This is a genomic window from Streptomyces sp. NPDC006529 (assembly GCF_040611795.1).
Classification (GTDB): Bacteria; Actinomycetota; Actinomycetes; order Streptomycetales; family Streptomycetaceae; genus Streptomyces.
In genome coordinates this window covers 1-57,671 of record NZ_JBEXPB010000042.1, presented here as the reverse complement: position 1 = coordinate 57,671, position 57,671 = coordinate 1, and the positions used below count along the sequence as shown (strand labels likewise).

At 73.0% G+C, this 57,671-nt stretch carries 43 protein-coding genes, 1 other RNA gene and 1 pseudogene (1 of these 45 running past the window's edge); 27 read left to right on the top strand and 18 right to left on the bottom strand.

Translation table 11 applies throughout. The features are described 5' to 3' along the window. The 3 genes in view from ABZY31_RS24845 to ABZY31_RS24835 are tightly spaced (at most 4 nt apart) and all read right to left on the bottom strand, a layout consistent with a single transcriptional unit that may run on beyond the window. Positions 1–64: the 5' end (the start) of a DUF4350 domain-containing protein gene (locus ABZY31_RS24845; RefSeq protein ID WP_356413910.1), read on the bottom strand. Its footprint begins 1,184 nt before the window's first position; the window shows 64 of its 1,248 coding nt (coding positions 1–64); its start codon is at positions 62–64; the stop codon falls past the left edge of the window. Beyond that, positions 61–753: a DUF4129 domain-containing protein gene (locus ABZY31_RS24840; RefSeq protein ID WP_356413907.1), complete on the bottom strand. Its 693-nt coding sequence runs from the start codon at positions 751–753 to the stop codon at positions 61–63. The genes ABZY31_RS24845 and ABZY31_RS24840 overlap by 4 nt, the downstream gene beginning before the upstream one ends. Positions 754–757: 4 nt before the next feature. Beyond that, positions 758–1,708, bottom strand: a complete 951-nt coding sequence (locus ABZY31_RS24835; RefSeq protein ID WP_356413904.1) for a hypothetical protein — start codon at positions 1,706–1,708, stop codon at positions 758–760. A gap of 611 nt (positions 1,709–2,319) precedes the next feature. Between ABZY31_RS24835 and mtrA the strand changes: the two genes are divergently transcribed. The 6 genes from mtrA to ABZY31_RS24805 all read left to right on the top strand — a co-directional run bounded on the left by mtrA (position 2,320) and on the right by ABZY31_RS24805 (position 10,081). Beyond that, positions 2,320–3,009, top strand: coding sequence for a two-component system response regulator MtrA (gene mtrA / locus ABZY31_RS24830; protein ID WP_283455169.1), 690 nt, complete (start codon positions 2,320–2,322; stop codon positions 3,007–3,009). A gap of 1 nt (position 3,010) precedes the next feature. Then, the gene (gene mtrB, locus ABZY31_RS24825; RefSeq protein WP_356413902.1) at positions 3,011–5,032 is read left to right on the top strand and encodes an MtrAB system histidine kinase MtrB; all 2,022 of its coding nucleotides are present in this window, start codon (positions 3,011–3,013) and stop codon (positions 5,030–5,032) included. Between the two features lie 58 nt (positions 5,033–5,090). Further along, a complete protein-coding gene (locus tag ABZY31_RS24820) occupies positions 5,091–6,905 on the top strand; it encodes an LpqB family beta-propeller domain-containing protein (protein WP_356413899.1) in 1,815 nt (604 codons plus the stop codon). A gap of 482 nt (positions 6,906–7,387) precedes the next feature. Beyond that, positions 7,388–8,116, top strand: coding sequence for a phosphoribosyltransferase family protein (locus tag ABZY31_RS24815; RefSeq protein ID WP_356413897.1), 729 nt, complete (start codon positions 7,388–7,390; stop codon positions 8,114–8,116). Positions 8,117–8,401: 285 nt separating this feature from the next. Next, a complete protein-coding gene (gene raiA / locus ABZY31_RS24810; RefSeq protein WP_356413931.1) occupies positions 8,402–9,130 on the top strand; it encodes a ribosome-associated translation inhibitor RaiA in 729 nt (242 codons plus the stop codon). A gap of 225 nt (positions 9,131–9,355) precedes the next feature. Then, positions 9,356–10,081, top strand: coding sequence for a response regulator transcription factor (locus ABZY31_RS24805; protein ID WP_356413894.1), 726 nt, complete (start codon positions 9,356–9,358; stop codon positions 10,079–10,081). 53 nt (positions 10,082–10,134) lie between these two features. On the opposite strand, the gene ABZY31_RS24800 is transcribed toward ABZY31_RS24805, so the two are convergent. Both ABZY31_RS24800 and ABZY31_RS24795 read right to left on the bottom strand, forming a co-directional pair. Then, positions 10,135–11,301 (bottom strand): crosslink repair DNA glycosylase YcaQ family protein, encoded by a 1,167-nt coding sequence (locus ABZY31_RS24800; protein WP_356413891.1) that lies wholly within the window; start codon positions 11,299–11,301, stop codon positions 10,135–10,137. Between the two features lie 62 nt (positions 11,302–11,363). Next, positions 11,364–11,951 carry a GNAT family N-acetyltransferase gene (locus ABZY31_RS24795; protein ID WP_356413888.1) on the bottom strand — a complete coding sequence of 196 codons (588 nt, stop codon included), beginning with the start codon at positions 11,949–11,951 and terminating at the stop codon, positions 11,364–11,366. A 228-nt stretch (positions 11,952–12,179) separates the two neighbouring features. On the opposite strand from ABZY31_RS24795, the gene secA reads away from it, so the two are divergent. Beyond that, positions 12,180–14,960 (top strand): preprotein translocase subunit SecA, encoded by a 2,781-nt coding sequence (gene secA / locus ABZY31_RS24790; RefSeq protein WP_356413885.1) that lies wholly within the window; start codon positions 12,180–12,182, stop codon positions 14,958–14,960. Positions 14,961–15,088: 128 nt separating this feature from the next. On the opposite strand, the gene ABZY31_RS24785 is transcribed toward secA, so the two are convergent. Next, positions 15,089–15,490, bottom strand: a complete 402-nt coding sequence (locus ABZY31_RS24785) for an Rv3235 family protein (protein WP_356413883.1) — start codon at positions 15,488–15,490, stop codon at positions 15,089–15,091. A 332-nt stretch (positions 15,491–15,822) separates the two neighbouring features. On the opposite strand from ABZY31_RS24785, the gene ABZY31_RS24780 reads away from it, so the two are divergent. The 3 genes from ABZY31_RS24780 (at position 15,823) to ABZY31_RS24770 (ending at position 22,480) form a co-directional block, all read left to right on the top strand. Beyond that, positions 15,823–16,323, top strand: coding sequence for a hypothetical protein (locus ABZY31_RS24780; RefSeq protein WP_356413880.1), 501 nt, complete (start codon positions 15,823–15,825; stop codon positions 16,321–16,323). A 77-nt stretch (positions 16,324–16,400) separates the two neighbouring features. Next, entirely contained in the window at positions 16,401–17,081 is a 681-nt protein-coding gene (locus ABZY31_RS24775; protein WP_356413928.1) for an HAD family hydrolase, read from the top strand. Positions 17,082–17,461: 380 nt separating this feature from the next. Beyond that, on the top strand, positions 17,462–22,480 hold the full coding sequence (locus ABZY31_RS24770; RefSeq protein WP_356413877.1) for an NAD-glutamate dehydrogenase: 5,019 nt from the start codon (positions 17,462–17,464) through the stop codon (positions 22,478–22,480). A gap of 107 nt (positions 22,481–22,587) precedes the next feature. Here ABZY31_RS24770 and ABZY31_RS24765 read toward each other — a convergent pair whose 3' ends face one another. Continuing rightward, a complete protein-coding gene (locus ABZY31_RS24765; protein WP_356413874.1) occupies positions 22,588–23,403 on the bottom strand; it encodes an ABC transporter ATP-binding protein in 816 nt (271 codons plus the stop codon). Beyond that, complete coding sequence (locus ABZY31_RS24760; RefSeq protein ID WP_356413871.1) at positions 23,396–24,298, bottom strand: ABC transporter permease; 903 nt, start codon at positions 24,296–24,298, stop codon at positions 23,396–23,398. The genes ABZY31_RS24765 and ABZY31_RS24760 overlap by 8 nt, the downstream gene beginning before the upstream one ends. Before the next feature lie 159 nt (positions 24,299–24,457). Between ABZY31_RS24760 and ABZY31_RS24755 the strand changes: the two genes are divergently transcribed. After that, the gene (locus tag ABZY31_RS24755; protein ID WP_356413868.1) at positions 24,458–25,141 is read left to right on the top strand and encodes a TetR/AcrR family transcriptional regulator; all 684 of its coding nucleotides are present in this window, start codon (positions 24,458–24,460) and stop codon (positions 25,139–25,141) included. A 156-nt stretch (positions 25,142–25,297) separates the two neighbouring features. Here ABZY31_RS24755 and ABZY31_RS24750 read toward each other — a convergent pair whose 3' ends face one another. The 5 genes from ABZY31_RS24750 to ABZY31_RS24730 form a co-directional block, all read right to left on the bottom strand. Beyond that, on the bottom strand, positions 25,298–27,535 hold the full coding sequence (locus ABZY31_RS24750; RefSeq protein WP_356413865.1) for a bifunctional glycosyltransferase family 2 protein/CDP-glycerol:glycerophosphate glycerophosphotransferase: 2,238 nt from the start codon (positions 27,533–27,535) through the stop codon (positions 25,298–25,300). 155 nt (positions 27,536–27,690) lie between these two features. After that, a complete protein-coding gene (locus ABZY31_RS24745; protein WP_356413863.1) occupies positions 27,691–28,584 on the bottom strand; it encodes a carbohydrate ABC transporter permease in 894 nt (297 codons plus the stop codon). Next, positions 28,581–29,846 carry a sugar ABC transporter permease gene (locus ABZY31_RS24740; protein WP_356413925.1) on the bottom strand — a complete coding sequence of 422 codons (1,266 nt, stop codon included), beginning with the start codon at positions 29,844–29,846 and terminating at the stop codon, positions 28,581–28,583. Before ABZY31_RS24740 ends, ABZY31_RS24745 begins: the two co-directional genes overlap by 4 nt. Before the next feature lie 74 nt (positions 29,847–29,920). Further along, complete coding sequence (locus tag ABZY31_RS24735; RefSeq protein WP_356413860.1) at positions 29,921–31,303, bottom strand: ABC transporter substrate-binding protein; 1,383 nt, start codon at positions 31,301–31,303, stop codon at positions 29,921–29,923. 118 nt (positions 31,304–31,421) lie between these two features. Beyond that, on the bottom strand, positions 31,422–34,445 hold the full coding sequence (locus tag ABZY31_RS24730) for an FHA domain-containing protein (protein WP_356413857.1): 3,024 nt from the start codon (positions 34,443–34,445) through the stop codon (positions 31,422–31,424). 459 nt (positions 34,446–34,904) lie between these two features. On the opposite strand from ABZY31_RS24730, the gene ABZY31_RS24725 reads away from it, so the two are divergent. After that, positions 34,905–36,665, top strand: coding sequence for a serine/threonine-protein kinase (locus tag ABZY31_RS24725; RefSeq protein ID WP_356413854.1), 1,761 nt, complete (start codon positions 34,905–34,907; stop codon positions 36,663–36,665). Between the two features lie 169 nt (positions 36,666–36,834). Next, positions 36,835–38,097, top strand: a complete 1,263-nt coding sequence (locus tag ABZY31_RS24720; RefSeq protein WP_356413851.1) for a serine/threonine-protein kinase — start codon at positions 36,835–36,837, stop codon at positions 38,095–38,097. A gap of 482 nt (positions 38,098–38,579) precedes the next feature. On the opposite strand, the gene ABZY31_RS24715 is transcribed toward ABZY31_RS24720, so the two are convergent. Then, positions 38,580–39,638, bottom strand: a complete 1,059-nt coding sequence (locus ABZY31_RS24715; protein WP_356413848.1) for a 2-oxoglutarate and iron-dependent oxygenase domain-containing protein — start codon at positions 39,636–39,638, stop codon at positions 38,580–38,582. A 348-nt stretch (positions 39,639–39,986) separates the two neighbouring features. Between ABZY31_RS24715 and prfB the strand changes: the two genes are divergently transcribed. Next, on the top strand, positions 39,987–41,096 hold the full coding sequence (gene prfB, locus ABZY31_RS24710) for a peptide chain release factor 2 (protein ID WP_356413845.1): 1,110 nt from the start codon (positions 39,987–39,989) through the stop codon (positions 41,094–41,096). 113 nt (positions 41,097–41,209) lie between these two features. Here the strand turns inward: prfB and ABZY31_RS24705 are convergent, their stop codons facing one another. Next, positions 41,210–41,404: a hypothetical protein gene (locus ABZY31_RS24705; RefSeq protein ID WP_356413842.1), complete on the bottom strand. Its 195-nt coding sequence runs from the start codon at positions 41,402–41,404 to the stop codon at positions 41,210–41,212. Between the two features lie 225 nt (positions 41,405–41,629). Here ABZY31_RS24705 and ftsE point away from each other — a divergent pair, with 225 nt between their 5' ends. The 5 genes from ftsE (at position 41,630) to ssrA (ending at position 45,511) form a co-directional block, all read left to right on the top strand. Continuing rightward, positions 41,630–42,319, top strand: coding sequence for a cell division ATP-binding protein FtsE (gene ftsE / locus ABZY31_RS24700; RefSeq protein WP_330330715.1), 690 nt, complete (start codon positions 41,630–41,632; stop codon positions 42,317–42,319). 9 nt (positions 42,320–42,328) lie between these two features. Continuing rightward, the gene (gene ftsX / locus ABZY31_RS24695; RefSeq protein ID WP_356413839.1) at positions 42,329–43,252 is read left to right on the top strand and encodes a permease-like cell division protein FtsX; all 924 of its coding nucleotides are present in this window, start codon (positions 42,329–42,331) and stop codon (positions 43,250–43,252) included. A gap of 68 nt (positions 43,253–43,320) precedes the next feature. Further along, positions 43,321–44,517 (top strand): S41 family peptidase, encoded by a 1,197-nt coding sequence (locus ABZY31_RS24690; RefSeq protein WP_356413836.1) that lies wholly within the window; start codon positions 43,321–43,323, stop codon positions 44,515–44,517. A gap of 18 nt (positions 44,518–44,535) precedes the next feature. Further along, positions 44,536–45,021: an SsrA-binding protein SmpB gene (smpB, locus tag ABZY31_RS24685; protein ID WP_356413833.1), complete on the top strand. Its 486-nt coding sequence runs from the start codon at positions 44,536–44,538 to the stop codon at positions 45,019–45,021. Between the two features lie 101 nt (positions 45,022–45,122). Beyond that, positions 45,123–45,511, top strand: a transfer-messenger RNA (tmRNA) gene (ssrA, locus tag ABZY31_RS24680). An 89-nt stretch (positions 45,512–45,600) separates the two neighbouring features. Here the strand turns inward: ssrA and ABZY31_RS24675 are convergent. The 3 genes from ABZY31_RS24675 to ABZY31_RS24665 all read right to left on the bottom strand — a co-directional run bounded on the left by ABZY31_RS24675 (position 45,601) and on the right by ABZY31_RS24665 (position 47,602). Beyond that, positions 45,601–45,951, bottom strand: coding sequence for a type II toxin-antitoxin system PemK/MazF family toxin (locus ABZY31_RS24675; RefSeq protein ID WP_356413830.1), 351 nt, complete (start codon positions 45,949–45,951; stop codon positions 45,601–45,603). Continuing rightward, positions 45,948–46,208, bottom strand: a complete 261-nt coding sequence (locus ABZY31_RS24670; protein WP_356413828.1) for a hypothetical protein — start codon at positions 46,206–46,208, stop codon at positions 45,948–45,950. The genes ABZY31_RS24675 and ABZY31_RS24670 overlap by 4 nt, the downstream gene beginning before the upstream one ends. 92 nt (positions 46,209–46,300) lie before the next feature. Continuing rightward, positions 46,301–47,602: an MFS transporter gene (locus tag ABZY31_RS24665; protein WP_356413825.1), complete on the bottom strand. Its 1,302-nt coding sequence runs from the start codon at positions 47,600–47,602 to the stop codon at positions 46,301–46,303. A gap of 102 nt (positions 47,603–47,704) precedes the next feature. On the opposite strand from ABZY31_RS24665, the gene ABZY31_RS24660 reads away from it, so the two are divergent. From ABZY31_RS24660 to ABZY31_RS24625, 8 genes and pseudogenes are all read left to right on the top strand, one after another. After that, positions 47,705–48,673, top strand: a complete 969-nt coding sequence (locus ABZY31_RS24660) for a LysR family transcriptional regulator (protein ID WP_356413822.1) — start codon at positions 47,705–47,707, stop codon at positions 48,671–48,673. 112 nt (positions 48,674–48,785) lie between these two features. Further along, entirely contained in the window at positions 48,786–50,147 is a 1,362-nt protein-coding gene (locus ABZY31_RS24655) for a nitrate/nitrite transporter (RefSeq protein ID WP_356413819.1), read from the top strand. 100 nt (positions 50,148–50,247) lie between these two features. Continuing rightward, the gene (locus tag ABZY31_RS24650) at positions 50,248–51,408 is read left to right on the top strand and encodes a uroporphyrinogen-III synthase (RefSeq protein WP_356413816.1); all 1,161 of its coding nucleotides are present in this window, start codon (positions 50,248–50,250) and stop codon (positions 51,406–51,408) included. 118 nt (positions 51,409–51,526) lie between these two features. After that, positions 51,527–52,078 (top strand): GNAT family protein, encoded by a 552-nt coding sequence (locus tag ABZY31_RS24645; protein ID WP_356413922.1) that lies wholly within the window; start codon positions 51,527–51,529, stop codon positions 52,076–52,078. 63 nt (positions 52,079–52,141) lie between these two features. Then, the gene (locus ABZY31_RS24640) at positions 52,142–52,711 is read left to right on the top strand and encodes a CGNR zinc finger domain-containing protein (protein ID WP_356413813.1); all 570 of its coding nucleotides are present in this window, start codon (positions 52,142–52,144) and stop codon (positions 52,709–52,711) included. A 138-nt stretch (positions 52,712–52,849) separates the two neighbouring features. Further along, on the top strand, positions 52,850–55,156 hold the full coding sequence (locus ABZY31_RS24635) for a UvrD-helicase domain-containing protein (RefSeq protein ID WP_356413810.1): 2,307 nt from the start codon (positions 52,850–52,852) through the stop codon (positions 55,154–55,156). A 422-nt stretch (positions 55,157–55,578) separates the two neighbouring features. Continuing rightward, positions 55,579–57,015, top strand: coding sequence for an NAD-dependent malic enzyme (locus ABZY31_RS24630; RefSeq protein ID WP_356413807.1), 1,437 nt, complete (start codon positions 55,579–55,581; stop codon positions 57,013–57,015). Positions 57,016–57,329: 314 nt separating this feature from the next. Next, positions 57,330–57,581: pseudogene (locus ABZY31_RS24625) on the top strand (HU family DNA-binding protein); the annotation flags it as partial. Between the last annotated feature and the right edge of the window lie 90 nt (positions 57,582–57,671).

Sequence of the window (57,671 nt, the reverse complement as noted above, 5' to 3'; positions counted from 1 at the left end):
CGCCGGCCGGGGGCGCGGGGTGCGGGGGTGCGGGGGGCGGCGCCGGAGTGCGGGCGGTGCTCATGCGGCCGGTCCTCCCGTGGTGGTGAGGACGGGACGGGTGCGCTGCAGGGTGGCGTCGAGGTCGCGCAGGCGGGCGTAGGTACCGGTGTCGGCGGTCCGGCCGCCGTAGGTGACGTCGTCGAACGCCCGGGCCGCGGCGTGCAGTTCGCCGCTGTGGGCGGGGAGGGAGCGCGCGGCTTCGGCGGCGGCCTCGTCGGCGGTGCGGCCGGGGCGCGGGTCGAGCAGGGTGCGTTCCTCCAGGGAGCGCACGACGGCGCGCATGCGCTCTTGGACGGCCTCGGTCCAGCGCCCGGCGGCGGCGTGCGCCTCGGCGCTCGCGCGGTGGTCGGCGGCGCTGCGGACGCCTTCGTCGAAGAGGACCTGGCCGCTGGTGGCGGCGCGGCGGGGGGAGCCGAGCCGCCACCACAGGGCGCCGATGAGCAGGGCGACCACGAGGACGATGACCAGGATGCCGACGGCGCCGCCGGGTGTGGCGTCGGCGGCGGAGCCGGTGAGGTCGCCGAGCCATTCCCAGAAGCGGTCGATGGCCCGCTGGACGGGGCTCGGGTCGTTCTGGTGGTACAGCGGCTTGGACAGCTCGCGTTCTGCGGCCTCGCGGGCCGCGTCGCGCGGTGTCGTCAGCGGTGGTGTCTCGGACCGGGGCAGCAGGCCCGCGGCGGTGCGTGTGATCGGTCCCCCCGAGGTGATCACCGCATCAGCCTCCGGCGCCGGGGTGCGGTGCGGCGGCGCCGGGGGTGCCGTAGTCCTGGACGCCGGCCGCGCGGGCGAGTTCCAGGTCGAGGGCCTCGCGCCGGATGCGCTGGTCGATGTAGAGCAGGACGGTGACGCCGGACTGCATCGGCATGGTGACGGCCATGGCGATCACGCCGCCGAGGGCCATGATGATCAGGTAGGGCCAGCTGTCGGGGGTGTTCCCGGCGACGATGTCGTCGAAGCCGCCGCCGAAGATGACGGCCATGGCCGAGAACGGCACGGCGATGATCATCGAGACGATGCCGACGATGAGCGCGGTCAGCATCGAGATGCCGAAGATCCGCCACCAGGCGCCGCTGACCAGCTTCGCGGAGCGGGCGAGGGCCTTCGGGATGGTGGCCTTCTCCAGCATCAGCGCCGCCGAGGCCAGGCTGAAGCGGACCCACAGCCAGGCGAGGAGCGCGAGGCCCGCGACCCCGCCGAGGAGGGCCAGGCCCGTGCTGGACGCGAGGATGCCCGGGAGCATCAGGACCAGGAGCAGGGCCGCGGAGGCGAGGGTGAGCAGCAGGGTCAGTCCGGCGAGGCGGAGGAACTGCGGGCGGGCGTCGCGCCAGGCGCCGGCGACCGTGGAGGGCTGACCCAGCACGGCGCGGCTGAAGATCATGGTGAGCAAGGCGGTGGCGAGGACGCCGCCGATGACCTGGATGAAGATGCTGACGGCCGAGACGGCGAGGCTGCCGCCCATGACGTCGAGCATTTCGCCGGGGCCGGTGATGCTGCCCGGGTCGGTCATGAGGCGGTTCATCGAGTACCGCTGGAAGATCACGGTGGCCAGCTGCACGATCACGGCGACGACCGCGGTGACGGACAGGACCGAGCGCCAGTGGGTGCGCATGGTGGTGACCGCGCCGTCGAGGATCTCGCCGAGGCCCAGGGGGCGCAGCGGGATCACGCCGGGCTTGGCCGCGGGGGGCTTGCCCCAGCCGCCGGGCTGCCCGGGGTGGCCGCCGTAGGGGGCGCCGTACCGGCCGGGCTGCGGGCTGCCGTACGAGCCCCAGCCCGCGCCGGGCTGGGGCTGCGGGGCGGAGCCGTCCGCGGGGGCGGCGGGCTCGCCGGGTGCCGGGGCGGCGCCGGGGCTGGACCACTGGCCGGCCGGAGGCTGCTCGGCGGACCACTTGGAGTCGGCCGGAGCGGGGTTCTGGGGGGAAGGCGGTGAAGATGGCGGCTGCGCCCCCGTACCGTTCGTACCGGGAGCGCTCTCGCGCTCACCTTCGGACGGAGAGGGTCCGGGCGTAGCCCAGCCCGGAGAGTCGTTCATCGTCGCTCCTTCACGTGTACTGCGCTGACGGGGGCGCCGGGGGCGCCGGGTCGCTGCCATCGTGCCACGTGGGAACGCCGGACGGACCGGCTCCTCCCCCGGTACATCGGACCGGCCCGCACCTTCAATTGTCGCCCGGATCCGAGGCAGACTGGACGACTGGATCACGACGCAGGTCAGAGGGGCGATTTCCAGCCCTTTTGGCTGTGGGACAGCTCACCGCCAGGTAACGATTAGCTAATGGGATGATGTCAACCATGAAGGGACGCGTCCTTGTCGTCGACGACGACACCGCGCTGGCCGAGATGCTCGGCATTGTGCTGCGTGGAGAAGGTTTTGAGCCGTCGTTCGTAGCGGACGGCGACAAGGCATTGGCTGCTTTCAGGGAGGCGAAGCCGGACCTGGTACTGCTCGACCTCATGCTGCCCGGACGGGACGGCATAGAGGTCTGTCGGCTGATCCGCGCCGAATCCGGCGTGCCCATCGTGATGCTCACCGCCAAGAGCGACACGGTGGACGTGGTCGTGGGGCTGGAGTCCGGCGCCGACGACTACATGGTCAAGCCGTTCAAGCCCAAGGAGCTGGTGGCCCGCATCCGGGCCCGCCTGCGCCGCTCGGAGGAGCCCGCGCCCGAGCAGCTCACCATCGGTGACCTGGTCATCGACGTGGCCGGGCACTCCGTGAAGCGGGACGGCGCCTCCATCGCGCTGACCCCGCTCGAATTCGACCTGCTGGTCGCGCTGGCCCGCAAGCCCTGGCAGGTGTTCACCCGCGAGGTGCTGCTGGAGCAGGTCTGGGGCTACCGGCACGCGGCGGACACCCGCCTGGTCAACGTGCATGTTCAGCGACTGCGCTCCAAGGTCGAGAAGGACCCGGAGCGCCCGGAGATCGTGGTGACCGTCCGTGGCGTCGGCTACAAGGCCGGACCGAGCTGAGATGAAGCCCGGCAGGCCCTCCTCCGGTTCCCGTCGGGGGGCCCTGCGGGGCGGTCGGCAGCTCCGTCAGGTGGCTGACGGAGCGGCCGGCGGTCCCGTCCTGCGGCTGTTCGTACGGCTCGTACGCAGGCCGCTGCTTCCGGCTGTCCGCCTCTGGCGGCGCAACCTCCAGCTCAGGGTGGTCGCCGGCACCCTGCTCATGTCGCTCGCGGTGGTCCTCAGCCTCGGGTTCGTCGTCATCGCCTCGGTCAGCAAGGGGCTCCTCGACGCCAAGGAGGAGGCCGCGCAGAGCCAGGCCGCGGGCGGCTTCGCGGTCGCACAGGAGAAGGCCAACGCGCCCTCCACCTCCGACGGGCCGGATCCCACCGCCGTCGACACCAAGGCCGGCCGGGACGCCAGTACCTGGATGAGTTCGCTGGTCAAACAGCTGGCCAGTGGCGGCCAGACCGCCTTCGAGGTGGTCGCGCTCGGCGCCGGAACCGGTGAGATGGGGCCCGGCGTACGGGGTGCCCGCGCCTCCGGCGACGTCGACCCGGCCAGCGTCCCCATGGCGCTGCGCAAGTCCGTCGACCACGCGACCGGCACCTTCCTGACCTTCTCCAGCATCCACTACAGCACCCCGGGCACCGAGTCCGAGGCCGCGCTGGTCATAGGCAAGCGGCTCACCGACATCAACGGGGAGCCCTACGACCTGTACTACCTGTTCCCGCTGACCCAGGAGCAGGAGTCGCTGAACCTGGTCAAGACCACCATCGCCACGGCCGGGCTGTTCGTGGTGGTGCTGCTCGGCGCCATCGCCTGGTTCGTCGTGCGCCAGGTGGTCACGCCCGTCCGGATGGCCGCCGGGGTCGCCGAGCGGCTCTCCGCCGGGCGGCTCCAGGAGCGGATGAAGGTCACCGGCGAGGACGACATCGCCCGGTTGGGCGAAGCCTTCAACAAAATGGCGCAGAACCTCTCGCACAAGATCCAGCAGCTGGAAGAGCTGTCCCGGATGCAGCGCCGGTTCGTCTCCGATGTCTCGCACGAGCTGCGCACCCCGCTGACCACCGTCCGGATGGCCGCCGACGTCATCCACGACGCCCGGGTCGACTTCGACCCGGTCACCGCGCGCGCCGCCGAACTGCTCGCGGGCCAGCTCGACCGCTTCGAGTCGCTCCTCGCCGACCTGCTGGAGATCAGCCGGTTCGACGCGGGGGCCGCCGCGCTGGAGGCGGAGCCGATCGACCTGCGCGACGTCGTCCACCGGGTCATCGACGCCGCCGAACCGCTGGCCGAGCGCAAGGGCAGCCGGGTGCGGGTGCTCGGTGACGCCCAGCCCGTCATCGCCGAGGCCGACGCCCGGCGGGTCGAGCGGGTGCTGCGCAACCTCGTCGTCAACGCCGTCGAGCACGGGGACGGCCGCGACGTGGTGGTCCGGCTCGCCTCGGCGGGCGGGGCTGTCGCCGTGGCCGTACGGGACTACGGGGTGGGCCTCAAGCCCGGCGAGGCCACCCGGGTCTTCAACCGCTTCTGGCGCGCCGACCCGGCGCGCGCCCGGACCACCGGCGGAACCGGGCTCGGCCTCTCCATCGCCGTCGAGGACGCCCGGCTGCACGGCGGCTGGCTCCAGGCCTGGGGAGAACCGGGCGGCGGTTCGCAGTTCCGCCTCACGCTGCCCCGCACCGCCGACGAACCGCTGCGCGGCTCCCCGATCCCGCTGGAGCCCGAGGACTCGCGGGCGAACCGGGCGCGCGCGGCGGCCGAGGGACGGATCGGCGGCGGCGCCGACGCCGCGCAGCCGGGCCCGGCCAACCGGTCGCAGATCCCGCCGCGCTCGGCGGTCGCCTCGGCGACGCCCGTACCGGCGGACCCCACCGCGCTGCCGGGGTCCGGGGCGCGGGTGGTGTCGCGGACCGCGGAGGCGGGCGGTGGCGGCGGTGCGGGTGGTGGCGGTACGGGTGGTACGGGTGATCCCAGCGGTGCGGGTGGTGCCGGTGGCGGAGCGGTGAATCACGCACAGGAGGACGCAACCGGTGGACGCTGAGCCCGATCCCACGCGCGGTCGAACGGCTGGTGGCGCGCCTGGTCGCACGCCTGGCCCCGTGCCCGGTCGCACCCGGCGGCTGACGGCCGGGCTCGGCGCCGTCCTGTGCGCCGCGCTGCTGGCGTCCGGCTGCGCCTCCATGCCCGACCACGGGGAGATCAGCGAGGTGCAGGCCTCCCAGGGCGTCGACTCGCAGGTGCGGGTGTTCGGCGTACCGCCCTCCGACAAGGCCACCCCGCCCGAGATCGTCGACGGCTTCCTCGAAGCGATGACCAGCGACGACCCGCAGCTGGAGACCGCCCGCAAGTACCTCACCGACGACGCGGCGAAGAGCTGGCGGCCCGGCTCCGCCATCACCGTCCTGTCCGGCGGCATCACGCGGATCTCGGTCCAGGGCGAGAAGGACCCCGAGGGCCCCCGGTTCAAGGTCACCGGCAAGCGGCTCGCGACGGTGGACGAGCGCAGCGCGTACCAGCCGGACACCGGCGGCGGGCGCTACGAGGAGTTCATCCAGCTCGTCCAGGACAAGAACAAGCAGTGGCGGATCGCCTCGCCGCCCGGCGGCATGGTGCTCAGCGAGTCCGACTTCCAGCGGATCTTCCGGCCCGTCAACAAGTACTACTTCGCGGACGGGACGCTCGTCGCCGACCCCGTCTACGTGCGTCAACGCACCGATCCGGACACGCGGATGGACCCGATGACGCAGACCGTGCGGTCCCTGCTGACCGGGCCCTCCAAGTGGCTCGGCCCGGTCGTCGCCTCCAACTTCCCCACCGGTACGGAGCTGCGCGAGGGCACCAAGTCCCTCTCGTACGACGGCCAGAACACCCTGCGGGTGCCGCTCAACGAGAAGGCCGACAACGTCGCGCACCCGCAGTGCCAGAAGATGGCGACCCAACTCTTCTACACCGTGCGGGACATGACGACCTCCCGGCTCGACCGGGTCGAACTGCTGCGCTCCGACGGCTCGTCCCTGTGCGCGGTGACCGAGGGTGCGGCGGCCACGATCGCCACCCGGGCGCCGTCGCCGCGCTTCCAGTACTACGTGGACAAGGACCACCGGCTGGTCCGCATGAACCTCGCGGTCGAGAAGGAGGACCAGCAGGACCCGGCCGAGCCGGTGCCCGGACCGCTGTCCGCGGCGGGCGCCGGCCTCAAGGTGGGCTCGGCGGCCGTCACCTACGACGAGCACCGCGCCGCCGTCGTCTCCGAGGACGGGCACGCCCTGCACGTGGTCTCGCTGACCACGGCCGGGCCGCTGCCGCCGTCGGCGCTGACCAGCAAGGCGAACAAGCTGACCGCGCCCAGCTGGGACGCGCGCGGCGACCTGTGGATCGCGGACCAGGACCCGCAGAACGCGGGGCTGTGGCGGGTGCCGGGCGGGACCGGCGCACCCGAACGGGTGGACGTCGCCGGGCTCGACAACGGGCAGATCACCCAGCTGCGGGTGTCGTCCGACGGGGTGCGGATCGCGCTGCTGGTGACGAAGGACGGCCGCCGGAACCTGTACATCGGGCGGATCGAACGGCCCGAGGACAAGGCGGACGCGGCCGCCGTGTCCGTACGCGAACTGCGTCCGGCCGCGCCGCAGATGGCGACCGTGACCGCGATGAGCTGGGCCCCGCGGGGGCGGCTGCTGGTCGTCGGGCGGGAGAGCGGCGGGGTGGTGCAGGCGCGGTACGTGCTGGCCGACGGGTCGATGGTCGCGGCGAGTCTGCCGGGGGCGACGGGGCTGACGGCGGTGGCGGCGTCGGAGGACGAGAAGAAGCCGGTGGTGGGGTGCTCGGACGAGGACGGCATCGTCTGGCTGCCGCCGGGCGCGCAGTGGCGCACGGCCGCGGCGGGGGGGCGGGGGCCGGTGTATCCGGGCTGACCTTTGATCCGGGTTATGGGCGGGTGATCCGGCTTCCGGGCCTCCGACCCGGGTTCCTGATCCTTGGTCTCCGGGCTCTGGTCTCGCTTTGCCGTGTACGGCTGGTGGTGCGGGTGAGGGGGCGGGCTCGCCTTGTGTGCCCTCCGGGGGCGCCTCAAACGCCGGCGGGGCTGGATTTGGTTGCGGTTTGGGGGTGGGGCTCGCCTTGTGTGCCCTCCGGGGCGCCATGAGCGCAGGCGGGAGGCGGGCCGACTTGAGGTGACGGGGGCGAAATCAGCCTCGCCGGCGTTTGAGGCGCCCCCGGAGGGCCCACAGCGCGAGCCCGGCGGCGGGCAGTTCAGTGGTCGGTCCCGTCGGGTGACGAAACAAGCCTCGCCGGCGTTTGAGGCGCACCCGGAGGGAACGTGCGACCGGCGGCAGGCGCCCTGCCGGGGTTGTCCACAGGGGGTGTGGGGGTGGTGGGGGTGCGGGAGAGTGGGGGGATGGGGTGGTGGGGGGAGATCGCCGGGTTGGTGGTGCCTGCGGAGTGTGCCGGGTGCGGGGTGGCGCGGGTGTGGTTGTGCGAGGGGTGCCGGGAGGCGCTGGGCGGGGGCTCGGCGGGGGTGGTGCGGCCGCGCCCGGCGCCGCCGGGGCTGCCCGTGGTGCACGCGGCCGCCGGGTACGCGGGCGGCGTACGCGCGGTGCTGCTGGCGCACAAGGAGCGCGGGGCGCTGCCCCTGGCCGGGCCCCTGGGAGGGGCACTGGCGGCCGCGGTCCTGGCGGGCGGTGACGGGGGCGACCGGGCGGGGCTGGTCCTGGTGCCGGTGCCCTCCGCACGGCGCCAGGTCCGGGCCCGCGGCCACGACCCGGCCCGCAGGATCGCGCTGGCGGCCTCGGCGCGGCTGCGCCGGGCCGGGATCCCCGCGCGCGTGGCGCCCGTACTGCGCCAGCGGCGCCGGGTGGCCGACCAGGCGGGCCTGGGGGCCGGGCAGCGCCGGGCGAACCTGGCGGGGGCCCTGGAGGTGCGCCCCGGGGGCGCACGGCCGCTCGCGGGCGGCCGGCTCGTGCTCGTGGACGACCTGATCACCACCGGCCACACCCTCGCGGAGGCGGCCCGCGCCCTGCGGGCGTCGGGAGCGGCGCCCGAGGGGCTGCGCGCGGCCGTCGTGGCCGCCCCGGCCGGGTCCTTCGACGCGCTCGCGACTCGAACAGCGCAAGGAACCGGTGAATAGATCAGGAACTGGAAGGGAAGGCGCATCGTTGCAGGTAGTACGAGGGAATGGCCACCTGAACGGAGGTATGTTCCGGCAGCGGGTGTCGACAACCGGCCAAGAGGGATATGTTCGGTTGAAGAAGAACTCGCGCTTCGGAGCTTCTCCGCATCGGGCAGGCGTGCCCCTCGACTCCAACGTCGGTGGGGTTGTGATCTTGCCGATGGGGGAGGAGGAGGTGAAAGTCGCCAAGTCCGAGGCTCCGGTGTTCACCGGGGTCTGGTGCAAAAGGGAGACGCTTCGCCGCTGAGGCGGAGCTATCCGGGAACGGAGTTCTGCGTGGACATCGTCGTCAAGGGCCGCAAGACCGAAGTGCCCGAGCGGTTCCGCAAGCACGTGGCCGAGAAACTGAATCCGGAGCGGATCCAGAGGCTCGACGCCAAGGTGATCAGCTTGGACGTCGAGGTGTCCAAGGAACACAACCCGCGTCAGGCCGACCGTTCCGACCGCGTGGAGATCACCCTCCACTCGCGGGGACCCGTGATCCGTGCCGAGGCGGCTGCCGCAGACCCTTACGCGGCGCTGGACCTGGCTCAGGACAAGCTCGAGGCCCGACTGCGCAAGCAGCACGACAAGCGCCACAACCGCCGCGGCAGCGGCCGGCTCTCGGCGGCGGAGGTCGCCGACGTCGTGCCGGGTGTCGCGGAGCTGAACGCGAACGGCGAGGTGGTGTCCCAAGAGAAGGCGGACGCGGTCCCGACGACCCGGATCGGACCGCTCGAAGTTCAGGGCGAAGGCCCGCTGATCGTCCGCGAGAAGACGCACTCGGCTTCGCCCATGTCGCTCGACCAGGCCCTGTACGAAATGGAACTGGTCGGCCACGACTTCTATCTGTTCGTCGATTCCGAAACGAAGCTGCCCAGTGTCGTCTACCGGCGGCACGCCTACGACTACGGCGTCATCCACGTGAACCCCGACGGTGCCTCCAGCACGGAGGAATCGCCGGGCGGCGCGGGCGGCGCACTCGGCGGCTGACAGCCCCCTGCGATGCCCCCGGTCACGCTCCGGCGTCACCGGGGGCACCCGTATGCGCACGGGGAACCCCCGCCCGGTGGCCCGGGCATGGAATCATGGCGGACAGTCAGCCGGCGTCCGACTGCGCCGCGTTGGCGCCGGACGCCGCCGGATCCGCGCAGACCGCACGGATCGGTGCGGCAGCGGCACATGAATTCGGGCCACGGCCTTGCAGGGGGAGGAACGATGGCGGACAGCTTCGGACCGGTGCGCGGTGACGACGGTGCGGACCGCCGGACGGGCCCGGGCGGTGAACCGATCCGTGTCCTCGTGGTCGACGACCACGCGCTCTTCCGGCGCGGACTGGAGATCGTCCTCGCGCAGGAGGAGGACATCCAGGTCGTCGGCGAGGCCGGGGACGGCGCGGAGGCGGTGGACAAGGCCGCTGACCTGCTGCCGGACATCGTGCTGATGGATGTGCGGATGCCCCGGCGCGGCGGCATCGAGGCCTGTACCTCGATCAAGGAGGTCGCCCCCTCCGCGAAGATCATCATGCTGACGATCAGCGACGAGGAGGCCGACCTCTACGACGCGATCAAGGCCGGGGCCACGGGCTACCTGCTCAAGGAGATCTCCACGGACGAGGTCGCCACCGCGATCCGCGCCGTGGCCGACGGGCAGTCGCAGATCAGCCCGTCCATGGCCTCCAAGCTGCTGACCGAGTTCAAGTCGATGATCCAGCGCACCGACGAGCGGCGGCTGGTGCCCGCGCCGCGGCTGACGGACCGCGAGCTGGAGGTGCTCAAGCTGGTGGCGACCGGCATGAACAACCGCGACATCGCGAAGGAGTTGTTCATCTCCGAGAACACGGTGAAGAACCACGTCCGCAACATCCTGGAGAAGCTCCAGCTGCACTCCCGGATGGAAGCCGTGGTCTACGCGATGCGGGAGAAGATCCTCGAAATCCGCTGACCCGCCGACCCCCGGACCCGCCGGCCCGCTGACCCCCAGATCCGCCCGGCGGCCTACAGCGCGGCCAGCTCCGCGGTGACGGCGGCGGCCTCCACCGGATTGCGCTCCCGGTCCACCCGGACCTCGTCGCAGCCCACCCAGGACGCCGCCTCGCGCAGCGCCTCGGCCATCGGGCGGGCCGCGGCCGGGGTGGTCAGGGAGAGCTGGCGGGCCACCAGCGTCGTGCCCTCGCGGGCCGGGTCGACCCGGCCCTGGAGCAGGCCGCCCGCCAGCAGCGGCATGGCGAAGTAGCCGTGGATCCGCTTCGGCTTCGGCACGTACGCCTCCAGCCGGTGCGTGAAGCCGAAGATCCGCTCGGTCCGGGGGCGTTCCCAGACGAGCGAGTCGAAGGGCGAGAGCAGCGTCGTACGGTGGCGCCCGCGCGGGGCGGTGGCCAGGGCGGCCGGGTCGGCCCAGGCGGCCTTGGACCAGCCCTCGACCTCGACCGGGACCAGCCCGGTGTCCGCGATCACCGCGTCGAACTGGTCGTTCTTCAGGCGGTGGTAGTCCGCGATGTCACTGCGGGTGCCGACGCCCAGGGACCGGCCGGCGAGGGTGACGAGGCGGCGCAGGCACTCGGTGTCGCTCAGGTCGTCGTGCAGCAGGGCCTGCGGGACCGCCCGTTCGGGCAGGTCGTAGACGCGCTTCCAGCCGCGGCGCTCGGTGCAGACCACCTCGCCGATGTCGAGCAGCCACTCCACCGCGATCTTGGTCTCGGACCACTCGAACCACTCCCCGCCGTTCTTCGCGCCGCCCAGCTCGGTGGAGGTGAGCGGGCCCTCCGCGCGCAGCCGGTCCAGGACCGCCTTCGTCGAACGGTCCTTCTCCGCCAGGATGTGCCAGCGGTAGCCCTTCTCCCGGCGGGCGCGGCGGCGGAACGCGAAGTGCGGCCACTCCTCGACGGGCAGGATGCAGGCCGCGTGCGACCAGTACTCGAACGCGTGGTTGCCCGACCAGTACGCGGCCTCCACCGCGGGCCGGCCGACCGCGCCCAGGCGCGCGTACGGAATCAGCTCGTGCGAGCGGGCCAGCACCGAGATGGTGTCCAGCTGCACGGCGCCCAGGTGGCGCAGGACCCCGCGGACCCCGCCCCGGCGGTCGGGGGCGCCGAGGAAGCCCTGCGCCCGCAGGGAGATCCGCCGGGCCTCGGCGACGGACAGGGACACGGTGGCGGAGGTCATGCCCCGCAGCCTAGGACGCGCCACTGACAACGCCGCCGGGCCGGGGGATCCGGACGCCCCGGCTACCGCCGGGAGGCCGCCCGGGGCGAGGGCAGGTAGGGCAGCCGGGAGGGCAGGCCCAGGTCGGAGGGGAGCAGGGCGCCGGTCCAGCAGTCCCGGAGGGTCTCGCGGTGCTCCATGCCCGCGCGCTGCACGCCCTCGACCACGAAGCCGCACTTCTCCGCGACGGCCCGGGAGGCGTCGTTGCCGATCCCGGCGCGCCAGATCAGCCGCACGCAGCCGGCCTCGGTGAAGGCCCAGCGGGCGACGGCGGTGACGGCCTCGGTCATGTAGCCGCGGCCGCGGTGGGCGGCCACGGACCAGTAGCCGATCTCGTGCGCGTACGGGCCGCGGGCATGCACGCCCAGGGTGGCGACGAGCGGGCCGTCCGCGCCGAGCCGGACCGCGAAGTTGTACTCGGTGTCCTCGCGCCAGCCGCGCGGCACGGTCTCGCCCACGTAGGTCTCGGCGTCCTTGACCCCGTAGGGCACGGGCACCGGTATCCACCGCTGGATGGCGGGGTCCTGGCAGGCCGCGTGCACCTCCGCGGCGTCGGCGGGCAGGTGCGGGCGCAGTACCAGGCGTCCGGTGGTCAGCGTGCTCGGTTCCATCCGGTGATTCTGCGCGGCGGCGGGTCGGCGGGCGAACAGTTTTCACCGCACACCGGCACCTTCCGTGCTCCCCGTCCGTTCTCCTTGCGGGTGCCAGCCGCCCTGCGGATACGGCGGACCTCCCGGCGTGACCACGTCCTCGCTTACGATGGCCGTTGCGGTGGGGTCCACCTGCCGTGCCCGTGTACGAACAGTGCCCAGGCCCGACCGGCAAGGAGACAAACCTCGGTGTCCGTCTTCAACAAGCTCATGCGTGCAGGCGAAGGCAAGATCCTGCGCAAACTGCACCGCATCGCGGACCAGGTCAACTCCATCGAAGAGGACTTCGTCAACCTCTCCGACGCCGAGTTGCGGGCGCTCACGGATGAGTACAAGCAGCGCTTCCAGGACGGCGAGAGCCTGGACGACCTGCTGCCCGAGGCATTCGCCACGGTGCGCGAGGCCGCCAAGCGCGTCCTCGGCCAGCGGCACTACGACGTCCAGATCATGGGCGGCGCCGCACTCCACCTCGGGTACGTGGCGGAGATGAAGACCGGTGAGGGCAAGACCCTCGTCGGCACCCTGCCCGCCTACCTCAACGCCATGTCCGGCAAGGGCGTCCACCTGATCACGGTGAACGACTACCTGGCCGAGCGCGACTCCGAGATGATGGGCCGCGTCCACAAGTTCCTCGGCCTCGAGGTCGGCTGCATCCTGGCGAACATGTCGCCGGCGCAGCGCCGCGAGCAGTACAAAGCGGACATCACCTACGGCACGAACAACGAGTTCGGCTTCGACTACCTGCGCGATAACATGGCGTGGTCGAAGGACGAGCTGGTGCAGCGCGGCCACAACTTCGCCGTGGTCGACGAGGTCGACTCGATCCTGGTCGACGAGGCCCGTACGCCGCTGATCATCTCCGGCCCGGCCGACCAGGCCACCAAGTGGTACGGCGACTTCGCGAAGCTGGTGACCCGCCTGAAGAAGGGCGAGCCCGGCCAGCCGCTGAAGGGCATCGAGGAGACCGGCGACTACGAGGTCGACGAGAAGAAGCGCACCGTCGCCATCCACGAGGCCGGTGTCGCCAAGGTCGAGGACTGGCTCGGCATCGACAACCTCTACGAGTCGGTGAACACCCCGCTCGTCGGTTACCTGAACAACGCCCTGAAGGCCAAGGAGCTGTTCAAGAACGACAAGGACTACGTCGTCATCGACGGCGAGGTCATGATCGTCGACGAGCACACCGGCCGCATCCTCGCGGGCCGCCGCTACAACGAGGGCATGCACCAGGCGATCGAGGCGAAGGAAGGGGTGGACATCAAGGACGAGAACCAGACCCTCGCCACGATCACCCTGCAGAACTTCTTCCGCCTGTACTCGAAGCTGTCGGGCATGACCGGTACGGCCATGACCGAGGCCGCCGAGTTCCACCAGATCTACAAGCTCGGCGTCGTGCCGATCCCGACCAACCGGGACATGGTCCGCAAGGACCAGGCCGACCTGATCTACCGCACCGAGGTCGCCAAGTTCGCCGCTGTAGTCGACGACATCGCGGAGAAGCACGAGAAGGGCCAGCCGATCCTGGTCGGCACCACCTCGGTCGAGAAGTCCGAGTACCTCTCGCAGCAGCTCTCCAAGCGCGGCATCCCGCACGAGGTGCTGAACGCGAAGCAGCACGAGCGCGAGGCCTCGATCGTCGCCCAGGCGGGCCGCCGCGGCGCCGTCACGGTCGCGACGAACATGGCCGGCCGCGGTACCGACATCAAGCTCGGCGGCAACCCGGACGACCTCGCCGAGGCCGAGCTGCGCCAGCAGGGCCTGGACCCGGAAGAGCACATCGAGGAGTGGGCGCACGCCCTGCCCGCGGCGCTCACCCGGGCCGAGGCGGCCGTCAAGGCCGAGTTCGAAGAGGTCAAGGAGCTCGGCGGGCTCTACGTCCTCGGCACCGAGCGGCACGAGTCGCGCCGCATCGACAACCAGCTGCGCGGCCGTTCCGGCCGTCAGGGCGACCCGGGCGAGTCCCGCTTCTACCTGTCGCTGGGCGACGACCTGATGCGCCTGTTCAAGGCGCAGATGGTCGAGCGCGTCATGGCGATGGCCAACGTGCCGGACGACGTGCCGATCGAGAACAAGATGGTGACCCGGGCGATCGCGTCCGCGCAGTCGCAGGTCGAGACCCAGAACTTCGAGACGCGCAAGAACGTCCTGAAGTACGACGAGGTCCTCAACAACCAGCGCGAGGTCATCTACCGCGAGCGCCGCCGGGTCCTGGAGGGCGAGGACCTCCAGGAGCAGATCCGGCACATGATGGACGACACCATCGACGCCTACATCACGGCCGAGACGGTCGAGGGCTTCGCCGAGGAGTGGGACCTGGAGCGACTGTGGGGCGCCTTCCGGCAGCTCTACCCGGTGAAGGTCACCATCGAGGAGCTGGAAGAGGCGGCGGGCGACCGCGCCGGGATCACCGCCGAGTTCATCGCGGAGTCCGTCAAGGACGACATCCACGAGCAGTACGAGGCGCGCGAGGCGCAGCTCGGCTCGGAGGTCATGCGCGAGCTGGAGCGCCGCGTGGTGCTGTCGGTGCTGGACCGCAAGTGGCGCGAGCACCTGTACGAGATGGACTACCTGCAGGAGGGCATCGGCCTGCGCGCGATGGCCCAGAAGGACCCGCTGGTCGAGTACCAGCGCGAGGGCTTCGACATGTTCAACGCCATGCAGGACGGCATCAAGGAGGAGTCCGTCGGCTACCTGTTCAACCTGGAGGTCCAGGTCGAGCAGCAGGTCGAGGAGCTTCCGGTGCAGGACGCGGGTCCGTCCCTGGCGAAGCCCGAGATCCGGGCCAAGGGCCTGGACGCGCCGCAGCGTCCGGACCGGCTGCACTTCTCCGCTCCCACGGTGGACGGCGAGGGCGGTGTGGTCGAGGGCGACTTCGACGCCGACGGGGCCGAGGCCTCCGGCGACGGGATGACCCGGGCGGAGCGCCGCAAGGCGCAGAAGGCGTCCGGCGGGCGTCGCCGCAAGAAGTAGCACCCGCACCCGCCGCGGGCCCTCCGGGGGCTCACAGGGGTCGTACAGGGGCCGGACACCGTGCTGTGGCGCGGGGTCCGGCCCCTGGTGCGTGCGCGGGTGCGCAAGGGTCGCGGGCCGGGAGCGGTTCAGGGCCGGGGTCCCGAGACCTCCACGGCCGCGCAGCGCCAGCGCAGGTCCTGGCCCTGCTCCAGGCGGAAGGCCATCGCCGTGACGCGGTCGCCCGTGGCGATGCGCGCGAAGGCCTCGATCACGCCGGGGCCGGGGTGGAAGCGACCGCACTGGCGCAGGACCGGGCGCAGGTGGTCCCGGAAGGGGCCCGCCGGGGTGGCCAGGGTGACCAGCTGCTCGTAGGCGGGGCCGACCGTGTGGCCGAGCAGGCAGTGGACCGGCCGCCGGCCGCTGAGGACCGCCAGGAGGCGTTCCGCGAACCAGTGGTGCGGGCCGGGCCGCGCCCCGCGGGGCGGGCTCGGCGGGCGCCGCTGGTCGTGGCGTCCCGCAGGGCGGGTGGTGCTCCGCGTGCTGGTCATGGCGCGTCCCCGAAGTGGCCGGGCCCGGCTGTACCGGGCGGTAACTTGATGGGGACCTTGTACGGGCGCCCCGCCCGCCGCCGCAACGGGCCCGCGGCCCGGTCCCGGCCGGCGCGGGGTTCGCCTATCAGGGTCGCCGCCGCGCCGCCCGCCCCCGCGCGGCGGCCGCGCGCCCCCGCCGCCGTGGACACGCCCGGCGCCGGCGGCGGCACCCCGAAAGGGGACCGGGCCCTGCGCCGGACGGAGCGCCGGGAGTTGGCCCGGGGGGCCGCCGGGAACCCGTACCGCGGTCGTATCCTGAGGGCGTTCCCGACTACCGAAAGCAGCCGGCCATGCGTGTGTACGTCCCCCTGACCCTCCCCGGGCTCGCCGAGGCGCACAAGGCGGGCGAGCTGGGCCCCGCCCCCCTGCGGGCGTACGCCGTCACGCCCGGCCTGCGCGAGTGGTACGTCTCGGACGACATCGAGGAGCTGGAGTACGCGGCCCTGAACCGGGCCGCGATCGCCTCCCTGCGCCTGATCGCCCAGGACCCCGCCGCGCCCCGCAAGCGCGTCGTGGTGGCGCTCGACGTCGACGACAAGGCCGCCTCCGCGATCCCCGGTGTGGACGAGGCGACCCTCGGCCAGGTGTCGCTGGCCGCCGCCGTGCGCCTGGGCGTGGCCGCCGCCGTGCACGTGGACGCGCCGGACGCCGAGGCGGACGTGAGCGCCGCCGCGGACGCCGTGGCCGCCGCCGACGCGGGGGACGCGGACGCGCAGTTCACGGTGGACGGCGCCGAGGACCACGACCTGCTGTGGTTCGGGGTGCAGGAGATCCCGGGGCTGCTCACGTGACCGGCGCGAGCGAGGGGACGGCGGTGACCGAGGTGACGGCGGTGACCGACGTGATAGCCGTGGCCGAGGTGGCGAGCATGAGCGCCGTGGGCGACGCCGGCGGTGCCCACATCGTCTGGGACTGGAACGGCACGCTGCTCCACGACATCGACGCCGTCATGGCCGCGACGAACGCCTCCTTCGCCGAACTGGGCTTCGAGCCGATCACCCTGGAGCGCTACCGCGAGCTGTACGTCGTCCCCGTGCCGAAGTTCTACGAGCGGCTGATGGGGCGGCTGCCCACGGACGACGAGTGGCTCCTGATGGACGAGACCTTCCACCGGCACTACTGGGCCGCGGCCGACGCCGCCGGGCTGGCCGAGGGGGCGCGGGAGCTGCTGGACGGCTGGCGGACCGCCGGGCTCACGCAGTCCCTCCTGTCCCTGGCGCCGCACGAGAAGCTGGTGCCCCTGGTACGGCGGCACGGCATCCACGGGCACTTCCTGCGCGTCGACGGGCGCGTCGGGCCCTCCCACACCTCGAAGGCCGTGCACCTGGTACGCCACATGGCGGCCCTGGAGGGGACGGGCGTGCGGGCGGCCCGTACGGTCCTCATCGGAGACGCCGTGGACGACGCCCTGGCCGCGGCGCACGTGGGCGCGCTGGCGGTGCTCTACACCGGCGGTTCGCACAGCCGCCGCAGTCTGGAATCAGCCGGAGTCCCGGTCGTGGACACGCTGGCGGAGGCGGTCCGGACAGCTCGCGAATTGGCCGGATAACGGCGTTTAAGCGCCCCCGGAAGGGTCCCCGCATGCAGGTGGGGGCCGCGTCGCTGTCCAGAGTGTCAAAGTTCCACCCCCGGTTTTGTACACATACAGCTCATGACGGGCCGGGGGTGAGGCGAGATAGCCTTGTCCCGTGATCAGCGCGATAGTCCTCGGAGGCACTGAAGCCTCCGGCCCGCGCCCGGCGCACCACCGTGCCCGGGCCATCGCTGATCCCCGCCGCCGGGGCACGTGGCCGAGAATGGCCCGTTCCGCCCCGCCCGGCTCATACGACGGCATAGCGTCGATCCCGAACGGACATCCCGCCTCGCGGCGCTATGTCGATTCTTCCTTCACCTACGTCACGCAATGGCGCGCGACAGGAGCCAGAGGACATGCAGACCAAGCTGGACGAAGCAAAGGCCGAGCTGCTCGTACGGGCGGCCCGGGTAGCTGAGAACAGCCCGGCCGGGGGGCTACTTCCGACTGGGTCCGAGCAAGGGGGGCGTCCCGGCAAGGACACGACGCTCTCTTACCTCCAGCGCTACTACCTGCACACCGCACCCGAGGACCTCACCGACCGCGACCCGGTCGACGTCTTCGGCGCCGCGCTCTCCCACTACCGGCTCGCCGAGAACCGGCCACAGGGCACGGCCCGCGTGCGCGTCCACACCCCCACGGTCGAGGAGAACGGCTGGACCTCCAGCCACTCCGTCGTCGAGGTGGTCACCGACGACATGCCCTTCCTCGTCGACAGCGTCACCAACGAGCTGTCCCGCCAGGGCCGCGGCATCCACGTCGTGATCCACCCGCAGGTCGTCGTCCGCCGTGATGTCACCGGCAAGCTGATCGAGATCCTCGGTTCCGACTGCGCCCACCCGTCGCCCGACCGCCACCCCTCAACGAGTCCCTCCGGGACCCCGGACGCCCTCGGCCCCGCCACCGCGCGCCCCCACGACTCCCTCGTCGAGTCCTGGATCCACGTCGAGATCGACCGCGAGACCGACCGCGCCGACCTCCAGCAGATCACCGCCGATCTGCTTCGCGTCCTGTCCGACGTCCGCGAGGCCGTCGAGGACTGGGAGAAGATGCGCGACGCCGCGCGCCGCATCGCCGAAGAGCTGCCCTCCGAGCACACCGCCACCGACCTGCCCGAGCACGAGCTGGACGAGGCCCGGGAGCTGCTGCGCTGGCTGGCCGGCGACAACTTCACCTTCCTCGGGTACCGCGAGTACAACCTGGTCGACGGGGACGCGCTGGCCGCCGTACCCGGCACCGGCCTCGGCATCCTGCGCTCCGACCCGCACCACAGCGGCAAGGACGACGGCCACCCGGTCTCGCCGTCCTTCAACCGGCTGCCCGCCGACGCCCGCGCCAAGGCGCGCGAGCACAAGCTGCTGGTGCTGACCAAGGCCAACAGCCGCTCCACCGTGCACCGGCCCTCCTACCTGGACTACGTCGGCGTCAAGAAGTTCGACGCCGAGGGCAACGTCATCGGCGAGCGCCGCTTCCTCGGCCTGTTCTCCTCGGCCGCCTACACCGAGTCCGTGCGCCGCGTCCCGGTGATCCGCCGCAAGGTCGTCGAGGTCCTCGAAGGCGCCGGCTTCGCGCCGAGCAGCCACGACGGCCGCGACCTGCTCCAGATCCTGGAGACCTACCCGCGCGACGAGCTGTTCCAGACCCCGGTCGACCAGCTGCGCGCCATCGCCACCTCCGTCCTGTACCTCCAGGAACGCCGCCGGCTGCGGTTGTACCTGCGCCAGGACGAGTACGGCCGCTACTACTCGGCCCTGGTCTACCTGCCCCGCGACCGCTACACCACCGGCGTCCGGCTGCGGCTGATCGACATCCTCAAGGAGGAACTGGGCGGCACCAGCGTCGACTTCACCGCCTGGAACACCGAGTCGATCCTCTCCCGCATCCACTTCGTCATCCGCGTCCCGCAGGGCACCGAGCTGCCGGCGCTCACCGACGCCGACGCCGAGCGCATCGAGGCCCGCCTGGTCGAGGCCGCACGCTCCTGGGCCGACGGCTTCGGCGAGGCGCTGACCGCCGAGTGCGGCGAGGAGCGCGCCGCCGAGCTGCTGCGCCGCTACGGCGGCTCCTTCCCCGAGGGCTACAAGGCCGACCACTCGCCGCGCGCCGCCGTGGCCGACCTGGTCCGCCTGGAACGGCTGTCCGCCAGCGCCAGCGACTTCGACCTCTCGCTGTACGAGCCGGTCGGCGCGGGCCCCGGCGAGCGCCGCTTCAAGATCTACCGCCAGGGCGAGCAGGTCTCCCTGTCCGCCGTGCTGCCGGTCCTCCAGCGCCTGGGCGTCGAGGTCACCGACGAGCGCCCCTACGAGCTGCGCTGCGCCGACCGCACGCACGCCTGGATCTACGACTTCGGTCTGCGCCTGCCCGCCTCCGGAGGGAGCCACGACCACGTCGGCGACGACGCGCGCGAGCGCTTCCAGCAGGCCTTCGCCGCGGTCTGGCAGGGCGACGCGGAGAACGACAACTTCAACACCCTGGTGCTCAGCGCCGGGCTCACCTGGCGCCAGGCGGTGGTGCTGCGCGCGTACGCGAAGTACCTGCGCCAGGCCGGTTCCACCTTCAGCCAGGACTACATGGAGGACACCCTCCGCAACAACGTCCACACCACCCGGCTGCTGATCTCGCTCTTCGAGGCGCGCATGTCGCCCGGCCGCCAGTCCGCCGGCACCGAGCTGATCGACGCGATGCTGGAGGAGCTGGAGGGCGCCCTGGACCAGGTCGCCTCGCTGGACGAGGACCGCATCCTGCGGGCGTTCCTGACGCTCATCAAGGCCACCCTGCGGACCAACTTCTTCCAGACGACGAAGACCGGTCAGCCGCACTCCTACGTGTCGATGAAGTTCGACCCGCAGGCGATGCTGGACCTCCTCCCCGCGCCGCGCCCGGCGTACGAGATCTGGGTCTACTCGCCCCGCGTCGAGGGCGTCCACCTGCGCTTCGGCAAGGTCGCCCGCGGCGGTCTGCGCTGGTCCGACCGGCGCGAGGACTTCCGTACGGAGATCCTCGGCCTGGTCAAGGCACAGATGGTGAAGAACACCGTCATCGTCCCGGTCGGCGCCAAGGGCGGCTTCGTCGCCAAGAACCTGCCGGACCCGTCGGTGGACCGCGACGCGTGGCTCGCCGAGGGCATCGCCTCGTACAAGATCTTCATCTCGGCGCTGCTCGACATCACCGACAACCTCGTCGCGGGCGAGGTCGTGCCCCCGCAGGACGTCGTCCGCCACGACGAGGACGACACCTACCTCGTCGTCGCCGCCGACAAGGGCACCGCGACCTTCTCCGACATCGCCAACGCCGTCGCGGAGTCCTACGGGTTCTGGCTCGGCGACGCCTTCGCGTCGGGCGGCTCCGCCGGTTACGACCACAAGGGCATGGGCATCACCGCCCGCGGCGCGTGGGAGTCCGTCAAGCGGCACTTCCGCGAGCTGGGCCACGACACCCAGACCGAGGACTTCACCACGGTCGGCGTCGGCGACATGTCCGGTGACGTCTTCGGCAACGGCATGCTGCTCTCCGAGCACATCCGCCTGGTCGCCGCCTTCGACCACCGGCACATCTTCATCGACCCGAACCCGGACGCGGCCACCTCCTTCGCGGAGCGCCGCCGCCTGTTCGAGCTGCCGCGCTCCTCCTGGGCCGACTACGACACCTCGCTCCTCTCGGCGGGCGGCGGCGTCCACCCCCGCACCGCCAAGGCGATCCCGGTCACCCCGCAGATGCGCCAGGCGCTCGGCATCGACGCCACCACCGCCAAGATGACCCCGGCCGAGCTGATGCAGGCGATCCTCAAGGCCCCGGTCGACCTGCTGTGGAACGGCGGCATCGGTACGTACGTCAAGGCGACGGCCGAGACCCACGCCGACGTCGGCGACAAGGCGAACGACGCCATCCGCGTCGACGGCCAGGACGTGCGCGCCCGGGTCATCGGCGAGGGCGGCAACCTCGGCCTGACCCAGCTGGGCCGGATCGAGTTCGCCCGCCTCGGCGCGGGCGGCGAGGGTGGCAAGATCAACACCGACGCCATCGACAACAGCGCCGGCGTGGACACCTCCGACCACGAGGTGAACATCAAGATCCTGCTGAACGCGGTGGTCTCCGACGGCGACATGACCGTCAAGCAGCGCAACACCTTCCTCGCCGCGATGACCGACGAAGTCGGCCACCTGGTGCTGCGCAACAACTACGCGCAGAACGTGGCGCTCGCCAACGGCGCCGCCCAGGCGCCCAGCCTGCTCCACGCCCAGCAGCGCTTCATGCGCCGCCTGGAGCGCGAGGGGCTGCTCAACCGGCCGCTGGAGTTCCTGCCCACCGACCGGCAGATCCGCGAACTGCTGAACAACGGCAAGGGCCTGACCCAGCCGGAGCTGGCCGTCCTGCTGGCCTACACCAAGATCACGGTGGCGGACGAGCTGATCGGCACCGGGCTGCCGGACGACCCCTACCTGAACCGGCTGCTGCACGACTACTTCCCGGGCGCCCTGCGCGAGAAGTTCCCCGAGCAGATCGAGGCGCACGCCCTGCGCCGCGAGATCATCACGACGATCCTGGTCAACGACACCGTCAACAGCGGTGGTTCGACCTTCCTGCACCGGCTCCGCGAGGAGACGGGGGCCTCCCTGGAGGAGATCGTCCGGGCGCAGCTCTCGGCCCGCGAGATCTTCGGGCTGGCCGAGGTGTGGGACGCGGTCGAGGCGCTGGACAACAAGGTCGCGGCCGATGTGCAGACCCGGATCCGGCTGCACTCGCGCCGGCTGGTGGAGCGCGGTACCCGCTGGCTGCTCAACAACCGGCCGCAGCCGCTCCAGATCACCGAGACCATCGCCTTCTTCGCCGAGCGCGTCACGCAGGTCTGGGCCGAGCTGCCCAAGCTGGTGCGGGGCGCCGACGCCGAGTGGTACGCCTCGATCGTGGACGAGCTGACGGGGGAGGGCGTCCCGGCGGACCTGGCCGCCAAGGTGGCCGGGTTCTCCTCGGCCTTCCCGACGCTCGACATCGTCGCGATCGCCGACCGCACGGGCACGGGCCCGCTGGAGGTGGCCGAGGTCTACTACGACCTCGCCGACCGGCTGGACATCACCCAGCTGATGGACCGGATCATCGAACTGCCGCGGGGCGACCGCTGGCAGTCCATGGCCCGCGCCTCCATCCGCGAGGACCTGTTCGCCGCGCACGCGGCGATGACCGCCGACGTGCTGGCGGTCGGCGACGGCTCCGCCACTCCCGGGGAGCGCTTCAAGGCCTGGGAGGAGAAGAACGCGGCGATCCTCGGCCGCGCTCGGTCCACCCTGGACGAGATCAAGAGCTCGGACGACTTCGACCTGGCGAACCTGTCCGTGGCGATGCGCACGATGCGCTCGCTGCTGCGGACGCACAGCTGAACCCGGGCCGGGCGCCGCGGCGCCCGGCGGGCAGATGACGGGGAGGGCCCCGGGACCGGAATCCGGTCCCGGGGCCCTCCCCGTCGTGGCGCTCTCCCTGGTTCTTCCTACTTCTTACCGAACTCCTCGTACGCGTCGCAGACCTCGCGGGTCGGCCCGTCCATCCGCAGCACGCCGTGCTCCAGCCACAGGACGCGGTCGCAGGTCTCGCGGATCGTGCCGATGCCGTGGCTGACCAGGAAGACGGTGCCGGCCGTCTTGCGCAGTTCCTCGATCCGCTTCTGGCTGCGCCGCTGGAAGGCCGCGTCACCGGTGGCGAGGGCCTCGTCGATCATCAGGACGTCGTGGTCCTTGGCGGCGGCGATGGAGAAGCGCAGGCGGGCGCCCATCCCGGAGGAGTAGGTGCGCATCGGGAGCGAGATGAAGTCGCCCTTCTCGTTGATCCCGGAGAAGTCGACGATGCCCTGGTAGCGCTCCTGGACCTGCTGCTTGGACATGCCCATGGCCAGGCCGCCGAGGATGACGTTGCGCTCGCCGGTCAGGTCGTTCATCAGGGCCGCGTTCACACCGAGCAGCGAGGGCTGGCCGTGCGAGAAGATCCGGCCGCTCGCCACCGGCTGGAGGCCCGCGATGGCGGAGAGCAGGGTGGACTTGCCGGAGCCGTTGGTGCCGATCAGGCCGATGGCCTCGCCCTTGTACGCGATGAAGGACACCCCGCGCACGGCGTGCACCTCGCGGATGCCGGGCTTCGGCTTCTTGCGGTTGAAGATCCGGCTGAGCGCGGCGGTGGCGCTGCCGCGGCCGGCGCCGGCGCCGACGATGCGGTAGGTGATGTGCACGTTGTCCGCGATGACGGTGGGGACGCGGGTGTCCGCGGGGACGCGGGCGGGTGCGGGGACGGGGGTGGTCGTCGTGTCAGCCACGGCCGTATTCCTCCTCGGCCTTCCAGAAGTAGACGAAGCCGCCGATGCCGACGACGAGGGCCCAGCCGATGGCGATCGGCCAGACGTGGTGCGGGAGGGACGAGAGCTTGGTGCTGTCGATCAGCGAGTACCGCATCAGGTCGATGTAGACGGCGGCAGGGTTCATCTGGAGCGCCGTCATCACCCAGTGCGGCAGGTGGTCCTTGCTGAGCATGTCGCTGATGCTCCACATGACGCCCGAGGAGTACATCCAGGTGCGCAGGATGAACGGCATCAGCTGGCTGACGTCCGGGTTCTTGCTGCCGAGGCGGGCCATGACCATGGCGCAGCCCGCGCAGAAGACGGCCATCAGGAAGAGGGTGGGAAGCGCCAGGAACCAGTGCGCGGTGGGCAGCTGCCCGAAGCAGACCAGCAGGACGACCAGGGCGCCCATGGTGACGAGCAGCTGTTGGAAGAGCTGGATCACGCTGGACAGGGGCAGGCTCGCGCGGGGGAAGTGCAGGGCCCGGACCAGGCCGAGGTTGCTGTGCACCGCGCGGGTGCCGGCGTTGACGGAGCTGCCGATGAAGTCCCAGACGAAGACGCCCGTGATCAGGAACGGGACGTAGTCGGAGACGCCGTGGCTGGCCTTCATGATGATGCCGAAGATGAAGTAGTACACGGCCGCGTTCAGCAGCGGGGTGACCAGGTGCCAGACCTGGCCGAGCTTCGCGGTGCTGTACGTCGCCGACATCCGCGCCGTCGCGTACGACATCACGAAGTGGCGGCGCTGCCAGAGCTGGCGGACGTACGCGGGCAGGGAGGGGCGGGCGCCGCTGAGGGTCAGGCCGTGGGCGGCCGCCAGTTCCTCGATGTCCGGCAGGGGCGCCGGGGATTCGGTCAGGGTCGTGGTCACGGGGGTCGCTTTCGACGGGGGCGGGGCGTCGCCGGCGATGGGCTGGTCCGATGGGACGGGTCCGTATCGTCGCTACGGCGAGATTAGGGGCGGGCGCGTCGGAACGCAACCGTATCGTCGCGACGGGTGCGGAGGCGCGTGCGCGGTTATGCTCGCTGTATGACCTCGGATCCCGCCGCTCCCGCTCCTGCTTCCGCCGCCGCCGCTCCGCCCGCCCCGTCCGCCGCCGTTCCGGTCGGGGCGCCCGCCGCCGCGGGGCGGCGCCGGGCGCCCGCCGGGGCGGCCGTCCTGCGCGAGGACGTGACCGAGGCGATCCGGACGGCGGTGGTCGAGGAACTGGCCGCGGTCGGCTTCGCACGGATGTCGATCGAGGGGATCGCGCGCCGGGCCGGCGTCGGCAAGACGGCCGTCTACCGGCGCTGGAAGTCCAAGCTGCACCTGGTGCTGGACCTGGTGGCCGCTTTCGCGGTGGACGGGCTGCCGGTGCCGGCCACCGGGTCGCTCTACGGGGACGTACGGGCACTGCTGGAGGTGATGTCCCACGTGCTGCGGCACCCCGTCGCCTCCGCCGTCATCCCCGACCTGCTGGTCGAGGCGGCGCGGAACCCGGAGATCGCGGGGGCGGTGCGGGGGGCGCTGCGGGAGGGGCAGCGCAGGCTCGCCGAGGGGATCGTGTCGGAGGCGGTGTCCCGGGGGGAGCTGGCAGCGGGGGTGGACGCGGAGCGGGTGCTCGATCTGGCGATCGGGCCGTTGTACTGGCGGGTGGTCGTCGTGAACGAGTCCGCTCCGCGGGAGTACCTGGATTCGCTGGCCGGGGCCGTTGTCGCGGGGCTCAAGGCCTAAGCCGTGTCCCTCGCCGGGGTGGCGGGGGTGGGCGGGGGCTGATGGGGGCTGGCGGGGTGCTGCCGGTGGGGCCCTGCGGGTGCGGTGGCCCTCCGGGGGCGCCTCAAACGCCGGCGGGGCTGGATACGACGCCGGCGGAGCTGGGTGTGGTGCGCCTCAAACGCCGACGGGGCTGGGTGTGCCGCTGGCGGGGCTGGGTGTGCCGCCGGTGGGGCTGGCGTTGTCGCGTCCAGGGGCCGGGTCGCGCAGGAAGACGTGGCGGACCACGCGTTCCGCCGCGTGGCCGTCGTCGTGCGGGCAGAAGCGGGACCGGAACGCGGCGCGGAGCTGGGACGAGCGGGAGCCGCGCCAGTGGCCGGTGGCGAAGATGTCGACCAGTTCGTCCTCGGTGCGGGCGATCGCCCCCGGGGGGAAGGCGCGCAGGTCGAAGTAGGTGCCCCGGGAGGCCTCGTAGGCCTCCCAGTCGTCCGCGTGGATCACGATCGGCCGGTCCAGCGCCGCGTAGTCGAACATCAGGGACGAGTAGTCCGTCACCAACGCGTCCGACGCCAGGCAGAGTTCCTCCACCGACGGGTGCGAGGTCACGTCCAGCAGCCGCGGGTGGCGCTCCCACGTCGGCGGCGCGTCGGCGTACGTCAGGTGCGAGCGGACCAGGATCGTGAAACGGGGCCCGAGGTCCCGCAGCACCCGCTCGAAGTCCGGGTGCCGCGGCCGGCTGCGCCGGTAGTCGCGGTGCGTGGGCGCGTACAGGATCACCGTCGAGCCCGCCGGAACGCCGAGGCGTGCGCGCAGTTCCAGCGCTGCACCCGGGCCGGCCCGGTGGAAGACGTCGTTGCGCGGGTAGCCGTACTCCAGCGTGGTGTAGGAGGACGGCAGGGCCTTCTCCCACACCAGCGTCGAGTGCCGGTTGGCGGACAGCAGGTAGTCCCACTGGTCGGCGCCCCGCAGCAGGCCCGCGAAATCGGCGGTCGGCGTGGCCGCCGGCCGGTCCTGGAGGTCCAGGCCGACCCGCTTGAGCGGCGTGCCGTGCTGGGTCTGGAGCAGGATCTGGCCGCGCCGCTTGACCAGCGCGCGGTCGAAGTTGACGTTGGTGACCAGGTAGCCCGCCCGGGCCAGCGCCGTCCAGTAGGCCGCGGAGCCGGGCCGCAGCGCGGCGGTCTCCTTCGGCAGGGTCGCCGCGTGCGCCGGATCGCAGATCCACGCCGTGCGCGTGCCGGGCGACAGCTCCCGCAGCTTCGCCTCGATCGCCGCCGGGTTGCAGGCGTAGCCGCCGTGCCAGTACGCGCTGAACACCGCCAGTCCGGGACGCAGCGGCAGGAGCCGCTGGATCCGGTAGTGGCAGCGCAGCGCCGCCTCGCGCAGCCCCCGCAGGCCGCCCGCGGCGCCCCGCCCGAGGCGGACCGCGCCGGCGCGCAGCGCGGAGAGCAGGCCGTACGTGCGCCGCACCCCGTACCGCATCAGGGTGTGCCGCACCCGGTCGGTCCGCGACAGGGACACCGGACGCGCGCCGGAGCGCACGGGGACCCGGTAGCGGCGCAGCGAGGCGGCGGCCCGCCGGAAGAACTCCGGCCTGCTCGCGCGCGGGAGGCGGCGCGGGTCGGCGTACAGGGCGCAGAAGTGCCCGGCCATCCGCCGGTGCACCACGGGCCGCCAGCGGTCGAGTTCGGGGCGGGTGCCGAGGTGGGCGAACACCCGGTCGTACTGGTCGAAGATGTCCAGGTGGCGCCGGCTGGAGGTGGTCAGGATCGAGCCGGTGCGGCGCTGGCGGTAGTGCACGCACACCCGGTCCAGGACGGCGACGGACTCGGCGGCCAGCAGCGCGGGGTAGGTCCAGGGGGTATCCTCGTAGAACCCGGGCGGGAAGGAGAGGCCCTCGCGCTCGACGAACTCGCGGCGGTACGCCTTGTTCCACACCACCGTCAGCATGCCGAGCAGCGCCGGGCGGTCGGTCAGCCGGAAGCTGGCCGGGCCGTCCTCGCGGAGGCGGTGCGCGAGCCGGTTGCGGGTGGTCTCGCCGGTCCAGAAGGTGCGCGCGTAGTCGTAGACGAGGACGTCCGGGGAGCCGGTGGCCTTCAGCCGGTCCGCGATGGCCCGGAGGGCGCCCGGAGTGAGGGTGTCGTCGCCGTCGAGGAAGACGACGTAGTCGCCGCGGGCCCGGGCCAGACCCGCGTTGCGGGCGGGGCCCAGACCCGCGTTGTGCGCGAGGTGCACGGGGGTGACCCGCGGGTCGCGGGCCGCGTACTCGTCGATGATCCGGCCGCAGGCGTCGGGGGAGGCGTCGTCCACCGCGATCAGTTCCAGGTCCGGGTACGACTGGGACAGGACCGAGTCCAGCCCTTCCTGGAGGTACGCCTGGACCTTGTACGCGGGCACGATGACGCTGAACCGGGGCACGGCACATCCAGGGGTCGGCGCGGGCATATGACCCGGCAACCACGGGGGCGCCGATCCGGTTACGCGAGCCGTGGCATTCGGGTTACCCAGGGTCAACGCAGCACGTCGGCGCGGCGATTCGCACCGCCGAGACCCTCGCGGCCCGGCCGGGGCCGCTACTTGATCGCGCCGGCCATCACCCCCGACACGAACTGCCGCTGGAACGCGAAGAACACGGCCAGCGGGATCACCATCGACAGGAAGGCCCCCGGCGCCAGCACGTCGATGTTGTTGCCGAACTGCCGGACCTGCTGCTGGAGCGCCACCGTGATCGGCGGGTGCGACGAATCCGCGAAGACCAGCGCCACCAGCATGTCGTTCCACACCCACAGGAACTGGAAGATGCCCAGCGAGGCGATCGCCGGACCGCCCAGCGGCAGCACCACCCGCGCGAACAGCCGCAGTTCGCCCGCCCCGTCCAGCCGCGCCGCCTCCAGCAGCTCGCGCGGGATCTCCGCGAAGAAGTTGCGCAGCAGGAACACCGCGAACGGCAGCCCGAAGGCGGTGTGGAAGAGCACCACCCCCGCCGTCGTCTCGAACAGCCCTATGGAGCCGAACAGTTCGGACACCGGGATCAGCGCCACCTGCACCGGGACCACCAGCAGCGCGACCACCACCAGGAACAGGCCGTCGCGCCCGGGGAACTCCAGCCACGCGAAGGCGTACCCGGCGAACGCCCCCAGGACGAGCACCAGCAGGGTCGCCGGCACGGTGATCGCCACCGTGCTCAGCAGCGACCCGGTGATGGTGTCGTTGGACAGCAGCCGCTCGTAGTTGGCGCTCGTCAGCCGGGACGGCGCGCTCAGCACCTGCCACCAGCCGTGCTTGTTCAGATCGGCCGGAGCGAGCAGCGAGGAGATCAGCAGCCCCAGCGTCGGCAGCAGCCAGAACATGGCGGCCAGGACCAGGAACACGCGCACGGCACCGCCCGCGGCGCGCGCCGCCAGCCTGCCCGTGCGGGTCGGCGCGGCCGGTATGGCCGCCCCGCTCGGCGTCTTCGGCGTACTCATCGGGAGGCCTCCCGGCGCATCCGGTGGATGTTGTAGAGCATGACCGGGAGGACGAGCACCAGCAGCAGCACCGCGATCGCACTGCCCAGGCCCGGGTTCGCGTCCGTGCCGAAGGAGGTGCGGTACAGCTGGAGGGCGAGGACGTTCGCGTCGTCCTGCACCGAACCGGGGGCGATCACGAAGACCAGGTCGAAGATCTTCATGACGTTGATGACCAGCGTCACCATGACCACGCCCAGCACGGGCGCCAGCAGCGGCACGGTGATCCGGCGGAACACCTGCCACTCGTTCGCCCCGTCCACCCGCGCCGCCTCCAGCAGCTCCCGCGGTACGGACGCCAGCCCGGCCCCGATCAGGACCATCGCGAACCCGGCCCACATCCAGACGTACGCGCCGATGACGGCCGGGGTGACCAGCGTCGGCCCCAGCCACTGCACGCCCCCGTAGGGCGCCGCGAAGTTCGCGGCGGGCAGCCGCAGCAGCGCCCCGTCGGCCTTCGCGGACAGGCTGAAGGTGCCGTCGCCCGCCGCCGTGGCCGAGTCCACCACCCTGCCGTCCTTGACCGCCTCGATGCGCATGCCCGCGTACCCCGACTCGGCCGGGTCGACCGCGTTCGCACGGCCGCCCCCGCCCCGGGTGAAGTCCTGCCAGGCGGTCCCGGTCACCCGGTCCGGCTCGGCGGCGGCCGCCTTCGCCGGGCGGGTGCCCTTCGGGAGGTCCTCCGGGGCGACCCCGACCAGCGGGATCAGCACGGGCGAACCCGCCCGCACCGGAGCGCGCGTCACGAACGCCCCGCCGCCCGCGTCCTCCAGCGGCGAATCCCGGCCGGGCCGCGCCTTGGGGAAGGCCGAGGACGGAGCGAAGGTGTCGTGCACCCCGACCCACACCGCGTTCGCCACCCCGCGGTCCGGGTCCGCCTCGTACACCAGGCGGAAGATGATGCCCGCCGCCAGCATCGAGATGGCCATCGGCATGAAGACCAGCAGCTTGAACGCCGTGCCCCAGCGCACCCGTTCGGTCAGCACCGCGAAGATCAGACCGAGCGCGGTCGCCGTCGTCGGCGCGAGCACCACCCACAGCGCCGTATTGCCCAGCGCGGTGCGGATGGTGTCGTCGTGGACGATCTCCCGGAAGTTCCCGGCCCCCACGAAGGAGTCACCGGAACGGTCGAAGAGACTGCGGTAGACCGAGTAGCCGATCGGATGCACGACGAGCGCGCCGAGCAGCACCAGCGAGGGCAGCAGGAACGCCCCCGCCACCAGCCGGTGCCGCCGGGCCGCGCGGGTGCGCGCCCCGGCCGCGCCGGTGGCGGTGACCGTTTTCGTGGCCACCGGGATCAGTTCCCGAAGGCCTTGGCCGCGTCGGCCTCCAGCTTGGCCTGCGCGCCCGCGACGTCCGCCGGGTTGGCCAGGAAGTCCTGGAGGCCCTTCCACTCGCCCGCGCCCGGCGTACCGCCGAAGGACGCCGGAGCCTGGTCGGACATGTCGAAGCGGAAGTCGTCGCCCGCCGCGAGCAGGTTCTTGGCGATGTCCCGCTGGATGGCGTTGGGGTAGGCGCCCGGATTCACGCCGCGGTTCGGCGAGACGAAACCGCCCAGCTTCGCCTGGATCTCCGCCGCGTCCGCCGAGGCCAGGAAGGTCAGCAGCGCCTGCGCGCCCTTCGACGGCTTCAGCGCCACCGCCACGTCACCGCCCGAGACCACCGGGGCCTTGGCGCCGACCGCGGGGAAGGGGAAGACGAGGGCGTCCGTGCCCACCTTCGCCTCCGTCTGCGCGATGTTCACCGCCACGAAGTCGCCCTCGAAGACCATCGCCGCGCCCGGCCGGTCCCCGCCCGTGAAGGTCTGGGTGACGGACTTGGGGAACTCGGTCGCCAGCGCCCCGCTCTGACCGCCCGCCAGGAAGTCCTTGCGGCCGAACAACTGGCCCAGGGTCGTCAGCGCCTGCTTGACGCTGTCGTCCGTCCACTTGATCTCGTGCTTGGCCAGCTGGTCGTACTTCTGCGGCCCCGCCTGCGAGAGGTAGATGTTCTCGAACCAGTCGGTGAGGGTCCAGCCGTCCGCGCCGCCCACCGAGACCGGCGCGACGCCCGACGCCGACAGGGTGTCCGCGGTCTCCAGGAACTGCGCCCAGGTCGTGGGCACCTTCGCGCCCGCCGCTGTGAACGCCTTCGCGTTGTACCAGACCAGCGACTTGTTGGCCGCCTTGTAGTACACGCCGTACTGGGTCCCGCCGACCGCGCCCAGGGCCTTCCAGCCCGCCGAGTAGTTCTGGTCCAGCTGCTTCTGCGCCTCCGGACCCACCGGCTGCGCCCACTTGTTCGTCACGGCCGAGACCAGCGCCCCGACCTGCGGCAGCAGCGCCACGTCCGGCGGCGAACCGCCCGCGACCTTAGTGCCGAGGAAGGTGACGATCGGGTCCTGGGCCGGCACGAAGGTGACGGTGGCGCCCGTCCGCTTCTCGAACTCCTTCAGGACCTTGGTGAAGTTCTCCTGCTCCGGTCCCGTCCAGACGGCCGCGACCTGGAGCTTCTCACCGGCCAGCGAAGGTAACTGGACCCGCGGGCCGCTCTGCGTGCTGCCGCCCTCCGGACTGGCCGTCGCGTCCTTCTTGCCGTCGCCGTCGCCGCCGCCGCAGGCGGTCAGCGCGAGCGCGCCCGCGGCGGCAAGCGCCGCCCAGGTGCGCGTGCGAGTCGTGCGGCCCGTTCCGTGCGTGCGCATGGCTCTGCCCCCGATGTTCATGGTGTGTCCCGGACCACAAGGTCTACGCCGAGCGGTCCGCCCCCGCAATACCGCGTCGGACACCGGTCCGCGCCACCACGCACGGGGAGGACGGGACTCAGGGGGCGGGCGGGAACAGCACGGGGGTCGCCGAGACCAGGTGGGAGGCCCGCTCCAGGGCGCTGGCCAGCAGCGCGAGGTCGGTCGGCCCGTTCCCCAGCTCGCGCACCGGACGGCGGGCCGGTGGATCACCCATCCGCTCCCACTCGACCGGAACCACAGTGGGTCTCTGGGTCGCGGTCCGCGGGATCCGGCCCGTCACCCGCCCCGCCTGGAAGGGCACCTCCCGCCCGTCGGCGTGCCGCAGCACCCCCCGGCCCGGCCCCGGCGCGTCCGGCGCCTCCAGCTCCACCCGCAGCGTGGAGAGGCGGGCCAGCTCGGTGCCGTCCGTACGGTCCGCACGGGCGCTGGTCGCCACCAGGTGGACGCCGAGCCGCGCACCCTCGCGGGCCACCGCCTCCAGCGCCCGCACCACCGAACCGGCCGAGGGGCGGCCCGTACTGCCCAGCGCGGGCGCCACGAGCGCGTCGAAGTCGTCCACCAGCACCACCAGCCGGGGCAGCGGACCGGCCCCCGGCGCCTCATTGCGCGCAGCGGCCGAGCGCAGCCGCAGCGTCCCCGAGCGCGGCGGGTCCAGGTCCCCGCGCAGTTCGCCGGCGCTGGGGCGGCGCGGCGCGACCATGCGGTCCGCGACCTCGCGCCGGGCGTGCCACTCGGCGAAGGAGACGCCCTCCAACAGCTCGTGGCGGCGCTTGAGTTCGGCGCCCAGTGCCTGCGCGAACTCGCGCATGCGCAGCGGGTCGGAAGCCACCAGGTGCGCGGCGACGTGCGGCAGTTCGGTACAGGCCAGCAGCCCGTCCCCCCGCTCGCCGCCCGCCCCGTCCAGCAGCACCAGCCCCAGCCGGTCCGGACGGGCGGCGGCCGCCAGGGACGCGGCGACGGAGCGCAGCAGCTCGGTGCGCCCGCTGCCCGCCGGGCCGCCGATCAGCAGGTGCGGGCCGTCGGCGACCAGCTCGGCCCCGACCGGACCGCGTCGCCCGCTGCCGAGGACGATCTCCACGTGCCCGCCGACGCCCTGGCCCTGGTCGGTGGCGGCCGCCCAACGGGCCATCAGCGAGGCCGGGGTGGCCCGGGCCAGCCCCAGCTCGTCGAGCAGCCGGGCGGTCGCGGGCAGGGTGGCGCTCGCGGGCCGCAGCGGCTCGGTGACCGCGCCGTCGGTGCGCAGCGGGGCCAGGGCGCGGGCGAAGCGCTCGGCCCACGCGACGGACACGGCGTCGGCGACGGCCGTCTCGCCGGGCGGGACCGGGCGGCCGCCGGACACGCGGAAGCTCCGTACGGCCGTGGCCACGTCACCGCTGAGCAGGGCGACCGCGCCGCAGTCCCGAAAGGCCGGGGTGCTCGCGCAGGCGGCCTGGTAGGTCTCGTCGACCGGGGAGGCCGGGGTGGCGGGCGGTGCGTCGGCGAGGGCGAGGACGTGGATCCCGGCGGCCGGGCCGTGCGAGGCGAGCCGCCCGGTGACGTCGCGGAGCCGGCCGGGGCCGGGATCGCCGTCGACGACCACCAGGGTGAAGGGGCCGTCGTACGCGCGGGCCGCCTCGGCCACGCTCTGCCGGTCGGCGGCGGCCCAGTTCGTCCCGAGCGGGGAGTCGTCGAGCCGCCGGCTCAGCTCGCCGGTCCGGGCGGTGGCCTGGTCGCGGTCGTAGGCGAGCAGCAGGCGGCAGTCCTGGCCGTGCGCGGGCCGGGTGTGCGGGAGCCAGCCGAGCCAGCCCCAGTCGGCGCGCCGCTCGGCCGCCGGGCGGGCCCGGTCGGCCGCGATCAGCACGATCTCCAGGGTGGTGGGCGCGTGCAGCGCGGCGAGCTGCGCGACCACGGACCGGGCCAGCCCGGTCAGTCGGGCGCGCGGCCCGGCCAGCCCGAGGGCCCCGGCCGTGCGCAGCGGTACGCGGCTGCCCGCGCCGAGGGCGACGACGAGGCGTCCGGGGTGCCCCGGGCCGCGGCTCCAGAGCCGGCCGGTGGGGCCGAGCGCGGCCAGGAGCAGGGAGGCCGGGTCGTCGGGCCCCGGCTCGGCGACGCGCACGACGGGGGCCGCCGGGATCCCCGCTGCCGCTTCGGCCTCCTCGTCGCGGCCGACCCACTTGCGGGCCCAGGCCCCTATGCCGCGCCGCCGGGAGCCCGCCGGGGCGTCGCCTCCCGGGTCGGTGGCGGGTCCGGGGCCGGGGTGGGCGTGGCCGCCCGGGAGGGGGGCGCCGCCGTGGGTGCCGCCGGAGGAGGGGGCGGGGGAGCAGGACGGGGCGGCGTACGGGTCCGCGCGCCCGGGGTCGGCGCCGGGGCCGCCCGCGACCGGCCAGACCGGGGCGGGGGCAGGGTCCGCGGCGTGGGCCTGCGCGGGATCCGGCTCCTGGGCGGGGTCCGCGGCGGCGGCCGGGGTGCCGGGGAGGGCCGGGAGGGCGAGGTGGCCGTGCAGGTCGGGGGTCAGCGGGAGCGGGGGCGCCGGGGGGCCCGCGAGGCGCAGGGTCGATTCGCCGACCCGCAGCAGCGTGCCCGGTGCCAGCGGGACGGGGGTGCCCGTCACCGGGGCGCCGCCCAGCGTGGTGCCGTTCGTCGAGTTCAGGTCGGCCACGCTGACCCGGCCGTCCTCCGCCACGGTCACCGCGCAGTGCAGCCGCGACACGTCCGGGTCGTCCAGGGGCACGTCCGCGTCCGCCGAGCGCCCGATGCGGACCGCCCCGGGGTGCAGCAGGTGCACGCCGCCCGCGTCCGGCCCGGCCACCACGTGCAGCTGGGGGGCGCCGAGGCCCTCCTCCAGGGCGGGCAGGACGTCCGGGACCGGCGTGTGCACGGCCAGAACGGCCCCGTCGACCAGGGGCGGCTCGCCCAGCACCCGGCGTTGCGGATCGAGCCGCTCCGCCCCGGCGTAGAGCACGACCGTGCCCCCGGTGTCCGGGCCCGCGACGGTCGCCGCCAGTCCCGAGGCCACCGCGGCCAGCGGGGTGCCGACGGGCGCGGTGACGAGCACGTCACACGTCGCGGGCGCGATCTGGTGGCCGCTGCGCGGCCCGAGGACGGTCAGCCGGATCTGCATCGCCGTCAGCGGTCCCTTCTGCGCGGTGCGCGCTGCGTGCGCCCGGCAGGAACCGGCGGGGCACGACTGCCCGTTCGCCCCCCACCCGGCACGGACGCGTCGTCCGGTCAGGTCATGCGGAAGGCAGGGCTCCCGACCCCGCCACTCCGTACGGGTGCATCCTCGCACCTGTCACCGACAACACGCCCGGCACCCGCCCACAAGTGATCTTGATCGATCGCGCCCGTGGCCACACCCCGTACAGATACGGACAGCAACCCGCGGAAAATCGCCACGGGCATACCCCGCAAACGTCACTCTTCGTATATATGTACGGCAACCATCGCCTGACGCCCAGCGTCTTCCCTCGGGACACCGCCTAGAGTGGGTCGGAAAAACGCGCGGAAACGCACGCCCGGAACCCGCCGCGGCGGGACCGCGGCAGGACCACAGCACCACGACAGCAGGGGAGCGCGAGACGTGCGGCCAGTCGGCAGCAAATACCTGCTCGAGGAGCCGCTCGGACGCGGCGCCACGGGCACCGTCTGGCGTGCCCGCCAGCGCGAGACCGCGGGCGCCGAGGCGGCGGTCGCCGGCCAGCCCGGTGAGACCGTGGCCATCAAGGTCCTCAAGGAGGAGCTGGCCCACGACCCCGACGTGGTCATGCGCTTCCTGCGCGAGCGCTCCGTCCTGCTGCGCCTGACCCACCCCAACATCGTCCGCACCCGCGACCTCGTCGTCGAGGGCGATCTGCTGGCCCTCGTCATGGACCTCATCGACGGTCCCGACCTGCACAAGTACCTGCGGGAGAACGGGCCGTTCACCCCCGTCGCCGCGAGCCTGCTCACCGCGCAGATCGCCGACGCGCTCGCCGCCAGCCACGCCGACGGCGTGGTCCACCGCGACCTCAAGCCCGCGAACGTCCTGGTCGACGAGCGCGACGGCCAGATGCGCCCGATGCTCACCGACTTCGGCATCGCCCGCCTGGCCGACTCCCCGGGCCTCACCCGCACCCACGAGTTCGTCGGCACGCCCGCCTACGTCGCTCCCGAGTCCGCCGAGGGCCGCCCGCAGACCTCCGCCGTCGACATCTACGGCGCGGGCATCCTGATGTACGAGCTGGTCACCGGCCGGCCGCCGTTCGCCGGCGGCACCGCGCTGGAGGTGCTGCACCGCCACCTCAGTGAGGACCCGCAGCGCCCCTCCACCCTGCCCGAGCCGCTGTGGACGGTCATCGAGCGCTGCCTGAGCAAGGAGCCGGACCTGCGGCCCAGCGCCGTCGGCCTGGCCCGCGCCCTGCGCGTGGTCGCCGCGGGCATCGGTGTGCACTCCTCCGCCGCCGAGGTCGAGGCCGCGCTCGGCGTCGGCGCGCTGCTCGCGCCCGACCCGGCGCCCGCGCCCGTCCCGGAGACCCCCGGCGCCGCCGATCCGACCCAGGTGCTGCCGCCCCTGGGCTCGCCGATGGGCGGCTACGATCCGAACGCGGCCACCAGCGTCATGCGGTCGATGCCCCCGGCTCCGCAGCACGCCCCCGGCGCCGACCCGACCTCGGTCATGCCCCCCGTACAGGCACCGGACCAGCCGCACCCGTGGCAGTCGCAGATGCGGGCCGCCCGGGACCGCAACGAGCAGACCCAGATGCAGTACCTCGACCCGGCCGACGACCCGCTGCGCCGCCGACCGCAGCGCCAGCCGGCCCCGCAGCAGCCCCAGCAGCCCCAGCAGCCGCCGCGGCAGCAGTACGGCCAGCAGCCCCGCCAGCCCCAGCAGTACCAGCAGGGACCGTCGCAGCAGTACCAGCAGCCGCCGCAGCACCAGCCCCAGCCGTACCGGCAGCAGCCCCCGCCGCAGCAGTACCAGCAGCCGCAGTACCAGCAGCCCCCGCAGCCCCAGCAGCAGCGTCCGCCGCAGCACCAGCCGCAGCCGCAGCAGTACGCCGGGCCGTCGCAGCAGCCGGGCCGGCCCCAGCAGCCCGCTCCGCGCGAGCCGCGGGAGCCGCGCCGCCGCAGCGCCAACCCGATGCGGATCCCGGGGCTCGGCTGCCTCAAGGGCTGCCTGTTCACCCTCGTCCTGCTCTTCGTGGCGGGCTGGCTGGTCTGGGAACTGACCCCGCTCCAGGAGTGGGTGGGCACCGGCAAGGGCTGGTGGGACCAGGTCTGGGACTGGGGCACGCGGGTCACCGACTGGATCGGTGAACTCGGCGGCAGCGACGCCGGCTCGGGCACCGGGACCACCGGCTGAGGGCCCTCCGGTATGCGCCCGTAGCGGTGAGTTCGTTGATTTGTCGACTTCTGGGGCACGATTTCGCCCACAGAAGTGAAGGTCGTCGCGAATCGGGCCCCCTGCTGGCCTCCAACCCCCACGCGGCCGCGTAGCTTTGGGGTGTACGCCAGCCGCTGAGGGAGCAGTCGTGGCACGGAAGATCGGCAGCCGGTACACCGCGCACCAGATCCTTGGGCGCGGCAGTGCGGGCACGGTATGGCTGGGCGAGGGGCCCGAGGGTCCCGTCGCCGTCAAGCTGCTCCGTGAGGACCTCGCGTCCGACCAGGAGCTGGTGGGACGGTTCGTCCAGGAGCGCAGCGCGCTGCTCGGCCTGGAGCATCCGCACGTCGTCTCGGTCCGCGACCTCGTCGTGGACGGCAACGACCTCGCGCTCGTCATGGACCTGGTCCGCGGCACGGACCTGCGCACCCGGCTCGACCGGGAGCGGCGGCTCGCCCCCGAGGCGGCCGTCGCGATCGTCGCCGACGTCGCCGACGCGCTCGCCGCCGCGCACGCGGCCGGGGTGGTGCACCGCGACGTCAAGCCCGAGAACGTGCTGCTCGACATGCAGGGACCGATCGGCCCCGGCGGGGCGCACCCCGCGCTGCTCACGGACTTCGGCGTCGCCAAACTGATCGACTCCCCGCGCCGGGCCGGACCGCCGCCCGGCGGCAGCCGGACCACCGCGCCGACCACCCGGATCATCGGGACGCCCGACTACCTGGCGCCGGAGATCGTCGAGGGGCTGCCGCCGCGGGCCGCCGTCGACATATACGCGCTCGCCACCGTCCTGTACGAACTGCTCGCCGGGTTCACGCCCTTCGGGGGCGGGCACCCGGGGGCGGTGCTGCGGCGGCACGTCACCGAGACGGTGGTGCCGCTGCCGGGGATCCCCGACGAGCTGTGGCAGCTCATGGTCCAGTGCCTCGCGAAGGCTCCCGCCTCGCGGCTGCGGGCCTCCGAACTGTCCGCCCGGCTGAGGGACCTGCTGCCGCTGCTGAGCGGGATGCCGCCGCTGGACGTGGACGAACCGGACGACCTGGAGGACGAGCCCGCGCAGACGGAGGAGGCTCCGGCCTCCGACCCGGTGCGGCGGCGGGGCGTGGTCCCGCTCGTGCCGGGGTCGGCGACGGACTCCAACCGGGACACGCACACCTCGATGCGGGTGCCGGGGCCGGACGAGCTGGCCGGGGGGGCGCTCGGGACGGCGCGCGTGCCGAGGCCCGCCGGGGGGCACCGGCCCGGGTCGGCGCGGCACCGCGCCGATACGGTGCGCAAGCGGCGGCTGATGCTGTCCGCGGCCGGGGTGGTGCTCGTGGCGGCCGTCTCGGTCGGCGGCTACCTCGCCGCCTCCGGCGAGGACCCCCCGTCCGCCCCGGACAGCAAACACTCGACCCCGTCCCACCCGTAGCCCGCCGGACCGGGGCGCCTCAATCGCCGACGGGCTGGGTGTGACCGACCCTGTCTCCAGCCTGCGGGCGGCGGTGGCCTCCCTCCCCTCCGGGGGCGCCTCAATCGCCGGCGAGGCTGGGGTGGGCGGGTGCGCCTCAAACGACGGCGGGGGCTGGATGTGGCTGGCAGGTGCGTCAAACGTCAACGAGTTGCCCAGGTCTCCGAGGGCAGCCATCCCAGCCCCGCCGGCGTTTGAGGCGCCCGCCCGGAGGGCTGTGCGGGCCGCACCCGGCGTCGGGCGGTCGCGGAATCCAGCCCCGCCGGCGTTTGAGGCGCCCCCGGAGGGCCGTGCGGGCCGCACCCGGGGGCCGGGTCGTCGTCGACCACCTCAGCCCCGCCGGCGGTTGAGGCGCCTGCCCGGAGGGCGGTGCGGGCCGCGCGCGGTGGCGGGGGGCGTGGGAATCCAGCCCCGCCGGCGGGTGAGGCGGCCGCCCGGTGGGGCTAGGGGGTCAGGAGGGACGGGTGCCAGCGGCGGGCGACGGCGGGGTGGGCGCGGGACCAGCCCTTCAGCTCGTTGCGGCCGTATTCGGCGTGGAGCGGATTCGCGGCGTCCTCGGACAGCCCCGGCGCCGAGCGGAGGTAGTCGCCCGGGACCGTCTCGACGACGTAGTCGAGCCGCGGGTTGTAGAAGAACGGCACCGAGTACCGCTCCACCGCCCCCGGCGGACTGACCACCCGGTGGTCGGTGGCCCGCAGGTACCCCCGCGTCGCGATCTCCAGCAGCTCCCCGAGGTTCACCACGAACGCCCCCGGCACCGGCGGCACGTCGAGGAAGCCGTCCCCCCGCCGGACCTGGAGTCCGCCCACGGAGTCCTGGAGCAGCAGGGTCAGGAAGCCGTAGTCCTTGTGCGCGCCCACCCCCTGGCCGGTGCCCGTCGGCGCCGAGCCGGGGTAGCGGATCAGCTTGGTGTGCAGGTGCGGCCGGTAGGCGAACGCGGCGTCGAAGAAGTCCGCAGGCGCCCCGATGGAGGCGAGCAGCTCCTGGAGCAGCCGGTGCGCCACCGCCGCCAGCCGGGACTGCCAGTCCAGGACCACGCTCCGCAGCTCCGGCAGGGCCGCCGGCCACTGGTTGGGCCCCTCCAGCCACAGGTACGCCGGATCCCCGGGCCCCACCGGCGGCGCGGCCCGTTCCGCGCCCACGTCCAGCTGGTCGCGCCAGTCGGAGGCGCCGCCGGTCAGCTCGTGCCCGATCCGGGTGTAGCCGCGGAAGTGCGGGGAGTTCAGGTTGCTCACGGCCAGCCGGTCGGCTTCGGGGAGCGCGAAGAAGGCGCGGGTCACCTCCAGCACGCGGGCGGTCTCGGCGGCGCCGATCCCGTGGCCCGTCAGGTGCAGGAATCCGGTGTCCCGGGCGGCGGCGTGCAGCTCCGCGCGGAAACCGTCCCGCTCGGCCGGATCGTCCGCCCGGGACAGGTCCAGGACCGGAAGGGAGGTGGGGGCGGGGACGGGCGGGGCGGCGGGGGAGGGGGCGAGGGAAGACGGGGAGGGGTGCGCGGACGGCATGACGGCTCCGTTTCGGATGTCACGGGGTCCTGTTCCCCAAGGGTGGCGGGGACAGCGGGCGGGGAGGGGCCGCCGGCAGGGATGGCGCCGGGGGCCGCGTGAGCCGCGTGACAGGACCGGGGGCGAATCGAGCAGCTGGGAAATCAGGCTGTGGTTCGGTCCGGCGGCTGACAGCTCGTCGTCGTGACACGCATGTGGTCCACATGGCGGCGGGAGACGAGGAAGACGGTCATACGGTGAGCGTACGCCCGTTCGGAGGGTGCTTCGTAGAGGGGGATCCGGCCCGGTCCGCCCCGCGGCGGCGGCCGGGCCGGACGGGGCCGTCCGGGGACCGGCTACGCTGGACCCGTGGCAGTCGTCGATGTTTCCGAAGAGCTGAAGTCCCTCTCCTCGACCATGGGGTCGATCGAGGCCGTCCTGGACCTCGACAAGTTGAGGGCGGACATTGCCGTGCTCGAGGAGCAGGCCGCCGCGCCGTCCCTGTGGGACGACCCGGAGGCCGCCCAGAAGATCACGAGCAAGCTTTCCCACCTCCAGGCCGAGGTCCGCAAGACCGAGACCCTGCGCGGCCGGATCGACGACCTCGCGGTCCTCTTCGAGCTGGCGCAGGAGATGGACGACGCGGACACCCTCGCGGAGGCCGAGACCGAGCTGGTCTCCGTCCGCAAGGCGCTGGCCGAGATGGAAGTCCGTACCCTCCTGTCCGGCGAGTACGCCGAGCGCGAGGCCCTGGTCAACATCCGGGCCGAGGCCGGCGGCGTGGACGCCTCCGACTTCGCCGAGCGCCTCCAGCGGATGTACCTGCGCTGGGCCGAGCGGCACGGTTACCCGACCGAGGTCTACGAAACCTCGTACGCCGAAGAGGCCGGCATCAAGTCGACCACCTTCGTCGTCAAGGCCCCGTACGCCTACGGCACCCTCTCGGTGGAGCAGGGCACGCACCGCCTCGTCCGGATCTCGCCCTTCGACAACCAGGGCCGCCGCCAGACCTCCTTCGCGGGCGTCGAGGTGCTGCCGGTCGTCGAGTCGAGCGACCACGTCGAGATCGACGAGGGCGAGCTGCGCATCGACGTGTACCGCGCCTCGGGCCCCGGCGGCCAGGGCGTCAACACCACCGACTCGGCCGTGCGCATCACGCACATCCCGACCGGCATCGTCGTCTCCTGCCAGAACGAGCGCTCGCAGATCCAGAACAAGGCCAGCGCCATGAACGTCCTCCAGGCCAAGCTGCTGGAGCGGCGCCGCCAGGAGGAGCAGGCCAAGATGGACGCCCTCAAGGACGGCGGCAGCTCCTGGGGCAACCAGATGCGCTCCTACGTCCTGCACCCGTACCAGATGGTCAAGGACCTGCGGACCGAGTTCGAGGTCGGCAACCCGCAGGCCGTGCTCGACGGCGAGATCGACGGCTTCCTGGAGGCCGGAATCCGCTGGCGCAAGCAGCAGGAGCAGGTCTCCTAAGCGCACACGGCCGACCTGACAGCAGCCGAAAGCCCGGACCCCTCGTGAGGGGTCCGGGCTTCTTCGATCGGTACGTGCGGCGCCCTACGGCTCCCCGCGCCCCGGGGGTCGGGTCATGCGGCCTGGTGCGCCACCAGCGCGAGCGCTGCCACGAGCACCACCATGAGCACGATCAACGTCATGGGGTTGAGGTGGGCGAAGGGGCGGTCCTCCTGCTGGAGGCGCTCCCTGTTCGCCCGGCACACCGGGCAGCGGCCCTGACTGACGGGCGCGGCGCAGTTCGCGCACACGAGCCGGTCATACGTCATGCGCTGTCCTCCTCTCGTCCCCATGTACAACGGCGGGGGGAACGAGTCCGTTCCCCCCACCACTGTGCCAGCTCGCGCGGCTTTCGGCGCGGCCCGTCCGGTCACTCGCGATCGGGGCTCGTGCGCACCAGGGGATATAACGGACAACTCCGGAGCCCGGGTCCCTAGCCTGCGCCCCTTCGCGTATGGTCACGCTCACCTACTCCCGGCGACCGTGGTGCACCCGTGATCCGATTCGACAGTGTGTCCAAGTACTACCCGAAGCAGAGCCAGCCCGCACTCAGAGACGTGTCCCTGGAGATCGTCAAGGGCGAGTTCGTCTTCCTGGTCGGCTCCTCCGGCTCCGGCAAGTCCACCTTCCTGCGGCTGATACTGCGCGAGGAACGGGCGAGCCAGGGGCAGGTCCACGTGCTGGGCAAGGACCTCGCCAGGCTCTCCAACTGGAAGGTCCCGCACATGCGGCGCCAGCTGGGGACCGTCTTCCAGGACTTCCGGCTGCTCCCCAACAAGACGGTCGCGGAGAACGTGGCCTTCGCCCAGGAAGTCATCGGCAAACCGCGCGGCGAGATCCGCAAGGCCGTCCCCCAGGTCCTGGAGCTGGTCGGACTGGGCGGCAAGGAGAGCCGGATGCCCGGCGAGCTGTCCGGCGGTGAGCAGCAGCGCGTGGCCATCGCCCGGGCCTTCGTCAACCGCCCGGCGCTGCTGATCGCGGACGAGCCGACCGGCAACCTCGACCCGTCGACCTCGGTCGGGATCATGAAGCTGCTGGACCGGATCAACCGGACCGGCACCACCGTGATCATGGCGACGCACGATCAGCAGATCGTCGACCAGATGCGCAAGCGTGTCATCGAACTCGAACAGGGCCGTCTCGTGCGCGACCAGTCGCGCGGCGTCTACGGCTACCAGCACTGAAAGGACGCCATGCGCGCCCAGTTCGTCATGTCGGAGATCGGCGTAGGCCTCCGCCGCAATCTCACCATGACCTTCGCGGTCATCATTTCCGTGGCCCTGTCGCTGGCCCTGTTCGGTGGCTCCCTGCTCATGCGCGACCAGGTGAGCCAGATGAAGGGCTACTGGTACGACAAGGTCAACGTCTCGATCTACCTCTGCAACAAGAACGACGCCGAGGCCAGCGCCGGAGCCTCCTGCTCCAAGGGCGCGGTGACCGCCGAGCAGAAGCAGCGGATCGAGGCCGACCTCAAGAAGATGGACCTCGTCGAGACGGTCTCGTACGAGTCCTCCGACGAGGCCTACAAGCACTACAAGGAGCAGTTCGGGCACACCGCCCTGGCCGCCTCCATCACGCCGGACCAGATGCCCGAGTCCTTCCGGGTGAAGCTGAAGAACCCGGAGAAGTACAAGGTCATCACCACCGCCTTCGCGGGGCGGGACGGGGTCCAGTCCGTCGAGGACCAGCGGACCGTGCTGGACAACCTCTTCCGGCTGCTCGGCTACCTGAACGTCGCCGCGCTGGTCATCATGCTCATCATGCTGGTGGTGGCGCTGCTGCTGATCGTCAACACGGTGCGCGTCTCGGCGTTCAGCCGTCGGCGGGAGACCGGGATCATGCGGCTGGTGGGCGCCTCCAGCTTCTACATCCAGGTGCCGTTCATCATGGAGGCCGCCTTCGCCGGTCTGATCGGCGCGGTGCTCGCCTGCGGGATGCTGGCCTCGGGCCAGTACTTCGTGATCGACCACGGCGCGGGGCTGCGGCAGAAGATGGAGCTGATCAACTTCATCGGCTGGGACTCGGTCCTCACCAAGCTCCCGCTGGTGCTGGTCATCGGTCTGCTGATGCCCTCGCTCGCGGCCTTCGTGGCTTTGCGCAAGTACCTGAAGGTGTGACGAGCGCCCCGTGGGCGGTGCGGCCGAGACGCCGTGCCGGCCCGGGGCCTTGTCCTAGACTCGGCGCCATGCCGGGCCGCCCCGTCCCTTCCTGTCTCCGGCCCCGCGACCTGCGTCGCGGGGCCGCCGTGACGTTGGCGCTGATCGGCGCCCTGGGCGGGCTCGGCGCCGCCGTGAGCAGCGGGTACCGCCCCGACCCGCGCGAGGAGGGGCGTACCGCCCCGGTCGCGGCCCGTACGAAGGCACCCGCGGGCGCCGGGAAGCCCGCGACCGCCGACCGGGACGCCGTCGCCCGGGCCGCCGCCGAGGCGGTCGCCGAGGGGAAGTCCGGCAAGAACGCCGCCCAGGACGTCGTCAGCCGCAGCGGCGACCGCTGGGGCGTGGTCTACGACCAGGGCGAGTACGCCTCCTTCGAGGACGAGCTCGACGGCCGCTACACCGGGGTCGGGCTCTGGACCGAGCGCGGCCCCGGCGGCCGGATCGCCGTCACCCGGGTCCAGCCCGGCAGCCCCGCCGACCGCGCCGGATTACGCGGCGGCGACCGGCTGACCCGCGTGGACGGGGCGCCGGTCACCGGCTTCAGCGTGGCCCAGGTGGTGGCCCGGCTGCGCGGGGACGCGGGCACCGCGGTGACCCTGGAGGTCGAGCGCGACGGCGCGGACCTGACCGAGACGGTGCGCCGCGCCCGGGTCAGCACCGAGGCGGTGACGGTACGGGAGCTGGGCAAGGGCGTGGTGCTCGTCAAGGTGTCCGCCTTCACCCGCGGCTCGGGCGAGCGGGTCCGGGCGGCGGTCCGCGCGGCCCCGGCCGGGGCCGGCGTCCTGCTGGACCTGCGCGGCAACCCCGGGGGTCTGGTCGGCGAGGCGGTGACGGCGGCCTCCGCCTTCCTGGACGGCGGGCTGGTGGCGACGTACGACGTACGGGGCGCCCAGCGCGCCCTGTACGCGGAGCGCGGCGGGGACACCGCCCGCCCCCTGGTGGCGCTGGTCGACGGCGGCACGATGAGCGCGGCCGAGCTGGTCACGGGGGCCCTCCAGGACCGCGGGCGCGCGGTGACCGTCGGCAGCCACACCTTCGGCAAGGGCTCGGTGCAGATGCCGACCGAGCTGGCGGACGGTTCGGTGGCCGAGCTGACGGTGGGCACCTACCGCACCCCGGCCGGCCGCAGCCTGGACGGGCGGGGCATCACCCCCGACGTGAGCGCCGACCAGCGCGTCGAGGAACGGGCCCGCGCGGTATTGGGTGGCCTCGGGGTGGGTCCGTAGTGCGAAAATGGCCGCACTATGGCTAAGGAAACAGGGCGCAAGCTGATCGCCCAGAACAAGAAGGCGCGGCACGACTACACGATCATCGACACCTACGAGTGCGGTCTCGTGCTCACGGGGACCGAGGTCAAGTCCCTGCGCCAGGGCCGGGCCTCGCTGGTGGACGGCTTCGTGTCGGTGGAGAGCGGGGAGGCCTGGCTCTACAACGTGCACGTGCCGGAGTACAGCCAGGGCACCTGGACCAATCACAGCGCCCGCCGCAAGCGCAAGCTCCTCCTGCACCGGGAGGAGATCGACAAGCTGGACTCGAAGACCGGCGAGACGGGCAACACGATCGTGCCGCTGTCCCTGTACTTCAAGGACGGCCGGGCCAAGGTCGAGATCGCGCTCGCCAAGGGCAAGAAGGAGTACGACAAGCGCCAGTCCCTGCGGGAGAAGCAGGACACGCGCGAGACGAACCGGGTGATCTCGGCCGTGAAGCGCAAGGAGCGCGGTCAGCTGTAATCGCCTGGCATCCCGTGGTCCACTTCGCGTACCATGGCGTCAGCACCTCCCCGATGGGGTCGTGCGGCTTGAGCGGTACCCAACTGAATAGCGTGCAACATGGGGATGATCGGTTTCGACAGCGGATGTCGATGCAGGGGAAGCGAGCCGAGGAAGCGGCAATGATCTCGTAAACCACCTGTCGCAAAAAATAATCGCCAATTCCAACAGCGATAACTCCCGCTTCTCCCTCGCTGCCTAATAACAGCGAACTGAAGCCTTCGTGAGGAGCGTCAGCCCGGGAGTGGTCCCGGCCCGGATCCTGGCGTCAACTAGGGATCTAAACCTCTAGCCCCGGTCACGGGGGCTGGAGGGAAACCAAACAGTGACTGAGCCCGTCGGAGACTTGTCCGTGTGATCTCCGGGGCCGAGAAAAGCGCAGCGGACTGCGCTCGGAGAAGCCCTGCTTCTGCACCGCTGGACGCGGGTTCGATTCCCGCCATCTCCACCACCTCCATGTTGGGCACGGGCCCCGCAGCCTCCGGGCGGCGGGGCCTTTGTCATGCCGTGATGCCGGTGTCATGCCGTGACGGGGGTCTGTCAGAGGTCGAGCATCAGCCGCAGGTACCGGCGCACCTCGGCCCTCTCCTTGTCCGTGATCACGCCGAGGGGGCGCTGGCCGACAAGGCGCTGCTCGCTGATGGAGCGGATGTCCTCGGTGCGCGCCCAGCTGGGGCGGTCGAGGCCGGATTCGGGCGAGCTGATGGGGACGTGGTGATCCAAGCCGCGGGTCTTCGTGGTGAGAGGCACGACGATCGTCATGGGGATGGGGAACGCCGCGTGGGTGGGGGAGGAGACGACCAGGACCGGGCGGCGCCCTGACTGTTCGCTCCCGATGACGGGGGAGAGGTCGGCGTACCAAACCTGCCAAGGGCGGGCCAGGCGGCTCATGCGCCGGTCTCCCAGGGGTCACCGGCGAGGCCGTCTCCCGCGAGGGCGTCCCACTCGCCCAGCTCGGCCAGGTACTCGGCCCACTCGACCGGATCAGCCTGGAGGCGGGTGTACTGCTCGAGGATGCGCTGGCGGCGGTGGTCGTCGAGGAGGCGTTCCAGGGCGGTGGCCATGGTGCCTCCGAGCTCGGCCGCGACCTCGCTGATCCGGTCTCGGAGGTCGGCGGGGACCTTTATGGTGGTGATCGCTGTGGCCATACCGGCAGGATACCGGAAGGTATCCCCTCGGGTATCCCTTGGGATGGGCGTAGACCCGGCCGGTACGGGCACGGCGGCGAACGGCGCGTCCGTCAGCGTCGGGTGGGTGACGCCGAGCCCCTCATGGTCGTGGCGAGGAGCGCCAGGAGGGCCGCCGTCGCCGGGAGGGCGTAGGACGGGGTGGGGCCCAAGTGGTCCACCGCGGCGCCCGCGGCCGCCGAGCCGGCCGCGATGCCCGTCAGGATGGCGGTCACGGCCAGGGTCATCCCCTCGTTCAGGCGGGCCGCCGGGGTGGCCCGCTGGACCAGGGCCATGGCGGTGACCATCGTCGGCGCGGTGGCCATGCCCGCCAGCAGCAGGGCCACCGCCAGCAGGGGCACCGAGCCGGTGGCGGCCGCCGCCCAGGGCAGGGCCATCAGGACGGCCAGGGCGCTCACGCAGCCGGCCAGGGCGCGCGGACGCAGGGCGCCGTAGAGCAGGCCGGCCGCGCAGGAACCCGCGGCCTGGAGGGCCAGGACCGGGCCCGCGGCCGCGGCGAGGCCGTGGCCCGTGAGGTAGGCGAGCGAGGTGACCTCCATGGAGCCGAAGACCACGCCCAGGGCCAGGAACAGCGCCAGCAGCCCCGGCAGGCCGGGCGAGCGCAGCGGCGAGCGGTGCCGTGTGCGGCCGGCGGGCGGCGGTTCGGTCGCGCGTCGCGAGGTGAAGAGGACCATGCCGGCCAGCAGCAGGGCCGCGCCGGTGAGGGTGCCCGCCTCCGGGAACGCCAGGGAGCACAGGGTGGTGGCGAGGACCGGGCCGAGCAGGTAGCACAGCTCGTCGACGGCCTGCTCGAAGGACATCGCGGTGTGCCGGGCGGCGGGGGAGTCGCGCAGCAGGTGGGTCCAGCGGGCGCGCGAGAGGCCGCCGATGTTGGGGGTGGTCGCGGTGGCGGCGCAGCAGGCGAAGAGGGTCCAGGCCGGGGCCTGCGTACGGACGCACCACACCAGGCAGAGCCAGCCGAGGACCGCGATCAGGGTGGCGGGCAGCGCGATCCGGGCCTGGCCGTGCCGGTCGACCAGCCGGGCCGTGAAGGGCGCGACGACGGCGGTCGCGGCGAGCCCGGTGGCGGTGACCGCGCCCGCCAGCGCGTACGAACCGCGCTGGCCCGCGATCATCAGGACCGCGCTGACCCCGAACATGCCCATGGGGAGCCGGGCGAGCAGGTTCCCCGCGGTGAAGGCCCGCGCGCCCGGGGTGGCGAACAGCCGCCGGTACGGGCCCGCCGGGCGTCGGCGCGCGGCCGGGGCGGCGGCCCCGCGGCGCGGGGCGGCGGGCCCGGCGGCCAGGACGAGGGTGGCGCCGGTGACGGTCATCAGGGGGGCGGCGGGCGGGGCGGCGGGCGCGGTGGTGGGCATGGGACCAGCCTCGGGGCGGGCCCCCGGAGCGGTCCAACACTTGTTCCGGGGTGATTCACGCACCCCTGTTGTCAATCGGGCGGCGCGGGTTACGCTGCCGCGGTGAATGCACGAGAGGTGGACCCGCGGCTGCTGCGCGCCTTCGTCGCCGTCGCCGAGGAACTGCACTTCACCTGGGCCGCCGCCCGGCTGTACGTCGCCCAGCAGGCCCTCAGCCGGGACGTCCGCCGCCTCGAACAGGCCCTGGACGCGCGGCTCTTCGTACGGACCACCCGGCAGGTCGAGCTGACGGCCGACGGCGAGCGGCTGCTCCCGCACGCCCGCCGGGTGCTGCGCGCCCACGAGGACCTCGCCGCCGCCTTCGGCGCGAGCGCGCGGCCGCTGCTCGTCGACCTCAACTCCGACGGCCCCGGCACCGCCCGCCAGGTCCTGGACCGGGCCCGCGAACTGGCCCCCGACCAGGAGCTGATGGCCCGCTTCGAGAGCGGGCTCACGCACAGCGCCGGGGAGATCGCCGCCGGGCGCCTGGACGTGTCCTTCGGCCGGTTCGGCGGGCTCGCCCCCGCCCTGCGCGCCCGCCTCGCCCACCAGCCCGTGCGCTACGAACCGCTGGCCGTCGTCCTGCCCGAGGACCACCCGCTGGCCGCCCGCGCCACGGTCGCGGTCGGCGCGCTGGCCGGGGAGACCGTGTACGCCGGGGCCGGGAATCCGCGCACCCTGGAGTGGACCGACCTGGCCCGGCGGCTCTTCGCGGGCCGCGGCACCGCCCTGGCCCCGCCCGCGCCCGTCGCGGTCGGCAAGGAGGAGTTCCGGCGGGTGATGGCCAAGACCGGCCATCCCGTCCTGGCCACCGTCGACTTCCCCGACATGCCGGGCTGCGTGCGCCGGCCGCTGACCGACCCCGTGCCGCTGTCGCCGCTGTCCATGGTGTGGCGCCGGGGTTTCGGCCACCCCGGACTGACCGCGCTGCGCACCGCCGCGGCCGGGCTGGGCGCCGTACGCGGCTGGCTCGACCTGCCCGAGGGCGGCTGGCTGCCCGAGGGGGACGCGGAGCTGATGCGCTCACACTGACCGGCGGCGCCGGGTGAGTGCACGGTATCGCCGCGGTCATCCGGCGGGGACCGGAGGCGAAACGAGCCGTCCCTACGGTCGTCATCACGGACACGACAGCAGTGGAGGCGTGATGACCGCACCGCGCACGGGCGGCCGCTGGATCGAGCGGTGGGATCCCGAGGACGAGACCTTCTGGAAGGAGACGGGCCGGCGGACCGCCCGGCGGAACCTGCTCTACTCCGTGCTCTCCGAGCACGTCGGCTTCTCGATCTGGTCGCTCTGGTCGGTGATGGTCCTGTTCATGGGCCCGCGCTACGGCATCGACCCGGCCCAGAAGTTCACCCTGATCGCCACCGCCACCTTCGTCGGCGCGCTGGTGCGCGTCCCCTACACCTTCGCCGTCGCCCGCTTCGGCGGCCGCAACTGGACCGTCTTCAGCGCGCTGATGCTGCTCGCGCCGACGGTGGCCGCGCTGGTGGTGATGGAGCCGGGGACCTCGTACGGGACGTTCCTGCTGGTGGCGGCCCTGACCGGGGTCGGCGGCGGCAACTTCGCCTCCTCCATGACCAACATCAACGCCTTCTTCCCGCTGCGCGAGAAGGGCTGGGCGCTCGGCCTGAACGCGGGCGGCGGCAACATCGGCGTCCCCGTCGTCCAGCTCGCCGCGCTGCTGGTCATCGGGACGGCAGGGGCGGCGCACCCGCGGTTCCTGCTCGCCGCCTACATCCCGCTCATCGTGGCCGCGGCCGTGCTGGCGGCGGCGCGGATGGACAACCTGGCGCCCGTGCGCAACGACACCGGCGCGGTCCGGGAGGCCGTGCGCGACGGGCACACCTGGATCATGGCGTTCCTGTACATCGGCACCTTCGGCTCCTTCATCGGCTACAGCTTCGCCTTCGGGCTGGTCCTGCAGACGCAGTTCGGCCGGACCCCGCTCCAGGCCGCCTCGCTGACCTTCATCGGACCGCTGCTCGGCTCGCTGGTCCGGCCCGTGGGCGGGCGGCTCGCCGACCGGTACGGCGGCGCGCGGATCACGCTGGGGACCTTCGTCGCGATGGCGGCGGCCACCGGCGTGGTGGTCCTGGCCTCGGTACGGGCCTCCCTGCCGGTGTTCCTCACCGGGTTCGTGGCCCTGTTCGTGCTCAGCGGCCTCGGCAACGGATCGACGTACAAGATGATCCCCGGCATCTTCCAGGCCAAGGCGCTGGCCCGGGGGCTGGGCGCCGAGGCCGCGGCCGCCTACGGGCGGCGGCTGTCGGGGGCTGCGATGGGCCTCATCGGCGCCGTGGGCGCCCTCGGCGGGCTCGGCATCAACCTCGTCTTCCGGGAGGCCTTCCTCAGCTCCGGCGAGGGCACCGCCGCCTTCGTCACCTTCCTCGGCTTCTACGCCGTCTGCTGCGCGGTGACCTGGGCGGTATACCTTCGCCGGCCCGCCGCCGAGGCCGGGCCCGCCCCGGACGCGGCCGCGAAGCCGCAGCTCACCTCGGTGTAACGGCGGTTAACGGCGCCGAAATACGGGTGAACCGAGCCTGACACGACGCCTTGGCAGGCTCGGACCACCCTCACACCCCCCTTGCACGAGGCAGGACAGCATGGACGAGACACAGACCGGCCCGCCCGCCACCGGGCCGCTCTCCGGATTCACGGTGGGGGTCACCGCCGCGCGCCGCGCCGACGAGCTGATCGCGCTGCTGCGGCGGCGCGGGGCGGTGGTCCTGCACGCCCCCGCCCTGCGGATCGTGCCGCTCGCCGACGACGGCGAACTGCTGGCCGCCACCAAGGAACTGCTGGGCTGCGCGCCCGACGCGGTGGTCGCCACCACCGCCATCGGCTTCCGAGGCTGGATCGAGGCCGCCGACGGCTGGGGGATCGGCGAGGACCTGCTGGCCCGGCTGCGGGCCACCGAACTGCTCGCCCGCGGGCCCAAGGTGAAGGGCGCGATCCGGGCCGCCGGGCTGGTCGAGGCGTGGTCGCCGAAGTCGGAGTCGCTCGCGGAGGTGCTGGACCGGCTGCTGGCGGGCGGGGTCGCCGGGCGGCGGATCGCGCTCCAGCTGCACGGGGAGCCGCTGCCGGGCTTCGTGGAGGCGCTGCGGGAGGCCGGGGCCGAGGTGATCGTCGTACCGGTGTACCGGTGGATGCCGCCGGAGGATCTCGGGCCGCTGGACCGGCTGCTCGACGCGGTCGCCGCCGGGGCGGTGAACGCCGTCAGCTTCACCTCCGCGCCCGCCGCGGCCTCGCTGCTGGCGCGGGCCGCGGAACGGGGGATCACGGATCCGGTGCTGGAGGGACTGCGTACGGGCGTGCTCGCGGCCTGCGTGGGGCCGGTGACCGCGCTGCCGCTGGAGGCGCTCGGGGTGGCGACGGTCCAGCCGGAGCGGTTCCGGCTGGGGCCGCTGGTCCAGGTGCTGTGCCAGGAGCTGCCGGGGCGGGCGCGGGTGCTGCCGGTGGGCGGGCACCGGGTGGAGATCCGCGGCCACGCGGTCCTGGTGGACGAGGACCTGCGGCCGGTGCCGCCGGCCGGGATGTCCCTGCTGCGGGTGCTGGCGCGGCGGCCGGGGTGGGTCGTGGGGCGCGCCGAACTGCTGCGGGCGCTGCCGGGGGCGGGGCGCGACGAACACGCCGTGGAGACGGCGATGGCCCGGCTGCGGGTGGCGCTGGGGGTGCCGAAGCTGATCCAGACGGTGGTCAAGCGGGGGTACCGGCTGGCGCTGGACGCGGGCGGCGAAGCCAAGTACGACGCCCCGTCGTCCTGACCCCGCCCGGGGCTCCGCCCCGGGCCCCGCGCCTCAAACGCCGGCGGGGCTGGGATCCGAGGCTGGGACGGGCGCCCCCGCAGGGCCGGGAAACGGGCGTCGGTAGCGTAGGGGGATGATGATCGCTGAGGGAGTGGAACTGCGGGAGATGCGGCTCGGGGATGCCGGGCGGCTGGCCGAGGCGCTCGGGCGCAACCGTGCGCACATGGCGCCCTTCGAGCCGCCGCGGCCCGAGGACTTCTACACCGAGGACGGGCAGCGGCGCCGGATCGAGGCGCTGCTCGGCGACCGGGACGCGGGCCGCGCGGTGCCGTACGTCCTCCTCGGGACAAAGGGCGCCGCGCCGCTCCTCGGCACGATCACGCTGAACAACGTCGTCCGCGGCCCCCTGTGCAGCGCGAGCGTCGGCTACTGGGTCGACGGCGCGCACACCGGCCGGGGCCTCGCCTCCGCCGCGCTCGCCGAGGTCGTCCGGGCGGCCCGCGACGAGCTGGGCCTGCACCGGCTCGCCGCCGGCACCCTGCTGGACAACCTCGCCTCGCAACGCGTGCTCGCCAAGGCCGGTTTCGAGGCGTACGGCGTCGCGCCCCGCTACCTGTACATCGACGGCGCCTGGCGCGATCACCGGCTCTTCCAGCTGCTGCTGCACGACGATCCGCCCCCTGCATGAGGCTTCCGCCCGGGCCCGCCGAGGGCGCACTCTGGTGGGGCGTCGACCGAGGCGGTGACGGACATGTGGTTCGAATCGGGACGGGTCTGCCTGGACCTGGCGGCCACCCTGGGGCCGCCGGAGGGGCTCGCCGACCGCGCGGGGCTGAGCCTGTGGCTCACCGGGGCCGGCCTGGTGCCCGGACCGACCCCGCCCGCCCGCGTCACCGAGGACTGGCTGGAGCCCTTCCGGACGCTGCGGGCGGACGTGCGCGCCCTGGTGGCGGCCGAGCTGAGCGGCCGCGCCCCCGGCGAGGAACCGCTCGCCCGGGTCAACGCGCGGGCCGCCGGTCCACCCCCGGGACTGTGTGCCGTACGCGACCCCGCCGGGCGCCTGGTCCGCGAACTGTGCGGCGGGCCCTCGGGGGTGGGCTGCGCGGCGCTGCTGGCGGCCGTCGCGCGCGACGCGGTGGAGCTGCTCACGGACCCCGGCGACCGCGACCGCCTGCGCGCCTGCGAAGGTGAGGGCTGTACCCGGGTCTACCTGGACACCTCGCGCGGCCACCGGCGGCGTTGGTGTTCCAGTGAACTGTGCGGAAACCGGGAGCGGGTGGCCCGCCACCGCGCGCGGGTGCTCGCCGCGCGTCCCGCGTAGCGCATACACGCTCATAACGGCCTCATGGCGCCTTGCGCGCCCGCGTTCCGCGCGCCCGCGCGCGGAACGGGCGTGCGGACACCCGCTCTGTTCGCGTACGGTTGACGGTCGCCCAATGCACGTCAGAAGGGGGCCTTGGTGGCCGCGCAGGATGCCGCTGTCGACAGCACGGCGGATTCCGTCCGCGATCGCGAGATCGCGGTCGAGCAGACTCATCTGGACCAGGTGTACCGCCGCCTCGAGGAAAAGATCCACGAGGCCGAGTTCCTGATGAACGACGCGGCCAAGCGGGGTCAGGTCGGTACCCCCGGCGCCCTCGCGGAACGCGACGCACAGGTCTTCCGCGCCGGGATTCATCTCAACCGGCTCAACAACGAATTCGAGGACTTCCTCTTCGGACGGATCGACCTCGTCCTCGGCAAGGACGGGGAGCGCGGCGCGGACGGCGCCTTCACCTCCGTCGAGGCCGCCGAGGACGCGATCCGCCCCGACCTGACCGCCGACATCGCCGAAACCCTGCACATCGGGCGGATCGGCGTGCTCGACAACGACTACACGCCGCTGGTGATCGACTGGCGCGCGCCCGCCGCCGCGCCGTTCTACCGCTCCACGCCCAAGGAGCCGGGCCGGGTGGTGCGCCGCCGGGTCATCCGCTCCAAGGGCCGCAAGGTGCTCGGCGTCGAGGACGACCTGATGCGCCCCGAGGTGACCGCCTACCTCGACGGCCAGGAGCTGCCGGTGCTCGGTGACGGCGCGCTGATGGCCGCGCTCGGCCGGGCCCGTACGCACTCCATGCGCGACATCGTCTCCTCCATCCAGGCGGAGCAGGACATGGTCATCCGGGCCCCCGCCGCCTCCGTCGCGGAGGTCGCGGGCGGCCCCGGCACCGGCAAGACCGCCGTCGCGCTGCACCGCGCCGCCTACCTGCTCTACCAGGACCGGCGGCGCTACTCCGGCGGCATCCTGATCGTCTCGCCGACCCCGCTGCTCGTCGCCTACACCGAGGGCGTGCTGCCCTCGCTCGGCGAGGAGGGTCAGGTCGCGATCCGGGCGCTGGGCTCGCTGGTCGACGGCGCCGAGGCGACCACCTACGACGAACCGGCGGTCGCCCGCGTCAAGGGCTCCTCCCGGATGCTGCCGGTCCTGCGCAAGGCCGTACGGGGCGCGCTGGAGCTGGGCGGCGCCCCCGAGCGGCTGCGCGTGGTGGCCTTCGGGCGCCGCCAGGAGCTGGAGGCGGACGAGCTGAACCGGATCCGCCAGGTCGTCCTCGGCGGCACGGCGCCGGTCAACCTGCTGCGTCCGCGCGCCCGCAAGCTGCTGCTGGACGCCCTGTGGGCGAAGTCAGGCGGCGCCGGGCGGCACACCGACCGGGAGCTCGCGGCCGAACTGCGCTCCGGCTTCGACGAGGACGTCTCCACCGAGGACGTCTTCATCGAGTTCCTGAACGCCTGGTGGCCCGAGCTGACCCCGCGCGGCGTCCTCGCCACGATGGCCGACGAGCGGCGCCTGGGCCGCTGGGCCCGCCGGGTGCTGAACCCGCGCGAGACCCGGCTGCTGGCCCGCTCCCTGCGCCGCACCGGCGCGGACGGCAAGGGCCCGCTCTCGGTGCACGACGTGGCGCTGCTGGACGAACTCCAGTTGCTGATCGGCGCCCCCGCGCGCCCCAAGCGCAAGCGCGACCTGGACCCGCTGGCCCACCTCACCGGCCTGGAGGAGCTGATGCCGGGCCGCGAGGAGACCCAGTGGGAGCGGGCCGAGCGGCTGGCGGCGGAGCGCACCGAGTACGCCCACGTGATCGTGGACGAGGCCCAGGACCTGACGCCGATGCAGTGGCGGATGGTGGGCCGCCGCGGCCGGACCGGCACCTGGACGGTGGTGGGCGACGCCGCCCAGTCCTCCTGGAGTGACCCCGACGAGGCGGCCGCGGCCCGGGACGAGGCGCTGGGCAGCCGACCGCGCCGCAAGTTCACCCTGACCGTCAACTACCGCAACCCGGCCGAGATCGCCGAGCTGGCGGCCCGGGTGCTGCGCCTGGCCATGCCGGGGATGGAGCCGCCCACCGCGGTCCGCTCCACCGGCCTGGAGCCGCGCTTCACCGCCGCGGGCCCCGACCTGGGCGCCTGCGTGCGGGAGGAGACCCGGCGGCTGCTGGGCCAGGTCGAGGGCACGGTCGGCGTGGTCGTGGCGATGGACCGGCGCGCGGAGGCGGCCGGGTGGCTCGCGGAGCTCGGGGAGCGCGCGGTGGCGCTCGGCAGCCTGGAGGCCAAGGGCCTGGAGTACGACGCCACGGTGGTCGTCTCCCCGGCGGAGATCGCGGAGGAGTCCCCGGCGGGCCTGCGGGTGCTCTACGTCGCCCTCACGCGCGCGACGCAGCAGCTCACGGTGGTGTCGGGGGAGCGGGACCGGCCCGACGCGGCCGGGGTGCCGGAGCTGCTGCGCGACTGAGCCGGACGTATGGACGTTCAGGTCGTCCCCCGGGAGGGGGATCACTTCCGGCGAACCTTTGTTAGCCTGGTTGTGGCACCGGCTCGATCCAAGCCCCCGGGCCCAACCTTAGTCGCCTAGAGCGACCACTTGCCGCGAGGCGAGCATGGCGGGTCGGTGTCATAGACGTAGAGAGCAGGTCCGCGTCCTCCCCTCCGGGGGAGGGCGCGGACCTGTTTTGCGTGCCGCCGCTGACCGGCCCGTTTGTCCTGCGGGTCTTCCGCACTACCGGTAAATCTCGTATGGTGGAAGTATCTTTCCGAAATTTGTAGCTGGTTACCTCGTACCGGCCGGTAGGTGGGACGATCGGACAACAGGTCCCGTCACGCCTGCCGTGCCGGGGCCCGTGTACAGCGAACCTTGGACAGCAGAGGAACACGGACATGGCAACGGCGCCCAGCGTCTCGTACTCGATGACGGTCCGACTGGAAGTGCCCGCGAGCGGTACCGCGGTCTCCCAGCTCACCACCGTCGTGGAGTCCAGCGGAGGGTCGGTCACCGGCCTCGACGTGACCGCCTCCGGCCACGAGAAGCTCCGGATCGACGTCACGATCGCCGCGACGTCCACGGCGCACGCCGACGAGATCGTCGAGGAGCTGCGCGGGATCGAGGGTGTGAGCCTGGGCAAGGTCTCGGACCGCACGTTCCTGATGCACCTCGGCGGCAAGATCGAGATGGCGTCGAAGCACCCCATCCGCAACCGTGACGACCTCTCCATGATCTACACCCCGGGCGTGGCCCGCGTGTGCATGGCGATCGCCGAGAACCCCGAGGACGCGCGCCGCCTGACGATCAAGCGCAACTCCGTCGCAGTCGTGACGGACGGCTCCGCGGTCCTCGGCCTGGGCAACATCGGCCCGATGGCCGCGCTGCCCGTCATGGAGGGCAAGGCGGCCCTCTTCAAGCGGTTCGCCGGGATCGACGCGTGGCCGATCTGCCTCGACACCCAGGACAGCGACGAAATCGTCGCCATCGTCAAGGCGATCGCCCCCGGCTTCGCCGGCATCAACCTGGAGGACATCTCCGCGCCGCGCTGCTTCGAGATCGAGGCCCGGCTGCGCGAGGCCCTCGACATCCCCGTCTTCCACGACGACCAGCACGGCACCGCCATCGTCGTCCTCGCCGCCCTCACCAACGCACTGCGCGTGGTGAACAAGGCCGTTGGCGACGTCAAGGTCGTCATGTCCGGCGCCGGCGCGGCCGGCACGGCCATCCTCAAACTGCTCCTCGCGGCGGGCGTCAAGAACGTCGTCAGCGCCGACATCCACGGCGTCGTGCACGCCGGCCGCGCCGACCTGGTCGACGCCGACAGCGAGTCGCCGCTGCGCTGGATCGCCGACAACACCAACCCCGAGGGCTACACCGGCACGCTCAAGGAGGCCGTCGTCGGCGCCGACGTCTTCATCGGCGTCTCGGCCCCGAATGTCCTCAGCGGCGCCGACGTCGCCGCCATGGCGGACGGCGCCATCGTGTTCGCGCTCGCGAACCCGGACCCCGAGGTCGACCCGGCGGTCGCCCGCGAGACGGCCGCCGTCGTGGCCACCGGCCGCTCGGACTTCCCCAACCAGATCAACAACGTGCTGGTCTTCCCGGGCGTCTTCCGCGGCCTCCTGGACGCCCAGTCCCGGACGGTGAACACCGGCATGATGCTGGCCGCCGCGACCGCGCTGGCCGATGTCGTCACCGAGGACGAGCTGAACGCGAACTACATCATCCCGTCCGTCTTCAACGACAAGGTCGCGGGCGCCGTCGCCGGAGCGGTCCGCAAGGCTGCCGCCCCTGCGGCCTCCACCTCTGTGACGGGACCCACGTCCGCCTGAGCCACCGGGGCCCCTTCCCCGGCGCGTCGCGGGATGCGGGCCCCCCGGCGCGCCTCTAGGGTTGCGGGGATGCCCGCGTGGTGCGCGGTCCGCGTCCACCGGTGCGGACGGAGCGTCACGGCGGCGTGACTGTGGCGCTTTTCGTGTGACCCTGGCGGGTGCCGGATTGGCTTTCCCGCCGCTGGTGGGGGCAGGATGCGTAACCGGGCGGGAGGGTCTGACGTTCAGACCCGGGTCCGGGGACTGTCCTAGGGCCCTGGCAGCATCGGCTTCGATCTCACGCCTCATAGGCAAGTTGAACACGGGAGTACAACATGAACCGCAGTGAGCTGGTGGCCGCTCTGTCCGAGCGCGCCGAGGTGACCCGCAAGGACGCCGACGCCGTTCTGGCCGCGCTCGCCGAGACCGTCGGCGAGATCGTCGCCAAGGGCGACGAGAAGGTCACCATCCCCGGCTTCCTGACCTTCGAGCGCACCCACCGTGCCGCTCGCACCGCGCGCAACCCGCAGACCGGCGACCCCATCCAGATCCCGGCCGGCTACAGCGTGAAGGTCTCCGCGGGCTCCACCGGCCCCACCGATCCCTTCGACGGCCTCTGGGTGCTCGACACCGCGACCGGAGCCGAGACCCGGCTCGCCGATCCGCGCACGCTGCTG

What these genes read in the sequence shown, in the direction of transcription:
- ftsX (WP_356413839.1), top strand. Translation starts at nt 42,329, where the DNA reads ATGCGCGCCCAGTTCGTCATGTCGGAGATCGGCGTAGGCCTCCGCCGC.
- ABZY31_RS24665 (WP_356413825.1), bottom strand. Translation starts at nt 47,602, where the DNA reads ATGCCCACCACCGCGCCCGCCGCCCCGCCCGCCGCCCCCCTGATGACC.
- ABZY31_RS24690 (WP_356413836.1), top strand. Translation starts at nt 43,321, where the DNA reads ATGCCGGGCCGCCCCGTCCCTTCCTGTCTCCGGCCCCGCGACCTGCGT.
- ABZY31_RS24800 (WP_356413891.1), bottom strand. Translation starts at nt 11,301, where the DNA reads ATGACCTCCGCCACCGTGTCCCTGTCCGTCGCCGAGGCCCGGCGGATC.
- ABZY31_RS24645 (WP_356413922.1), top strand. Translation starts at nt 51,527, where the DNA reads ATGATCGCTGAGGGAGTGGAACTGCGGGAGATGCGGCTCGGGGATGCC.
- ABZY31_RS24655 (WP_356413819.1), top strand. Translation starts at nt 48,786, where the DNA reads ATGACCGCACCGCGCACGGGCGGCCGCTGGATCGAGCGGTGGGATCCC.
- mtrB (WP_356413902.1), top strand. Translation starts at nt 3,011, where the DNA reads ATGAAGCCCGGCAGGCCCTCCTCCGGTTCCCGTCGGGGGGCCCTGCGG.
- ABZY31_RS24650 (WP_356413816.1), top strand. Translation starts at nt 50,248, where the DNA reads ATGGACGAGACACAGACCGGCCCGCCCGCCACCGGGCCGCTCTCCGGA.
- ABZY31_RS24745 (WP_356413863.1), bottom strand. Translation starts at nt 28,584, where the DNA reads ATGAGTACGCCGAAGACGCCGAGCGGGGCGGCCATACCGGCCGCGCCG.
- ABZY31_RS24715 (WP_356413848.1), bottom strand. Translation starts at nt 39,638, where the DNA reads ATGCCGTCCGCGCACCCCTCCCCGTCTTCCCTCGCCCCCTCCCCCGCC.
- ABZY31_RS24785 (WP_356413883.1), bottom strand. Translation starts at nt 15,490, where the DNA reads ATGACCAGCACGCGGAGCACCACCCGCCCTGCGGGACGCCACGACCAG.
- ABZY31_RS24705 (WP_356413842.1), bottom strand. Translation starts at nt 41,404, where the DNA reads ATGACGTATGACCGGCTCGTGTGCGCGAACTGCGCCGCGCCCGTCAGT.
- ABZY31_RS24780 (WP_356413880.1), top strand. Translation starts at nt 15,823, where the DNA reads ATGCGTGTGTACGTCCCCCTGACCCTCCCCGGGCTCGCCGAGGCGCAC.
- smpB (WP_356413833.1), top strand. Translation starts at nt 44,536, where the DNA reads ATGGCTAAGGAAACAGGGCGCAAGCTGATCGCCCAGAACAAGAAGGCG.
- ABZY31_RS24730 (WP_356413857.1), bottom strand. Translation starts at nt 34,445, where the DNA reads ATGCAGATCCGGCTGACCGTCCTCGGGCCGCGCAGCGGCCACCAGATC.
- ABZY31_RS24675 (WP_356413830.1), bottom strand. Translation starts at nt 45,951, where the DNA reads ATGAGCCGCCTGGCCCGCCCTTGGCAGGTTTGGTACGCCGACCTCTCC.
- ABZY31_RS24805 (WP_356413894.1), top strand. Translation starts at nt 9,356, where the DNA reads ATGGCGGACAGCTTCGGACCGGTGCGCGGTGACGACGGTGCGGACCGC.
- ABZY31_RS24770 (WP_356413877.1), top strand. Translation starts at nt 17,462, where the DNA reads ATGCAGACCAAGCTGGACGAAGCAAAGGCCGAGCTGCTCGTACGGGCG.
- mtrA (WP_283455169.1), top strand. Translation starts at nt 2,320, where the DNA reads ATGATGTCAACCATGAAGGGACGCGTCCTTGTCGTCGACGACGACACC.
- ABZY31_RS24795 (WP_356413888.1), bottom strand. Translation starts at nt 11,951, where the DNA reads ATGGAACCGAGCACGCTGACCACCGGACGCCTGGTACTGCGCCCGCAC.
- ABZY31_RS24630 (WP_356413807.1), top strand. Translation starts at nt 55,579, where the DNA reads ATGGCAACGGCGCCCAGCGTCTCGTACTCGATGACGGTCCGACTGGAA.
- ABZY31_RS24775 (WP_356413928.1), top strand. Translation starts at nt 16,401, where the DNA reads ATGAGCGCCGTGGGCGACGCCGGCGGTGCCCACATCGTCTGGGACTGG.
- ABZY31_RS24735 (WP_356413860.1), bottom strand. Translation starts at nt 31,303, where the DNA reads ATGCGCACGCACGGAACGGGCCGCACGACTCGCACGCGCACCTGGGCG.
- ABZY31_RS24670 (WP_356413828.1), bottom strand. Translation starts at nt 46,208, where the DNA reads ATGGCCACAGCGATCACCACCATAAAGGTCCCCGCCGACCTCCGAGAC.
- ABZY31_RS24815 (WP_356413897.1), top strand. Translation starts at nt 7,388, where the DNA reads ATGGGGTGGTGGGGGGAGATCGCCGGGTTGGTGGTGCCTGCGGAGTGT.
- ABZY31_RS24640 (WP_356413813.1), top strand. Translation starts at nt 52,142, where the DNA reads ATGTGGTTCGAATCGGGACGGGTCTGCCTGGACCTGGCGGCCACCCTG.
- ABZY31_RS24755 (WP_356413868.1), top strand. Translation starts at nt 24,458, where the DNA reads ATGACCTCGGATCCCGCCGCTCCCGCTCCTGCTTCCGCCGCCGCCGCT.